Below are 57,671 nucleotides of genomic sequence, written 5' to 3'. Positions count from 1 at the left end.
CCGCGTATTCCAGGCATGGTCAGTTTCGACATGCTCATCGATGATCTGGAACGAGAGAAGCAGGCTCTCGCGTGGGACATGGCGCATCGGGGACCTGCGTCCTATGCCGTCATCGATATGCTGATCGCGCTCGACCAGAAGATTTTCGCCTTGAGAACGCTGAGCGAGGATCGCTGACGTCGGCGGGGGCCGGGTCTCTGGTCTCGATGTGATTGAAACTACCGGTCTCTCAGTACCGCACCAAAAGGGCTAAGCGCCTCGACCGGCACACGGTCGCATGGCCGCCACCGCGAAGAGCCTGTTCTGAGCGGCCATCGATAGTCGGGGTCCCGCATGTCGAGGCCTTCAGGCTGCGGCGAGGTCTTTTTTTGCGAATGCGAACATGGCCGCTGGCCTGTCCCCTGCAAAGTGGTCTTCTCTGAGGTATGGCTCTCAGAGTCTGTCCGGGATCATTTTACGGTCTGGCAGAGCTTTCGGATCCTGAGGCGGACGGAGGCCCAGTGGAAGAAGGCCAGGGCCTTTCGGCTGTTGCATTCCCAGTCTTTGGCGAGGCGGCGGCAGCGGTTCAGCCAAGCGAAGGTTCGCTCGACGATCCAGCGTTTGGGTAGGACGGTGAAGCCCTTCGCCGTGACGGCACTGGCCTGATCAGATCGCTTGACGATCTCGACATCGACCTGCCGGCAAGCGCGGCGGAGGCCGGCCTGGAAGCGGGGGCCCTGATTGCCGCCGTCGGCGTAGAGCTTGAGCGGGAACGGATAGAGCCCGAACAGGGTCGCCATCACCCAAACCCCTCCGTCGCGATCCTGTATGCCGGCCGAATCCACCAGGGCGTGCATCAGCAGGCCTTGGCTCTCCTCTTCCGGACCGGCGACCTTCTGGTCCGGTAACGCGCCCAGCTGATCACGCCCTTAGGGGACATCTCACCGAGTATGGCCGGGTCGCACCGAAAGGCCCACCCCACATGGCGATGCTGGGCGATCCTCTGGAGGATGAGATGGGCTCCTTGCTTCCACCTGCCGCTGTAGCGATGTTCCGGGTGATGCTGGACCTCCTGGCCGACCTGTATGGCCGCATCGCCGAACTCGACCGGGAGATTGCCCGCCGGGCCCGGGAGGATGAGCCGGCTCGTCGGCTGATGACCATCCCCGGCATCGGCCCCATTACCGCAACGGCACTGATTGCCCTGGCTCCCGAGGCCGAGACCTTCGCCAAGGGACGGGACTTCGCCGCGTGGCCCCAGGGGGCGTCCACAGATGGAACACGTCCGCGAATGGGCCTGAGCAAGCCGGAACCATTGTTTTTAGTTCGCCGCTGTCACCGTCGATCGTCTATCATCGGCGTTTCGTGGCGATAGTGCGGAGGCTTCAGAGATGCTGAGCCCGACGGAACACCCCGCTGCTCACGATGACGGCTGCCATCACGGGCGCTCCACCGGCGGCTGCGTCGATTGCAAAGTGCGTCTGATCAGCGTCTGTGCGGCACTGACGATCGACGAACTCGATGGTCTCGAAGCCATCAGCCAGGTGGTCGAGCTGGCGCCGCGGCAGGCCCTGTTTGCCCAGGGCGAGGAGGCGGGAGCCGTCTACAACATTACCGAAGGCACGCTGCGCCTCTTCCGGCTCCTGCCCGACGGGCGTCGCCACGTCATGGGCTTCGCGCTCATCGGCGATTTCCTCGGCCTGGCCCTGGCGGAGCGGTTCACGGTGACGGCCGAAGCGCTTTCGCCGGTCAGGCTCTGCCGATTCGAACGCGGGGCGTTCAAGGCCCTGGTGGCGGAACGGCCCAGTCTCCTCGAGCGCCTGCATGAGCGCGCTGGCTACGAACTCAGACTTGCGCAGGACCAGATGACCCTCCTTAGCCGGCGTACGGCCGAGGAAAAGGTGGCAATCTTTCTCATCGGTCTACGCGAGCGCTATGCCCGGGTCGGACAAGCTTCCGTGACCCTCGAACTTCCGATGGGGCGGCAGGACATCGCCGATCATCTCGGCCTGACGATCGAGACGGTCAGCCGGATCATCACGCGCCTCGACCGCGAGAGGACGATCCTCGTGGTGCCGGGTGGCGTACGCCTCATCGATCCGGCCCGGCTGGATCGCCTCGCCGCCAGCTGACGATCCGTCGGGCGGCCTACCGCTCCAGCGTCTTGAGGTAGGCGATCAGGTTGTCCGCTTCATCGGGATCGAGACGAAACTCCGGCATGGTCGGATGCCCGGTCGTGATGCCTTCGGCCAGCGCCTCCCCGAGATCCTCGACGGGGTAGCGCCGGTGAAGCATGCGAAACGGCGGGGCCTCCGCCAGGGCGCTGGGACCGGCGCGCCCGATCGCGTGGCAACGGACGCAATTGGTCCGCGCGATGACCTCGCCGCGCTTCTCGTGTGCGTCCAGGACGCGCGGCTCCTCCGCATGAGCATCCAGGCCGGTGACCATGAGCGCCAGCGCGAGAGCGGTGAACCGGCGCATCAATGGCTCATCAGGCAGCAGACCGGCGTCGTCCGCAGGATCTCGCGGGTTGCCCCGCCGAACAGCCATTCCCGCAGCCGCGAATGGCCATAGGCACCCATGACGACGAGATCGGCATCGTGTCGTGCGGCGAACCGCAGGATCTCATCGGCGGCAGCCAGATCCGACCTTGCCAGCAAATGGGTCGTGACGTGGGCGCCGTGCCGGGCGAGGTGTGTGGCGACGCCCTCCGCCCCCTCGAAACGGGCATCGGCGCCGACCGTGACCACATACACCTGATCGGCCCGTTTGATGAAGGGAAGCGCTCCCGATATAGCGCGGCGCGCCTCGGGCGTATCCTTCCAGGCGATGACGATACGCGCGGCCTGGATCTGCTCGATCCGGGGCGGGACGACGAGGACGGGGCGCCCAGCCTCCATCAGCACCGGACCGGGCAGGACGCCCATATCTCCCGGATCCCCATCGTCGATACCGCGGCGACCCACGATCACGAGATCCGCGCCACGCGCTTGCTGGACGAGAAACGGGACCGGAGCGACCGCATCCGAGCGCCAGTCGACACGTGCTTCTCCGGCATTCCTGTCGAAGATTGCCCTGACGATCGAGAACTCCTCCTCCAGCTTGGCCTTTTCTTCGACGAAGAGGGCCTCGGCTTCATGGATGTCGTTGACCGCGACCGGCGACGGAATCCTCCGGGCCGCGACTCCGGTCAGCGTGGCCTCGAACCGCAGGGCCACTCCGCCGGCGAGCCGAGCCCTGTCGGGCGTATCGGGACCTGTGTCGAGCGAGACTAGGATACTGGCGTATGACATGTCCGCCTCCGTTGGCCGGTCTGCCGGCTCGATGGAATCGTCGTGATTGCAGAGGGCCGCGGACATGATCCCATTGCCTATCGGATCGGCCGCGGTCGTCAGGCGCAATGCGCCGCGGCTTCAGAGCACCACCCAGAGTAGCCCGGTGAGGAGAATCGAGGCGGCGACGGCAAGGAAGAGGGCCTGGAGGCTGCCGATATCCGCGCCGCGGAAGCCGTCCTCGATCCGTCCGGGGACGCCGCCAGCCAGGGCCGAAGGCACCGGTTGCGGATTTGTCAGATCACCGGGCTTCACGTGGGCAAGCTTTCGCGCCTGAGCCCTCCTGGGCATTCTGCCTCGGCCGGAGGAAGCGAGGCCGGCCGTCTCGATCGCTAAGGTCATGATCGTCTCTCGTTGTCGCGATGAGAGAAGGATGCACCGGTCCTGCGGAGGGCGCTTTGAGATGGATCAAGGCCGAGGAAAGTCAGACGGTCTTGAGAAGCCACCGGAGCGGGAGCGCGATCGCCGTCAGGCCGGCGATGCCGCCGGCCCAAAGGGCCACGAACCAGGCGAGGCGGCGGATGGGAGGGGCGATGGCCATGGTGCCTCTCCTCAATGGTACCCGGGCGCGCCGGCGGTGACCTTACCGCGAAACAGCCAGTAGACGTAGCCGGTATAGGCCAGCACCATCGGCAGCAGCACCACCGTGCCCACGAGCAGGAAGAGCTGGCTGCTCGGATGGGTGGCGGCATCCCAAATCGTCACCGTCGGCGGCACGATCATCGGGAACAGGCTGATGCCGAGCCCGATATAGGACAACAGGAAGAAACCGAGACTGCACAGGAAGGGAGCGACCTCCTCCCTCCGGTCGAGGGCCGCCAGGAAGCGCCACCCCAGGGCCGCGACGAGGAGCGGCACGGGCGCGGCCAGGGCCATGGCCGGCCAAGTCAGCCAGCGGCCGCGGAAGGCCGGGCTGAGGAACGGCATGGCGATCGACACGGCAGCGATGGCGAACAGGGTGGCGAACCCGAGCGCTCGCGCGAGCCGGAAGGCCCGCAGCTGCAGCACCCCTTCCGTCTTCCAAATCAGCCAGCAGGCCCCGAGGAGGGCGTAGCCCGCCACGAGGGCGAGGCCGGTCAGAAGGGAGAACGGCGTCAGCCAGTCCCACCAGCCGCCGGCATAGGCGCGGCCCTCGACACGGATTCCCTGGACGAGGGCCCCGAGGCAGATCCCCTGGCAGAACGCCGCTCCGTAGCTGCCGAGGGCGAAGGCGGCGTCCCATGCCGTCTGAGCTCGAGCGGAGGCCGCCCGGAACCGCATCTCGAAGGCGACACCGCGGAAGACGAGGGCGAGGAGCATCAGGGTGATCGGGATGTAGAGCGCCGGCAGAAGGGTGGCGTAGGCGAGGGGGAACACCGCGAACAGACCGCCGCCGCCCAGGATCAGCCACGTCTCGTTGCCGTCCCAGACCGGCGCCACCGTATTGACCATGACGTCCCGGTCGGCCTTCTCGGGAAAGGTCGGGAACAGGATGCCGATGCCGAGATCGAACCCGTCCATGACCACGTAGAGGAAGACCGCCGTGGCGATGAGGATTGCCCAGATGAGGGTGAGGTCGAGGGACATGGGTACTACTCCGCGGGCTGGATGGCGGGACGGCCGCCGCCGGGACGCGGAGCGTCGAGCGAGGGCGCCGGCGTGATGCCGGCGGTGCGGATCGGCTGGCCGGTGGGTGGCCCCGGCTCGTGGGCGTGGGGTGTCTGGTTGAAGAGGTGCAGGAGATACCAGATGCCCGCCCCGAACACGGCGAGGTAGACCACAGCGAACGCCGCGAGGGAGGCGGCGACGGCGGGGGCGGCGACCGGCGAGACGCTGTCGGCGGTGCGCAGCAGGCCGTAGACGGTGAAGGGCTGGCGGCCGGTCTCGGTCACCGTCCAGCCGGCGGTGACGGCGATGAGCCCGGACGGTCCCATCGCCACGGCGAAGCGGTGGAACAAGGCCGTCTGGTAGAGCCGCCCGCGTTGGCGCAGCCAGAGGGAGCCGAGCCCGAGGGCGATCATCAGGAGACCGAGGCCGACCATGATCCGGAACGACCAGAACACCAGCGGTAGGTTGGTCGGCCACGTCTCGCGCGGCAGACTCTTGAGCCCCCGCACCTCGCCGTCGAGCTCGTGCGTCAGGTAGAGGCTGGCGAGGCCCGGGATGCCGACGGCGCCCCGCGTCTCCCCGGCTGCCGCATCCGGCCAGCCGAACAGGTATGCAGGTGCCCGGCGCTGCGTCTCGAAATGTCCCTCCATGGCGGCGACCTTGGCGGGTTGGTGCTCGTAGCTGTTGGCGCCGTGCATGTCCCCGATGACGAGTTGCGCGGGCGCGACGATGGCGGCCATCCACATGGCCATGGAGAACATCACCCGGGCGCGCGGGTTGGCCCGCTCACGCAGGAGGTGCCACGCCCCCACCGCGCCGACGATCATCGCGGTGGTGAGGTAGGCCCCCGTCACCGTATGGGCGAAGCGGTAGGGAAACGACGGGTTGAAGACGATCGCCCACCAGTCGGCGGGCGCGAAGCGACCGTCCGGCCCCAGCACGTGGCCGGTCGGCGTCTGCATCCAGGAATTGGCGGACAGGATCCAGAAGGCCGAAGTCAGGGTGCCGAAGGCGACGAGGCAGGTCGCCAGGAAGTGGAGGCGCGGACCGACGCGCTCCAGACCGAACAGCATGACGCCGAGGAATCCGGCCTCGAGGAAGAAGGCGGTGAGCACCTCGTAGCCGAGGAGCGGCCCGAGGATCGGCGCCGTCCGGTCGGCAAAGACCGACCAGTTGGTACCGAACTGGTAGCTCATCACCAGACCCGAGACGACGCCCATGGCGAAGGCCACGGCGAAGACCTTGAGCCAGTAGCGGTAGGCGTCGAGATAGACCGCCTTGCCGCTACGGAGCCACAGGCCTTCCAGCACGGCGAGGAAGCTCGCCAAGCCGATTGTGAAGGCGGGGAACAGGAAGTGCCAGACGATCGTCAGGGCGAATTGCGTTCGCGCGAGATCGACCGCGCTCGGCAGGGTGAAGGCTGTCATCGGGGTCTCCGGACGTCCGGGTGAAGTTCTCGGACCGGTTCCCCAAACCTTGATCCAATCGTGAGGCGCCGGCTTTGCGCTGGATCAAGGACGGCCCGTGTCGGCGTCGCCAGATCGATCCGTGAAAAACAATCGAGCGGGATGGAAATGAATCGGCTGTTCAGTGCGCCTGCGTCCACCCGCCGAAGCCATAATCGGATGCCGTCAGCCCGCGAGTTCCGCGAGCGGTCGGAAGGCATGGACAAGGTCCATATCCAACTTGCCGGTCATGCTTTCGAGGATGGCATACGCTTTCACGCCCGGCATTGGTTCCTTGTAGGAGCGGCGCTCGATCAATGCGCCGAAGATATCGCAGATGGTGACGAGACGAACGAGGTCCGGAATATCCGTGCCAGTCAGACCATCCGGGTAGCCGGAGCCATCGAGGTACTCGTGGTGCGAGCGCACGACGGTGAGAATATCCTCGGAGAAGCCCTGGCCCCCGAGCATCGCATGGCCGAGTGCGGGATGCTCATGCATGATGGCGGTTTCTATGGTGTTGAGCCTTCCCGGCTTGTTCAAGATAGCGATCGGGATCCGCGATTTTCCGAGGTCGTGGAGAAGCGCGGCGTGGGTGAGACGCTGACAGTCGGCTCGGCTCATACCGAGTTGCCGTCCGAAGGCAGCCGCCAGACCCGCGACGAGAAGGCAATGCTGGTGAGTGGCGTTGTCGAACTGCCACACGACCTCCAGCCACCCCCGGATGTTGCTGCTGCACAATGCGGTCTCGACGATCGCACCCGCAGCCGTGAGAGCTTGTAGCGTCACGCCCCCGCCGGAACCGGCTACATGAAAAAGCCGGATGAGGGCGGCGTTTGCCAGCGCGACCTTCCTGTCGATTGATAGGCTTTCGGGTGGGTGGGCAATCGCGACACCTACCATCGACAACGCCGCCGGGAGCAGTCGGGCAGCGCGGCTCGCTGGCAGGGTTTGAAATGCACCGAGAGCATGAGCTTGGACCCTGCTCCGAGCCGCGCTTTCATGGAGCAAGCAGAATAGCGGTGGCCGACTCTCTTGAAAACGATCGAGATGCTGACGGAGAGCGCCAATGGTAGAGGAATTTATGAATGAGACATCGCTGACGATCGCCTTAAATGCATGAGATTCACGTCGGCTGCAGATCTGCTCCGGGTCGACGATATCGACGACATTGCAGATATCGAGCGCTGCCATATCTTTGACGATCCTTGACCCTCGCAAGAAATTGTCCGTCAGAAAAAGCGTCGAGCATGACAGAACTAATGCTTGATCCATTGCAAAAACCTGTACGTCATAGCTTTGATGATGCTTCAGGATATCCATATGCCCGGTAAATTGACCGGCGCTGAGAGTAATATACTGCGTCTCCTGCCCGATGGTTAAATTGTCAAAATGAAATCTAGCTCGAAATCTGAAAGTTTGAGTTCTTAAGTGGCATGAAAATGCTTCTTTGCGAAGATCCGTGTATTTCTGATGAGAAACCGCTCACGCGGCGTAGCCCTCTGTGGCGAAGGATTCACGCTATGCCTGCACGGTCCCTCATGCGCCCTTCCTGGGCAGCCACGACAGACAAGGCGAAGGGCGGATTTTCTTCACGACATTTTCTGAGGCTCGTAGAGAGTTCCATCGATATCGGCTTCTGGTCGGGCGATCTGGACGGTGAGTTGATCGAGGGATCGATCGGTCTCTATCGCGTTTTCGGGCTTGATCCGTCCATTGCGCTGACCTTCGGCTTTGCCAAGGAGATGATGCATCCCGAAGACCGGGCCCGGCACGCCGATCTCTTGCCACTGTTGCGTACCGGTCAGCCGATGCAGCGGGAGTTCCGCATCATTCGACCGGATCAGACTCAGCGTTGGGTCTTGCACCGTGTCGAGGTGCTCGTCGGCCCCGACGGCCGCCCAAAGCTTGCCATCGGAATGGTCAAGGACGTCACGCCTCGGTACGAAGTCGAGATGTCGGTCGAACAGGGTCACGACCGTTTCAAGGCCTTGATCGAGGCAACAGCCGCGGTGGTCTGGACCGTCAGCCCCGATGGCCGCGTACAGGACATGCCACAATGGCGGATGTTGACCGGCCAAAGCCAAGCCGAAGTCCAGGGGGACGGCTGGCTCGAAGCCATCCATCCCGATGACCGCGATCTGACCGCTTCGACGTGGCAGTTCGCAGTAAGCCACCGCGAGCCCTACAATACCGATTACCGTCTTCAACTCGCTGATGGCACCTACCGTTGGTACAATGCCCGCGGCATCCCGATCTTGAACCGGGATGGGTCCGTCCGAGAATGGATCGGCATCTGTCTCGACCTCTCTGACCGGCATCGCGTTTCCTCCTCATCGGCCAAAGCTGCCGGCGCAACCGCCGCGCAGGAAATCACCGTCGAGCAGATCCGTGGCGCGCGCGGCATGACGGGCCTGTCTGCGGGGGAGCTTGGCCGCCGGGCCGGTATCTCGGTCTCCACCGTGCGCCGTCTGGAATCGGAGGCCACGACGACGCAGGCCCGGCCCGACACGATCCTGGCCGTTCGACAGGTCTTGGAAGCCGCAGGGATCGAGTTCACCTTCGAGGCCAATGCAAAACCAGGAATTCGGCCCGCCTGACGCCTGGCGATCGGCTGTCCCATCACAGGATGCCCGAACCACCGGGGGGAGCTGAATGCTCTCAAAATCTGCAATGCCGAATGTTTCAGGGAATTTCGGACTTAAGTCCAATTGACTGGCGTGATATTGTTTGATCGCCTCTAGGTTTGATGCAGAACTTTCATTTCTTACTGTAATCAAGAACGACAGCGAAGCCCCAGGAAAGACCGTTCTGCGTTCATTTTTGCAAACGAACGCCATAGGGTCCCCTAAATCATCTTCGCCGTGAGCAAATTCCAATCATTCGAACACTGTCGGCATCGCAGAATCGGTGGTGGCATTTAGCGATCGGAGAGGTCCCCGGCGTCACACTCACGCTCTCTTCTCCAGCGCGAGTGCAGCCGTGACGACGTCCATCGACAGAATTCCACCTTCGTCCACCTCCGCATCCGGGACCCGTTCCACGCTGGGCTCGATCAAGTTCAAGATCATCACGATCTCCGGGGCGTGCGTGGTGCTCGTCTCCGCGGCGATCGTCGGCTACGGTGCGCGCGCCAACATCCACAGTGCTGCGATCGTCAACAGGTCGACGGAAGAGATCCTCGACAAGAGCAGCAGCGAGAACCTGCTTTCGATCGCAACCGCCCAAGCCGCGACCATCCAGGGCAAGATCGACTTTGCCTTCGCGGCAGCCCGCGACATGAGCAGCGCTCTCGGCGTCGTTGCCGGAGGCAAGACCGCGTCCCGCGACACGATCCGCCGGGGACAGCTCAACGATATCCTGCTGAGCGTGCTCAAGCGCAACCCGGACTTCAACGGGACCTACAGCGCCTGGGAGCCGAACGCGATCGACGGCCTTGATGCCGAACACGTGGACCGGCGCGAGGTCGGCTCCGACGGAACGGGCCGGGCCCTGCCCTACTGGACGCGCTCCGCCGACGGGCAGATCGCGGTCCAGCCCCTGGTGGAATACGACAGCCGCGCCCTTCACCCCAACGGCGTCATGCGTGGCGGCTGGTACATCGGACCGAAGGAGAGCGGACGGGAAAGCATGCTAGCGCCGCTGCCTTACATCGTGCAGGGCAAGCCCGTTCAGTTGGCGACGATTTCGGTTCCGATCGTGATCGACGGCAAGTTCCGCGGCGTGGCCGGTGCCGATTTCGACCTTGCATTCGTGCAGAAGGCTACCGAGGCCGTCAACGCCTCGATCTACGCGGGCAAGGGCTCGGTCGCCATCGTCTCGCCGGCCGGCCTCCTCGTGGCGTCGAGCCGCCATCCCCAGGGCATCGGCGGCCCCCTCGCCAGCGTCGATGCGAGCTGGAACGCCTATGCCGAGACCATGCGGTCGGGACGCTCCTTCGTCGGCCGCGACGAGGCCCTCGACGAGATCCGGGTCGTCGCCCCTGTCACCCTCGGGCAAACCGGAAGTAGCTGGTCGGTCCTGATCGCCGTCCCGCGGACCCTCGTCATGGCGGAAGCGGTCAAGCTCAGCGATGGATTGTCGGCCCGCGCGCATACGGACCTGATCTGGCAGCTCGGCGTGTCGGGCGGCATCGCACTTATTGCGCTCGTCCTGATGTATCTCCTCTCGACCAGCATCACGAACCCGATCAACCGACTTACCCGGACCCTGACCATCATGGCCCGCGGCGAAGCGGTGTCCGAGATCGAGGGTGCGAAGCGCGGCGACGAGATCGGTGAGATTGCCCGAGCGGTCGACCGGATCCGGATCGTCACCGAGGAGGAAGCGGAGCGCCGGGGCACGCTGGCCGAGGAAATGCGTCGGACGACCGAGGCCCAGCGGCGGCAGATGCTGCACGAGATGGCGGGGAGCTTCGAGGCCGCTGTCGGTGGCATCGTCGGAGCGGTCTCGTCCTCCGCGACGGAGCTGCAAGCCACGGCCAAGGCCATGGCCGGGAACGCCGCCGACACCGCCCATCAATCGGGCACCGTCGCGGAGGCCGCGCGAGATGCCGCCGCCAACGTCGGTACCGTTGCGGCGGCGGCCGAAGAGCTCGGCTCGTCGGTCCAGGAGATCGGTCGCCAGGTCGACAATTCCGCAACCCTGGCGCGTGACGCGGTCACGGAAGCCACCCGGACGGAAGCCCTCGTGCGCGATCTCAGCGAGGCGGCGACCCGGATCGGGGACGTGGTGGCGATGATCTCGTCCATTGCGGGCCAGACCAACCTGCTGGCGCTGAACGCGACCATCGAGGCAGCCCGCGCGGGCGAGGCAGGCCGAGGCTTTGCGGTGGTGGCCGCCGAGGTCAAGGAGCTCGCCAACCAGACGGCGCGGGCGACAGACGAGATCGGCACCCAGATCGGCCGCATCCAGGGCTCGACAGGCGCGGCAGTTTCGGCGATCGGCAGCATCACGAGCAGAATCCAGGAGATCAGCAGCGTCGCGACGATGATCGCCTCGGCCGTCGAGGAGCAGGGCGCTGCCACGCAGGAGATCGTTCGCAACGTGAGTCGAGCGGCCTCGGGGACGAGCGACGTCACGTCCAATATCTCGGGGGTGGCCCACGCGGCCGAGGAGACCGGAGCCGCGGCAACCCAGGTCCTGGATTCGGCCTCCGAACTATCGCGGCAATCCGAGCATCTGACCGCGGAAGTATCGCGCTTCCTGGCAACGGTCCGGGCCGCCTGAAGTCGAGGACCAGAATTCGGTCGTAAAACATTAAGTTTTGACAGGGCGAATGAATTTTCATCGTCCTGTCAAAAGCTTTCCCATGGTCCGAGTTGGAAGCTCTTCAACCGAAGCGTCCGACGCTTCCGAGGATCCTGTCACCGGGTTTGGTCCAGACGAAGGGCTTCGGGGCAGCGTTGATCTGAGCAATGTTGGCATGGATCGCAGCTTCGAGATCGTCTGTTTGCTCGAGGACACCGCGTCACAGGCGTTGTCGGATCGTCGAGCCATGGCGCGCGTCGACCAATGGGTGACGTTCTTCGGCTGGCTCTCCAAGTGAGGGTGATCATCCCTTCGATCGCTGTGCCCTCAAGGGTGCGCGGCGCACCGGAGCGAGGAAGATCGACGAGGCCGTCGAGGCGATGGGGGAGGAAACGGGCGCGCTATGTCGTGACGCTCATCCGGCTGAGGCCGAGATCACGGACAATGCTGCTGTTGGTTGGTCTTGGCTCGGTGCACGCCAGCACGATGCCGACACGGTGAGCCAGCGCCTGACCGACATTGTGGAACACTATGAATTCAATCATATCGCGCTTGGCCGCATCCTCTTCATCGATCCGGCTTTGGTGACGAGGATCCGGGCCGGGAACACTGATCCATTGAAGGGCTTTAACGTGTCGGCCTTTTTTAACTGGGCTGAGACAGCAACGTGGGGCCGTTCGAAGGACAGAACGCCCGATCTTTACTGCAGTGGCGACCGCACACTCCCTCGATATGTCCGCTTTGGCCAAGTGACTCAAGCGACCTCTGCGACGAATTTGGGTAAAGAAAAGAACGTCCACTTCAAGGCACGTGTCCAACTTTCGCTCTTGGCGCATGTCGTCAGCGATCCCAGCTCCGAATGATCGCATGGCTTCGCCCCAGGTATCCGTTCGGGCCGAAACCGCGCTCAGGCGGGGATCGGCGAGCCATCCCAAGCGAAGACGCCGCCGGTGTCGTCCGCGCCCAGGCCGTTCAGTACGAGCAAGAGATGCGCCGCACTCTCTTCGGGTGAGAAGACGCCGTCGGCAGTCGGGTCCGGTCGGAAGGGCCGCGACAGGCCGGAGGCGACCGTGCCGGGATGCAGGCCCACGACGATCGCTTCCGGTCGGCTGCGGGCGACCTCGATCGCGAGCGTTCGCAGAATCTGGTTCAGCGCCGACTTCGAGGCGCGGTAGGCGTACCACCCGCCGAGTCGGTTGTCGCTGATCGATCCGACCCGCGCCGACAGGGCCGCGAACACGCATCGCCCCCGCGGCGCCAGCAGGGGCACGAAATGCTTGGCGACGAGCGCGGGGCCGATCGTGTTGACCGCGAAAACGGTGGCCATCGTGGCGGGGTCGAGCGCTCTGACCGTCTTCTCGGGCGAAACGCCCGTCTGGTGAAGAAGGCCGGTGGCGACGATGACCAGACCCACCGGTCCGGCTTCGCCGACCCTGGCCGCCGCCGCCGCAATCGTCGCCTCGTCGCTCAGGTCGATCGAAAGGGTTCGGACGCCCTTCGGGACTGACGCCCCCGAGCGTGAGAGCGCAAAGATTGGCACGTGGGCCGCACGCTCGGCGAGCGCGCGGACCAAGGCCCCGCCGATGCCGCCGGACGCACCGACGACAACCGCGCTGGTCGGGCGCGAGGGGGTCAAGGTGCGGCCTCCCTGTCGACGGCGGATCCTCGGCGTCCTCGGTGAAAGATCAGACTGAGGTTGTTGGCCGGCATCGTGATGCGCTCCGCCAGATGCAGATCGTGCGCTTTTGCGGCAGCCACGACCGCCTCGATCTTGCGGACCCCCCAGGAGGCATTCCTCGCGCGCAGGCTGTCGTCGAACGCGGCGTTGCTCGGCGCGGTGTGCGCACCTTTCTCTCGGAAAGGACCGTAAAGGTAGAGCACACCACCCTCAGCGAGGGTCGTTTCCGCGCCAGCCATCAGCCCGATGGTCGCATCCCAGGGTGCGATGTGGATCATGTTGATCGCGACGACTGCGTCCACCCGCGCCACCGGCCACGGCTGATGGGTCGCGTCGATCGCCAACGGCGACCGGATGTTCGCCAGCCCGGCGGCACGGGCATGGGCAACGATGCTGCGACGGGCCGCTTCATCGGGATCGCTTGGCTGCCAGTCGAGCGCGGGCAGCGCACGGGCGAAATGGACGACGTGCTCGCCCGATCCGCTCGCGATCTCGAGCACGAGGCCGCTGGGCGAGAGGACGCGTTCGAGGATTTCGGCGATCGGGGCGGCGTTGCGGGCCGCGGCCGACGAGAACAGGGCATCGGGCATGGGGCAGTTGTAAGGGCGGTCGATGCCGAGTGCATGCCCTTTCGTGGCGGCACGCCTGATCCGAGGCAACGACGCAGTTTTAGTTCATGCGCGGAGCTACGGGGCGGACGGATCGCGGTGAGATGCTGATGGCTCCTCAAACGGAGTTTCATCATGCTCCGACCAGTGACACCACCGGTCGACCGTGGAACCTCGGCCGCCTCGTCGGCCCCAAGCCGCCGTTTAAGCCCAAGCACATCTGGGGTTATCTGGCCCCCTGCCGGTTTCGTGGACACCGAGATTGGGTGTTTCCTGAAGCCGGGGGTGGCGTATGTCCGTGCAAGACCGCGCCGGCGTGGATTGCCGAAGGATGACGGGCAGCGCTCGACCATCGCGCCGAACGCGCTCGACCGAGAGTCCCATGCCGAGCAGCCGAACCAACGCTGGATCGCCGACTTCACTTACGTCTGGACGGAAGAGGGTTGGCTTTACGTCGCTGCCGTCATCGACCTGTTCTCCCGCCGTCTGGTCGGCGGGTCGATGAAGCCCGAGATGACGGCGCAGTTCGTCACCGACGCGCTCATCATGGTGATCTGGCGCAGGGGCAAGCCTGACGCCCGGCTTCACCACTCGGACCAGGGCAGCCAATATACGAGCGAGCAGCTCCAGAAGTTGATGGCCGACAATGGCGTCACCTGTTCGATGAGCCGGTCTGGCAACGTCTGGGACAATGCCGCCATGGAGAGCCTGTTCTCGTCGCTCAAAAATCGAACGGATCAGGGGCAAGGTCTACCGCACGCGTGACGAGGCGCGGGCCGATGTGTTCGACTGCATTGAGAGGTTCTACAATGCCGTCCGCCGACACTCGACCATCGGCGATGTTAGCCCCGTTGAATACGAGCGGAAGGTGAGATTAGCTTAACTGTGCGTCCGCAGAACCGGCAGCAGGCCAGATCGCTCGACGGAGCGCATCAGTCATTGTGGCGCTTCCGTAAAAAAACTTGGCCCATAGCGCGTCCCTCCACTAAAACGTGAAGGGTGGGATACCTTCCGGTGGGTGGTCCTGACTGGGGAACGACGCGCATCCGACACGAGGGCATGAACGATAAGCTTCGGCACCCCGGCGGGCGCCATCCTCCTTTTGACGCGATACAGATCAGGCGCACCGCCTCTCATTCTCGATGAACTTTTCGATACATCCTGCACACGACCCAGCCAGCCGTATTGGAGTAGGGATTCTACGCCGCCACAAGGCAACCTTGAAACTGGCTAAAACGTCAACGATGCCCCCCTTACAGAAACAGCATCGCATAACCCTAGGCAAATCACCCGCTACCTTGGTTTTGGAAGCGGATCATGGCACCCAGGATCATCATTTGCATCGCATTCCAGCTAAATAAATAAATCAATCCGGATAATAATATTAGCCCCAATATTCACTACATCCGCTTAGGAACTTTTCGAACGTAACGTATAACTGAATTATTATGTAGAATATGTTCTTTTCTGCCGGCGCAAGTGACAGACAATTCTGGCATTTTTAATTGCGATCATGGACGACGCCGACGATCTCTCCGGTTCGGGAAACGCTGACAAGAACCTCCTCGTCGTCTCGGGAAGCATTGACCAAGAAGCGAGGACCGACATCTACGACGTTTATTATTTGAAACCCACGCCGTTGGAGAATGCTTATGACATCATTCGGACCCATGTTGCCGCAGCTCTGGCTCCAAGTGTCGTACGACCGGTGGCGCTCGTTCCAGTCTTGAATGAGATCGGCTTCCGGGCCGCCATCGACGAATGATCGTCCAGACGTGCGATCTCTGTCTACGACAATTTGTGAGATGGCAGGGCTGACTACAATGCAAACGATCAGTGCCGCCATGCCCAATCCCATTGCTATCGGTCTCATGGATGCGAGCTCCGTTCCAACTGTCGATCAATGGTGTTGCGTGAGGAGCGACCGGTCGATCTGCGACGAGAGGGGGGCGCTTCCGCGCCGACCGACCGGTGCCAACCGCGAGCCTGATTTCAAGGCTGCGCGGATCTGGAATGCTCTGGTCGAGGCCGTGATGGAGAGAGCTGTCTCAGCGCAGATCAGCGGCTAGGTGCAGACGTCGACACAGACCCGGCGTCCCTTCGGGGGGCAATGCTGGCCGTTGTCGCGGGATGCTTTGGTGCCCATTCTCGATCCGCGCGCGGCCCGTTCACATCGTCCGTGGGCCCCTGTAATTGTCCGGGCAGGACATCCGCCACTCTCTTCCAAGTCTGTTTACCGCACAGGACAGCAAGCATGCAGCCTTCAACCGAGAGCTCGCCTACCTTTTCGCTCCATATGGTGACGTCGTATTGCTTGCCGTTGTCGGCATTGTAGATCTTGCCGGTGTAGCGGTTGTCCTCGCTCGGCGTTAGCCCCATTATCATTTGGTGCCCGAGCACTGGCCGGGCTTGCTTCCTTGGATCAGGATTCTCCGCGTCACTGCGAGGTTTTCCCTTCTCGGAACCCATTTTTGGAACCCAGACGACGTAGCCGCACAAATTCTTTTCCTGGGGTCCGCAACGTTCCGTACGCACTCGCGCGCGCCCATCTTCGGTGAGCCAGGTTCCGATGGGCTCAGCAGCCTCAGCAACGCTTGGCCCGACCACATAGAAGGTAGTCGCAGCGATTAGGACAGTCGTTACGAGACGAGGAGGAATCATGATCATTGCTCGAATTCTCCATTCGATTAGGGTAGCCGTCCGCTAGCCCGCGATCCGCATCGGAACGGGGAGCTTCAAAGCAGGGTGCTCTGGTTTAAAGTCGGCGGCTCCGCGGAATCCGGGCGGGGCGACCTTTTGGTAGAGCCTAACGCCAGGGTTCGATCGGCAGACGTCCGGCGAGCCCCGCGTCGAGAAGGGCGTGGAGTTGGGCGACGGCAGGGGCGGGATCGTAATCGGGCAGAACAGCCCGATTGACGATGATGCCCTTCAGCAACCCAACAATCGCCTCGTAGAGCGCCTCCGGGTCGCAATGCGGGGATGTTGCAAGTGAAGTCAGGGTATCGATGAACCAAGCCGCGTTCTGCGTCTCGCGCTCTTGCATGATGGCGCCGATCTCGGGATTGCGCGTGGCCTCGGACCAGAGCTCGACCCGGAGGATGGTGGCCTCGCGCGGAATCTCGAGATGGTAGTAGGCGATGATGCTCATCAAGGCCGCGCGCTTGTCGCCTGCCGCTTCCAGACCGGCTATGCGATCCGTGGCGCGGCGGCGTTCGCGCTCGGCCATCGATAGTAGCACCGCTTCCTTCGAGACGAAGTAGCGGTAGATATTCGGCGAACTCATCGACGCTTCGCGGGCGAGATCCTGCATGGTCGAGCGATGGTACCCGTTGCGCACGAAGCAGGTCTCCGCCGCATCCAAGATCTGGTCCTGACGCGCTGTGAAGGCAGGAGGCGTCTTGGTCGCGTTACTAGCGAGAGCGCTCATCATCGTTCCATCATCATTGCACGCACAGACCGCCGCGCAGTGGGCATGCCGTATGCGACCTTTTCCCAACCGCAAGACGTACGCCGAGTTTAAGAGAACTGGCACGCCAGAAACACAAGTCGCATCATAGTGATTGGTCATTATCATGTCACGGTGCCTCTTCGACGCGCAGTTCATGTCAGTCGATCGCCTCGACGCTTCATGCGGCCCTTGGTTCGAGGAAAAAGGCCGGAGGAGGTACCCTCAGCGCGGCGCGGCATTCGAGAGCACATTACAGCTTGGTAGTACGGCTAGTTGGACGCTGCGGCCTCTAACGTAGAGCGACAATAGTGAATGATCATTATTATTTCAATTGATGATGGTACTATCCACGATATTACGTCCGATGCTTTCACTTTAGTGACACCCTCAAGATGCGGTGGCGACGCACCTCAATCGCTTCCGCCACGGAGAAAATCACCTTCGGTAAGACCATGCTTGCGCCAGGCGTAATTTAGAGCCGCCGCCACAGATCGATGTAATATATATATAGCGCAAGTGGCGCGATGATAAGCACCCATATAAGCAAAGCCTGCATCAGTGGCATAATATCACTCCATTTGATAGATAACTCTATTATGGTTTTAGCGAGTTTAAACTGTAACACGCAGTCATTTGATGCATCTTATTCGCTGGTTTTTGTTCTGTTATTTTAGGTATAATCTGTACCGTTGCAGTCCTCCAGGAGTCAACCTAAGGAATACTAGGCTGCCGGGGCATGTAAGACCAAAGGCGGATAGTGCGACGACGAGGTTTGAAGTCAGAACTGACATGGAAAACTCCAAGGGAGCGTTGGACGTCGCCAACTGGGATAGCGGCGGCCTCAAACTTTCGAGTCGGGGCCAGACGAGGCCCACCATTCAACTTCATGGGAAGCGGCGGAACGCTCCGCGAGCTTTGTGAGGGTCATCTGCTCGCGGAACCAAGTTCGGATTGGCTTGGCCGGCATCCCGCCCCAACGCTCGCCGGCAGGGACATCCCGCATCAGCTTTGAGGCTGCGGCGAGTTGGGCGCCGCGACCGATAATCAGGTGACCTGCGATAGCGCTTTGGCCGCCGACCACTACGCCGTCCTCAAGAACGGTCGAGCCGGCGATGCCGACTTGAGCGACAATGATGCAGTGGCACCCGATCCGTACGTTGTGGGCTATCTGGACTAGATTATCGATCTTCGTCCCGTTTCCTATCAAGGTATCGCGCCCGCTGCCGCGGTCGACCGTCGTATTCGCGCCGATCTCGACGTCGCTCCCGATGACGACGCGACCGAGTTGGGGAACCTTAAAGTGGCCTTTGGCGCCCATTGCGAAGCCAAAGCCGTCTTGGCCGACGCGGACCCCAGGATGAATGATCGTCCGGCTGCCAATATCGCTTCGCACGATCGTGGTTCCAGCACCGATGGAGCAGTCTTGACCGATACTAACGTCGGGTCCGATCACAGAATGAGCCCCGACCGTGGTCCCGGCCCCTATGGTCACGCGGTCGCCAATGACCACGGTCGGATCGAGGAGGACACCAGGCTCGATACGGGCGCCGGTATGGATGAGCCCGTCCGTCCGATCTCCGGCCCTTGCGAGATGCGGCTTGGGCCGCATAAGGTCCGGATGAAGCCTGGATAGCATTATAGCGTAGGCCATAGGCGGATCCTTCACCACGATGGCCACCGTTTGCGGGGGCACCAAGTCGGCGAAACGATCGGAGACAATGCATGCGCCTGCGCGGGTTCTGCGCAGCGGAGCTGCGTACCGATGGTCGTCCATGTAAGCGAGATTCCAGGGTTCTGCGGTCTCCAGGCTGGCTCCGCCACGTAGCGTCAGGTCCGGATTGGCGCTGGCCGGGAACGGCACGCCTGCCGCCTTAGTCAGGTCTTTCAAGCGTAGGGCGATCGGTTCGTTGAGGGCATTCATGACGCGTACGCCTCGATCTTCTATGGGAATCGTTTCGCGCGCCGACGCTATCGCTCGGACATGCGGCAAGCTTCGAGCACGGCATTTGCAGGTGAATTAGAGATTTAAAAAATTAAATCCCCAATGGGCTGCGCAAAACCGACATTCAACTCGCTGTAGCGAATGAAAATTTGTAAGCTTACAGCGCGTGGATTGGCTCAATCGAACATGTCGTAATTTCAACGACCTGTGAGCGATCTTTACGGTCCGGTTTTCGGCTCTGGAGCGCACTGAAGCGCGTGATGCCCTTAGCGATTCATTATAGCGGCCCCGCCGCATTGGATCGAACACGGGAGGGCACCTGGGCAGTCGCGAACGTAGGTACGAGGCGCTCTGGATCATTCCGCAGAAGCGAGAACACGAACATGTCAGCGATCCGGCTTCCGATGAAGGGCTCGGCCCGCCTGAGCGGCTCAGCTATCGTGAGACTGCAGACGGCTACAGCCACCAATGCAAAAAAGTAGGCGAGCCGCCTAACGTAAGGGGTAGGCATTTGGCGAGCCAAATGTTCTTGCGAAGTGCCTGAAAAAGTCTTCGATGATTTTTCGATCGGAGCCGGATTTACTATGGACATTGCAACGTCCTCCATCACTTACGACGCATCCGGAACTTGCGAATTGCTACAACAGATGCGCCCTGCGGTTAGCTTCGGCGATCAGTCCACCACGGTAAGCGCCCCCCCACGACACCTAACAAAGATAGTGAATGGTCATTATCGTGTCAATGAAACCGCACTGTAAAAATTTCAGATGTAGAAGTGCCACGCATGGGATGTGTTTTAGAACACAAGAGTGCGAATGATCCCGGGAGCCCATTTATGGCCGACCCGTCCGTTCATGTCGCACCAAATCCCTAAAGCAGCACCATGCCACTTTAGAGCGGGTACAGTTCTAGAACTTTGTTCTAACGCAATCTATTCCACTGAACCGGCATCCACTTTGGCGGAAAGCGCTCTTATTTATGGTATTCTAGATTTGAGTTGCCATTTTGTCTTGCTCGACCGTTAGACTGCATCTGAGCCCGTCATTAGGTGTGGCGAGCCCACGTCAGCGCTCTTCTATCAAGTCGCGAATGTTTTGATCAAAGCTCTTTGTCGCCCGCATGACATCAATAGCGACAATTCACGGCGTAATAAATTGAAATAATACGGGATGAAGCTCAAATAAGTTTATTCCAGGGCCGGCCCTGGTAAAGTCCATACCTGCTGAGTACACTCCAATCCTCGCAGGGAGAAACGTCCGACGGAGAGAAAGTCTCGGCCGCATCTTCCAACAAAGCTGTCGGACAGAAGCAGGCTATGCCCAGTGTCCTCGCAAAGTCTTTCAATACGGCTTGCTTCATTTACCGCCGGGCCGATGACCGTAAAATCCAGCCGCCGGCTTGTCCCAACATTTCCGTAGACCACGCGTCCAAAGTGAAGAACCAAATCGGCGTGTAGCGCAGGCTGGTCGAATAGCAGTCGACGTTGGTTTAAGGCGCGATTGCGCTGCATAGCTGATGTGGCAGCAGTAAGGGCCTTCTCGCAGACCCCGCAGGGAATTTCGGTCGTTTCATGGGCCGGAAAAATAGCCAGGAATCCATCACCGAGGAATTTCAGGATCTCTCCGCCATACTCCGCGACCGGTTCGCCCAAAGCCTCAAAATGCTCGTCGAGCCACTCCACGACCCGTTGCGGATCCTCCCGCTCAGACAATGCGGTGAACGCCCTCAGATCAACGAGGAGTAGCGCAGCCGAGATGGTTTTGCCCTCACCACGCCGGCTTTGACCATTCAAAACCCGCATGGCCGTTTGTGGCCCAAGATAGGATGTTAAGGTTTGCCGCAGCGTCCTCGATAAACTGAGCTTGCTAATCACCAATGCGAGGGCTGGCAGTACCTCGTCGAAGGCGGCCAATCCAGCATCCGAGAATCCGGTTGGGCAGTCACTTGCAAGGGCGATACCGACGCCGATCAGAGCAGTGCCCGGCGCAAAATCAACGACATGCAGAACGTAATCTGTAATTCCTTCCGACCGTAGCTTTTGCAAGAGAGGGAAGGCTTGCAAGCTTTCCGCTCCGTTGAGACGCCAGCGGCGGAAGCGCCGCCCATCCGCGAGCAGGGAATGTATGGGACCGAGCTTGAAGACAGACTCCCGGTCTTGACCGCTCCCATCCTGTTCCAAGACCATCTTCTCGCCGCGGCGCCACGTGGCGTTAATGCCGCGCGTTCCCGGCTCAATTGTCCGAATAGCCATGCTCAACCACGCTAGGGACAATCCAGCCGCGGTAAGCGCTGTGCAACATTCATCGATCAGGCGTGCGCCGTCATCCGTAGCCGTGGCTTGCTCGATGAGTCGCTTGCTTATGTCGCGCACTGGGTCGATAGGACAATACATGTGAGGCCGATTTTTCCAAGCAGGCAAATGACAGTGGGCAACTATCGTCGTCAGCCGTCCATCCCGATTATTTAGGGAATCTAGATGTCGGTCCCAAGCCAAACTCAGACGAAATGAGCGAGATCGCCGGTCGTCACGGAGTCTCAACCTGACACGCTAAGATCTAAGGTTCGCGGCGAACTCTTCGGCGCCCTTTTCGATCCCATTCTTCGAAGCATCGAGCGGCCTGACGCTAGCAGCGATGTTCATCGGGCTGGGGTACTGCTTAGAGACGTAGGCCTTTAGTAGTTTGTTGGTTGCAGCGTCGAAGATCTCAACGGCGTAAATAATTGACCCTGTCATGCTACCCTCTTTTCCTCGAACCGTCTGCACGCCGTTGTATATACCGCCTGCGATGTCGACTCGGGATAAGGTGCCGAGAACCGGCGTGTTGGCCTTGGCTCCTGTCAAGGTCAGGCGCACCCTAAGGGTGCCTGGTGCGCGCTTGCTGGCAATTTGGAAGCTTGCGCGAGCCTTCTCTTCGAATTGTTCCTGCATATACGCAGCGAGCTCCGCCTTGTCAGCGTCGCTGAGATCACCGAACTGCTGGTCCGCCCCCCTATAGATCGACACGCGGTCAAATAAGATACTATTGTATCTCTGCCAATTTACATGAGAGTTATAGCTATAAGGCACTCGGCCCGATACGTTTTCTGAGTCAGCACGCATAACGCCGCTAGATTCCAGGCCCGTATACTTTACCGGCTCGTAGGTGTTGCATCCTGTAACAGCGCCGACCAGAGCCAGTATGGTGAGTGACTTTAACGGTCGCATCCAGTACATCGTCGTTCCAATTCTATCTAAGGAGACTTGGCGACTCTCATAAGACTTTCCGGTCAGCGGTCGCACGAGCAGGCTTGCTGCGGTCACGTCACGGCCGTTGGCAGTTAGCCCCTCTCCGATTGTGCCAAACAGGAGTCGCCAAGCCCTGATAATGATCATTCACTATCGGGTCAAGGATGCGACTATGCTGCGAGCCAGCTGGATTGAATGGCTTGGGCATTTCGTGCGGCAGGAGGATGGATCGAGACGCGGCTTGTGGATCGGTGTCGAAGCATGGTTCATCCGCGCATTGATAAATTACGCGGCCAGATTAAGTTGGAAGCAGAGAGTATAATTTTGGTTTTCGTTCTTCCGAAATGACGTGGCCGGCTGCATGCGCGACGCCTTTTGAGAAGGACTGTCGAGAAGGGTGTCGGGGTATCCGACGCAAATCCCAGGAAGAACACACCAGGACGAAAGCTCCAGCGCCGTCGCGCTCGAGCCGGAGTTCGGGTCCCTTCCGCTCCCTTCGAACTCAGGAAAACATCATGACCATCACCGTGCCCACCGGCGCGCAGGCCTCCGCATGCCCACCAGCCTCGCAAGAAGGACTGGGGGCCTTGCTGAAGTTTCCGCCCCGCAGGGTCAAACCGGGCATACGCGGCCTCCTGTCGGGGCTCGATCCTCTCCAGTCGAGTTGGGCCATGTCTTCCTGCGCGAGGAATGACTCACCTCCCTGTCCGAGGAATGGGAAGTAGAGCCGGGCTTGATCCGACCGGGGGAACAAGTCCCCATCCGCATTGCTGTCGAGCATGACGTGAAACTCGGATTCCGTCTCGTTATCTCCATCTGCGATAATCCCAGCCCTGCTCAGGCTTCCGCAGACGCGGATCTGCGCAGGCGTTTGCAGGAAGGGGGGCTGTGGCGACCGGCCCAGGCGCCTGGAAAAGCTGCGCCAACTCTACGCCCTCACCCCCAGGGCCGGGACGGGCCATTGGGCGTCACTCGCGCCACGGCTCAGAGAGTTGGACGTGAACCGCATCGTCTTTCTGTCCGAGCGACCGGTCGACTTCGGCGATGTCGCGGATGTCCTCCTCGCACTGCAGGATGCCAAGGAGTTCGTGCACTGGACCGGTGCGGACGCCGTCCTCGTCGCCACGGGCGACCGCGACGTCGGCTCCCGGATCTTCAGCGACCCGGACGTGGTGGAGGCTGCTTGCGGTCTAGGTGTTTGATCCCGCGGTGTGGTGGTACCGTTGAGCACCATTCTGCGAGGGATGCGCTATGGGCTAGGTTCTCCATGGAAGCGCCACTACGACGGAGGCAATCCGTCGCGCGATCCAGTTACGTGAAGAGAGCGTAAGGGCGCTGGCCCGGCGTTACGGCGTCAGTCCGACGATGGTGCAGAAGTGGCGTAAGCGGGTAACGACGGCAGACGCCCGGATGGGCCCCAAGGAGCCGCGCTCCACCGTCCTCACGGTCGAGGAGGAGGCGATCATTGTCGCGTTCCGCCGGCACGCACTGCTCCCGCTCGACGATTGCCTCCAAGGTCTACAGCCAACGATCCCGCACCTGATTCGGTCCTCGCCGCATCCATACTGTCCTGACAGACAATGGCATTCAGTTCACGTCACGCCAGCGGGGTATCTACGATAGCCAGCATATCTTTGATCGTGTCTGCGACGAACATGGCATCGACCACCGCCTAACCAAGGTGAGCCATCCTTTGACCAATGGGCAAGTCGAGCGAATGAACCGCACGGTCAAGGACGCAACGGTAAAACGCTACCCTTACGACAGCCATGACCAACTCCGAGCGCACCTGCATCTGTTCGTCGATGCCTACAACCATGCCCGCAGGCTCAAGACTCTGCGCGGCCTGACACCCACCGAGTTCATCCTCAACGCCTGGACGAAAGAGCCCGATCGCTTCGGGATCGACCCGTCACAGCTCAGCCTGGGACCATACACCTAGTGTGACGCGAGACGGCATCTCGACCCGCATCGTCCACCGTTGGTAAGAGCCGATCGTGGGAGTGCACGCCGATGCAGCTTGAGAGCGCGCCAAACACCATCCAGGTTCTCGCGATCCCGCACATGTTCGATCCCACACGGGATCGCGTGAAGCTCACTGTTCTACCGGGCCAGTCGATCGCCGAGATGGTGGACGAGACGCTACCAGCCGCGCGCTCGCTCGGATCTGGCTACGTCCGGGTGACGATCGACGGTCATGTTGTTGAAGCCCAGAACTGGCACCGCGTCCGCGCCAAGGCCGGGATGCATGTCCTTATTCGAATCGTCCCCCAAGGCGACGCTTTAAAGAGCGTGCTCACCATCGCCCTGACGGTGGCGGCTGTCGCCGCAGGGCAATACTACGCCCTCGGCCTGTTGGAAGCGCTGAGCATCGGAGCCGGCGTGGCGACGGAGGCGGCAGCGGCGGCAGCGATCACTAGTCCGATCCTGCCGGACGGGCGGCTGCTATCGGGTGCCAAACTTTAATCACATGTCTTTTGATCACCATCGAAATACATCGATGATTCAGTTGCCCCCAAAAACAGATCTGTTGCGAATTTATCTCTAACGAGTTTTACCAGGCGAAATTTGTGACGGCGCACTAAGTGTCGGCTGCCGGCTAAAATCCGACAGTCTCGACAGCGAATATGACACCCCCCAACCCCAACCACCAATGCGCCAATAATCGCAATCGTTTGCCAAGTTGTTGAAATATTCGATATTTTGCCTGATATTTTTATAAATTCTGTCTGAGATGCCTTTTTGTCTGTCAAAACGTCCATATTATCATATCGAGCGTCAATTTTATCTAACAGCCTCTGATGATTGTTGTCAATTTAATGTAATACAAAATCAAAATCGACCTTCAACACGCGCATGCTTAATTTCCGAATACGATTTTATATTACTAATTAACTTAGATAAATATTTCAACTCAAGACCAACACTTCTTTGACCCGCCCCAAGGATGTTGATTCGCTGTCTCAGCTCGTCAATTGTACCAGAGCCGCCAGAGCCCCCCCCCCCGGCAGCAGGAGCGGGAGCAGGAGGTTCGGCATTGTTTGCAATTTGCGAGAGGCGAGCCTCCCCATCGACATCGCGTCTTACCGACGGGGACGTCATTATTCGAATCTCGAGAGTACGATCCTCGGTGACACTTAGGTGACACCGAACAATCTAGACTAAAAAAAACACGCTAAGTCATTGAATTTGTTGGCGCGCCAGACAGAGTGAAAATGCGAACGTATATGTCATTGTCCTACAACGATAAAACTCTGGCATCGCACACCCAGTCCCTTCATATACGGGTTATTTCTCGGTTGTCGTGGACGACCGTGCGATAGCCTGTCTGCTAAGTGAACGTTTCTAAGCACAAGACATTGACGGGATTCGAAAGCGTAGCCAGTTGCGATTGCTGCCCGAGCGGACCGCAACTCGAGCTCGCGCGGACGGGGAATACTGACGCCCTTCGGAAGATAGGAAAGACTGCTTTCAGACTGGCTGCCGAAATCGGGATGACCGGCTTGGGTGGAATGTAGAACGGCAGTTTCGGAGGTTCGGCAGGCCTAAGCAGTCATTGCTACGCCATAATCGATAGCGCTCGGGTAGGCGCGCGAAGGCACCTGCTAAGGACAATAAAGCTTACGTTTGATCAGAGCCGGTCCACATCGAGGATGGCATTCACGAAGGCATCCGGCGCTTCTTGCGGTAGATTGTGACCGATCCCACCCGTCACGAGACGATGAGCGTACGGGCCCGTGAACTTGCTCGCATATGATACAGGATCCGGATGGGGAGCACCATTCGCATCGCCTTCCAGCGTGATCGTCGGCACACCGATGGTCGGGGTGGCAGCGAGCCGCTGCTCATCAGCATCGAAGCGCGCCTCTCCCTCGGCAAGCCCGAGACGCCAACGGTAGTTATGGATCACAACCGCGACGTGGTCGGGATTATCAAAGGCCCGGACGCTTTGATCGAACGTCGCATCATCGAAGGTCCATTTTGGGGAGGCAAGCCGCCAGATGAGCTTGGCGAAGCCGTTCCTGTTCTTATCGTAACCACGGCGGCCGCGCTCGGTTGCGAAATAGAACTGGTACCACCAGGCCAGCTCGGCCTCGGGCGGCAACGGCATTCGTCCGGCCTCCTGGCTGCCGATCAGGTAGCCGCTGACAGACACCATCGCTTTGCATCGCTCAGGGTGGAGTGCGGCGATGATGTTTGCCGTCCGCGCTCCCCAGTCGAACCCGCCGAGAAGCGCTTTCTGGATGCCAAGGGCGTCCATCAGGTCCACGATATCGGCCGCGAGGGCTGCGGGCTGGCCATTGCGCAGCGTGCCGGTCGCGAGGAAGCGCGTTGCCCCAAAGCCTCGCAGGTGGGGAACGACGACTCTGTAGCCCGCCGTGGCAAGCTGCGGCGCCACTTCAGCGAAAGCGTGAATGTCGTACGGCCATCCGTGTAGGAGGAGCACCGGCTTTCCGTCGGCTGGCCCCATCTCGACGTAGGCGACGGACAGCGGGCCGGCCTCGATCCGGCTTTCGGGACCGAAGGCACCCCCTCGCGCCACGAACGAAGCCTGAGCACAGGCCGGTTGTGTGCCTCCAAGCTGGGACGCGGCGAGGGTCGTGGCCGCCAAGCCCAGGAGCAGACGGCGGTGTTCGTTAGGAAGGGCAGTCATGATGGCTCCTGAGTTTGTGTCGAGGTAGGGGCGTCGTGACAGAGTGGGCCCGCACTCGAAGGTGACAGACACCGCTATGTCCCCGCGGGCGGCCTGGAATAGGAATAAGTGAGATGCGCCTCCTCGGTGAAGCTTCATGCGAGCTCTGAAACGAGCTCCAGGAAGCTAACGAGAAGCAGGGAGACGAAAAAGCAGGCTCTCTCCGCTAAAGTTAACGATATCTGTCATTTTGGTTTCAGATAAAATCAGACAGACAGGCAGAAAAGCCCAAGCAACTGATGTATATCTACGGCAGGCTGGCGTTGGGTGGTTCACCGCGTTTCCGCTTTAATGATAGCAATTCCTGAACTCGAACATCAATGTGGTCGAGTCTGGCCGTTCTGAAAAGGCACCAGTCTCTGCGCGATATGGCGGAGCTTGTCGGGGTTACGGGTGATGTAGATGCTCGTGATCTGTCCATTCTCGATGGCAAGCGCCGTGGTTTGGAGGATCTCACCCCGCTCACGGCTGATGTATCCCGGCAGGCCATCGATCCATGCCGGCTCAATCATGGTCGCCCATTCCGAGCCGAGCTTGCGGCGAAGACCCTTGAACAGCCGTAGGATACGCGCCGGCCCGACGATCGGCTTCAGGAAGGCTGACACCTTGCCACCGCCATCGGCCCTGAGCACGACCGTCTCCGACAGCATGGCCTGAAGAGCGGCAACATCGCCGCTAGTAGATGCGGCGAAGAAGGCGCGAGCGATCCTGTCACCCTCCTCCCGTTCCACCGGATAGCGGGGGCGGGCTGATTGGACGTGACGACGGGCTCGGACAGCAAGTTGCCGGGCGGAAGCCGGCTCGCGGTCCAGCGTTGCCGCCACCTCGTCGAGTGGTAAGCCGAAGACGTCGTGCAGGAGGAACGCGGCGCGTTCCAGGGGCGACAGCCGTTCGAGGGCCATCATAAGCGTCAGCGTTAGATCATCTTCATCCACTCCGTTCTGCGCGATGTCGATGATCGGCTCGGGAAGCCAGGAGCCAACATAAGTCTCGCGACGAGCGCGAGCCGACTTCATCTCGTCGAGGCAAAGCCGCGTAACGATGCGAGACAGGAACGCTTCCGGATTGTTTACCCGGCTCCTGTCACTGCCATGCCAGCGCAGCCAGGCATTCTGAACGATGTCTTCGGCTTCGGCTTTCGAGCTAAGCATCCGGTAGGCGAGACGCACCAGCCGCGGCCGGAGCGCCTCGAAAAGCTCGATCCCATCGTCAGGCTGCGGCACGGGGTGCTTCCACGGGGTGAGATGCACGAAAGCCGACCTGCAGGCGGTTCCAGACGTTGATCGTGCCGATGGCAAACGTCAGGTTGACCTGCTCGACCTCTGTGAACTGGGACTTGAATAACTCGTAGTCCGCGTCCGGTGCTCCCGTCTCAGAGATCCGGGTCAACGCTTCCGTCCATGCCAAAGCCGCCCGCTCCCGGTCTGTGTAGAGCGACGACTCCCGCCAAGCACTCAGCATGTACAGGCGCATCTCGGTTTCGCCATGGGAGCGAAGGTCGGTCACATGCATGTGGATGCAGAACGCGCATCCGTTGATCTGCGAGGCCCGGAGCTTCACCAGTTCAAGTAGGCTATGCTCCAAGCCACTTGCATTGAGGGTGGTTTCCAGCGTCATGATGGCCTTGACTGCTTCGGGCGCAAGCTTGAAGGGGTTCTTTACGCGAGGTGTCATTGTCTGTGTCCTTGTTGAAGGTGCAGGCTCCATCACAAGACGAGACCGCATCGTCGATTGTGACATCGTGCGAAAAAAGTTTGGGAGGTCGGCTGGCGTACCGCGATGAGGTCACGCTCGTTGGATCAGCGGGCGGTGACCGTCGTCAGTTCGGTTTCGTTGGAGTCGACCACGAACACGGCCAGGAGCTTCATTGGCTGGGTGTCGCTGGCATTAGCGCTGATGCCATGGCGGTCGCCGGGCATTTCGGAGAAGTTCTCGCCCGCCTTGTAGATCTTGATCGGACCGTCGTTCACTTGGCTGCGCAGAGCGCCTTCGAGCACGGTCGCGTAAATGAAGGCCGACTTTGGATGGGTGTGGGCCGGCGACGACTGTCCAGTCGCATATTCAACGAGAACGCCCTTCATGCTCTTGCCGGGCACGTTCGGCAGCGGCTGATCGAAGACAATGGAAACCTTGGATCCGCCTCTAGTTAAATCGTGCGCTGAGGCGCTTGCGACGCATGCTGCAACGATGGCCGCAGATATGATACGGTGCGTCAATACTGTAGTCACGGCTCATTCTCCTCTTCATAGGAGCAGGCACGGCGGCTAACGCTACATCGTCGTGCATGCTTGAATACAAGACGAGAAGACACCGCGTAGAAGTGACATCTGCGGGGAGAATTTTTCGTCCCTCAAAGGCTCAGCGGGGGATGGAGTGAAACACACCAGCTTGGTTTCGCAGTCGCAACCCCAGAGCCTTCTCCGCGCAGGCATCCGCAATGCAGTGCTCGGGAGCCTGCGCAGGCCGCAAAAGGCTGCTTCCGGATCGCTTAAGGCGTGCTCCTTACGGCCGACTCGGGTCGGGACCCGCCCGTCCGCTCTACGACCGGGATGGGTGCAGGCTGTGTAAAAACGTCGGTTTTTCGCTACGCCGGAGTGCAATCCCCCATGACGGACTGAGAAACATAGCCCGGATGGCCACGACAGCGACTTTTGAGGGCTTTCTAAGGAAATTCTTTTACTTGCATCGACACGAGACGCGTTTTCACACAGCCTCGGTGGCTAGCGGACCCAGCCATGGGGACTCTCCGTCTGACTTCATCCACTAAAACCTCCAGCCTCCTCGCGGCGGCCTTGCTTTGGGCCAAACCGGCTGAGGGGAATACCGGCCCGACGCTATCGGAGGACAGCCGCCCGACGCGGTCGTAAGGAGGTTAGAAGACTGGAACTCGTCTCTGCTGCGGACATGCCAGTGGAAGAGCGTCGGCGAGCAGATCAGGGGACGCTGGTCGGCCGCGAGGTCTCGTCCTTGACGAAATTCACGAAGGCCCGCAGCGGCGCGGGCATGAACCTGTTCGAGAAATAAAGCTGCGGTCCCTCGAACCGAGTCCACCAGTCAGGAAGGACCGGCCGGAGCGCGCCCGTGCCCAGCAACGGTTGCAGCCAGTTCTCGAACGTCACGATGATGCCGTGACCCCGACAGGCCATCTCGACTCCCGCAGCGGCGGCATCGACGCCGATAATGAGACGACCGGGCGGATCGACGGAAACCACGACGCCGTTCTTCTCGAAGCTCCAAGCCACGAGCATCCCGCTGGAGAAGCGCAACCTTATGCAGTCGTGTCGGAGCAGGTCGTTCGGATTGAGTGGCGTGTCGCGGGCGTCGAGATAGGAAGGGGCGGCGGCGGCCGCGATCCTCTGGAACCGTGGTCCAATCGGCACCGCGATCATGTCCTGCGCCAAGTGCTCGCCATAGCGGATCCCAGCATCGCAACCCACGGCCGCGATATCGACGAGCCGGTCCTCTACGACGAGTTCGACCCTGACCTCGGGGTTGGCGAGGAGGAATCGGTCAAGCAGCGGCGGCAGGATATCGACCATCACCGCGCCGGTCACGTTGAGGCGTAGGAGACCCCGCACCCTGCTTTGGGAACTCGCCGCATCCTGAAGAGCGGCCCGCGCCTCGCCCAGGACCGGCAGGAGGCGATCCGCCAGCACACGTCCGACCTCGGTCGGCACCACGCTGCGCGTAGTCCGGATCAGGAGGGGGGCCCCAAGGCGGGTCTCCAGCGAGACGATCCTCTCGCTCACCGTCGAGGGCGACAGACCCAGCCTCTTGGCCGCAGCACGGAACCCTCCCGTCTCGCAAACCGCAAGGAAGACGGAGAGACCGTCGAGGTTCACGCCCTCGTCATTGTTCGCCATTCCGATCAGTCCGTCCGGTTCCGGTTGGATTATCAGGCATGACAGGACGGCGCTACGAGGAATGCCGCGGCGCGCATGTGCCCGTTCCACCGGAGTAGACCCCATGACCGGAAAGACCGTCCTTATCACCGGCGCCAACAGGAGCATCGGCTTCGAGACCGCTCGCCAACTCGGGCGGTTGGGATACCGCGTCTGGCTCGGAAGCCGCGACGATGCCCGCGGCAGGCAAGCCGCTGAGCGGTTGCGGGAGGAAGGGCATGACGTGCGGAGCCTGCCGATCGACGTCATCAGCGACGTCAGCGTGAGGGAGGCGGTTCTCTCGATCGGGAAGGAACACGGCGGCCTCGACGTGCTGATCAACAACGCCGGCGTTCTCGGGGCCCCACCGGTGAAGCCGAGCGAGCAACGGATCGACGACATCCGTGCCGTCTACGAGACGAACGTGTTCGGCTCGATCCGGGTGACCCAGGCCTTCCTGCCGTTGTTGAAGGCCTCGGAGGACGCCAGCGTCATCATGGTCAGCAGCGGCCTGGGCTCGTTAGGCTGGCTGTCCGATCCGGCGAACCCGTTCCACGGGGTCAACGTGCTCGGCTACAACAGCTCGAAGACTGCCCTCAACGCCGTGACCTTGTCGTTCGCCAAGGAGTTCGCCCCGCTGGGCATCCGGGTCAACGCGGCCGATCCGGGATACACTGCGACCGACTTCAACGGTCATACCGGCTACCGGACGGTCGAGCAGGCTGCGGCCGGGATCGTCTGGCTCGCCGAGACCGACAAGGCCGGTCCGACAGGCTCCTTCTTCTTCGAACAGGAGGTCGTGCCCTGGTAGCGGTCACGATGCACCCGCTCGACGCTTTAGGTACTGTATCGACGGACCGGATTTCGACGCGCGGGGCTCGAGCTGACGCATCCCTCCGTCGACGCAGCGTTCGGCGACCGTGATGAAGCTGGCCTCGTCGCTCAGGCGGCCAGGGAACGCTACTTTTCTATGGCGTTGCGGCGGGTGGCGATCGATATCGCCACCCGCTTAGAGATCGCCGACAGTTTTCCGGTCAGAGGCTCGGGTGAAGTCCGCGTACCGGGCTCACGCTCTCCAGCACCGAGGCGGCATGCAGGATCGTGGTCTCCGCCTGCCAGCTGCCCACCAACTGCACGTTGATGGGCAAGCCCTCGCGGCTCGTCCCAAAGCGCATCGACAGGCCCGGCAGGCCGGTCACGTTCAGCGGAACGGTCGCGCCCTGAAGGTAGGTCAGGTCGACGGTCTCACCGTTGACGACGAGTTCGCTGATGCCGTGCTTGTGCGCCGGGACGGGCAGCACCGGGGTCAGGAGGACGTCGTGGTCCCGGAAGTAGGCGGCATAGCCATCCCGGAGCCGCTCCGCCGCCTGCTCCGCCGCGATGTAATCCTCCACCGACGTGTCGGGTAGCGACAGCATGGTCTTGGCCATCTTGTACATCTGGTCCTCATGCCCGGCGGTGGCCTCGCGGAAGGCCAGCTTCATCTCCATGACGTGAAGCTTGTTGAACACCTCTAGGGCGAAGTCGCGCTCCAGGGCCGGGATGCGGACCTCCTCTACCTGGTGACCCTCGCCCTTGAGAGCCTCGGCCGCTGCCTTGACGGTCGCCACGACCTCCGTGTCGATGGGGCCGAAGCCCGGCCCGACCATCCAGCCGACGCGGAGCTTGCGGCCCGACGCGGCGCCCACGCCCGCGTCGAACTGGACAGTGCTCGTCGAGAAGGCGTCCAGGCCGTCGGGTCCGGAAAGCTGCGAGAAGACCAACGCGAGGTCGCGGATCGAGCGTGCCATCGGGCCGACGTGCCAGAAGCGGCGCGGTGCGCGCGGCCAGATGCCGGTCATCGGCACTCGCCCGTGGGTGGCTTTCAGCGAAACGATGCCAGTCTGGGCGGCCGGGCCGCGCACCGAGATGGCGAGGTCGGTGCCGAGGCCCAGGGGCGACATGCCCGCCGCGATGGCTGCCGACTCGCCGCCGCTCGACCCACCCGGAGTGCGCTCAAGGTTCCATGGGTTGTTCGAGCGGCCGGAGAGCAGGTTGTCGCTCTCGATCCAATAGGAGAACTCGGGAAGGTTGGTCTTGGCGAGCAGGATGCCGCCGGCCTTCTTCATGCGAGCAACGCTGGTCGCGTCGGCGTCGGGTGTGCGGCCCTTGAAGATGGGCGAGCCGCGCTGGGTCATCACGCCAGCGGTGTCGATGGAGTCCTTCACCGTGAAGGGTACGCCGTGCAGGGGCCCGAGCTCCTCGCCGGCCATGATCGCGGCTTCGGCTTCCTTCGCGGCCTTGAGCGCACCTTCGTTGACGGTGACGATGGCGTTGACCTTGGGGTCGACCGCCGCGATGCGGTCGAGATGCGCCTTAACGACCTCGACCGGCGAAACTTGCCGGGTGCGGATCAACTCGGCCAGTCCGGTGGCGTCCGAGAAAATGATATCGGTGGTCATGGGTTGGAATCCTTCGAGGTCGCCGATGCGGGCGGATCGCCCTGGCTTGGCCGGGCGACGAACATGGGCTGAGCGGGCGGTCGGGTGCGGGCGCCGTAAGGGGCACCCGCGTCCTCAGCGGTTCGCGAGGCGTGCGACGAGATGCTCGGCGGCAGGGCTGGACGAGGCCGGATTCTGGCCGGTGATGAGCAGGCCATCAGTCACGACGAAGGGTCCCCAGTCGACACCCTTGGTGTAGAGGCCGCCGTTCCGCTTGAGCTCGTCCTCGACCAGGAACGGAACCACCTGGGTGAGGCCGACGGCCTCCTCCTCGGTGTTCGTGAAGCCGGTGACGTTCCGGCCTTCGACGAGGGACTTCCCGCCGGCCGCCTTGGCATGGCGCAGGACGCCGGGGGCGTGACAGACCAGGGCGAGGGGCTTGCCGGCGCCGAGCGTCGTCTCGATCAGCCTGATCGAGGCGGGGTCCTCGGCGAGGTCCCAGAGAGGCCCGTGACCGCCGGGGTAGAAGACGGCGTCGAAGTCCTCATGGCCGACGGCGTCGAGCCGGCCCGTCTCGGCCAGCACCGTCATGGCCGCCGCGTCGGCTTCGAAGCGGCGCGTCGTGTCGGTCTGGAAGCTCGGCTCGGCGCTCTTCGGATCGAGGGGCGGACGGCCGCCCTTGGGCGACACCAGGACCACCTCCGCATCCGCATCCTTGAACACGTAGTAGGGGGCCGCGAGCTCCTCCAGCCAGAAGCCGGTCTTCCGGCCGGTGTCGCCGAGGCGGTCGTGCGAGGTCAGAACCATCAGGATCTTCATCGTCGTTCTCCGGGTCTTTCGCTTGGGTGAGGGGGACGTCTTGGGTGTCGGGCAGTTCGCCGGGGTCGTGCTCGTCGCCGGCTTGGGGAAGGCGGGCCGGCGCTATTGCGCCTTCGCCTTGCGTCCCGCGGCCGGGTCGCGCGTCGGCGCCGCTTGCGGGGGGCGGAACTGCGGGTTCGCGCCGCGGACCTCCTCGAACCGGGCCATGCGGACTGCGCCGATGGTCTCCAGGGTGATCCGCTCCTGCGCCGTCGCTTCCGGCATGGTCAGGAGCGCCATCAGCCCGGCAGCGGGAAGTGTCGCGGCTACAGACGTCTTCGTGTGGTGGGGCATGGATTTTCTCCGTCTGGGTTCTGTTCGCCGCCCTGCCCGAGAAGACTGTTGGCTTCTAATTTGAGTAGACCGGTCGTCTCGATCTTGGGCGTGATAGAAGGTTAGTCTCGGCAACGTTGGAACGCGGTGGGTTAGTGCGACGCGAGGCCGAGGATGCGCCGGGTCGTCCCCATCGCGGCCTCGAACGGTGCGTCGGTCCGGACGATCTTGGCCATCAGGCTCGCACCGAGCCAGACATGGTACAGGTCCTCGGCGGTCGTATGCGACTCGCTCTCGATCTTGAGCGAGCCCTCCGCCACGCCCGCCGCGATGGATCGCGACAGCCGTTCGATGATCGCGGCCGTGCCGCCCTTGAGGGCGCGGCGCATCGGTTCGGACAGGTCCGAGACCTCCGCCGCAAGCTTCACCGCGAGGCACTTGCGCTGGTAGTCAATACTGCCCTGCGTGGCCTGCCATTTGCGCCAGTAGTTCATTAAGCGCTCGGCATGCCTCAGTCCCGGCTCCGCAAGCGTCGTGTCGAGGTCGGCGAGATAGGTTTCGAAGTAGTCCGCCAGGAGGGCCTCGCCGAAAGCCTCCTTGGAGCCGAAGTAGTGGTAGAACGACCCCTTGGGCACGCCGGCCGACGTCAGGATCTCGTTGAGCCCAACCCCGGAGAACCCCTTCGCGCCGACGAGGCCGTAGGCGGTGTCGAGGATCCCCTGGCGGGTGTCGGTATGTGCGGTGACGCGTGCCATGACGATGAGATAGGTCTAATTAGACCGGTCGTCTAGGGGGCGGGTTGCGTTTATTTCGTCGGAGGGATCACGGGGATACGCCAGGCATTTTCGCGGCCTGCAGACGTCACCGTGGCACGTGTCATCGCTGGTGTCCGTTTTAAAGATGCGTGCGCATCGCCGGCTTCGACCAAATCGGGTCGGACGCAGCAGGGCTGTATTTTAAGCTTGGCAGCTGCGTGGCACACATCCCGAACGTCTAATTGGTGATGCGCAGGCTACGTTCGCAGCACCCCTTCTCTCGGCCGGCAGCGGCCGGTTGGGAGATGAGAAATGGGACATTCAGAGCACGACCCAGCCTTCAAGAACCGCCGACCATGGAACGCAGGACGGAAGCTCGGCGCCAAACGCGCGCTCAAACCACAACAGGTTTGGGCCATCCGTTTCTGGCTCGACGGAGAGCGGCGTGTACGCGACCGGGCCATGTTCGACCTCGCTATCGACAGCAAGTTGCGCCGTTGTGACATCGTCAAATTGAAGATCGGCGAGCTCGTCAGCGGCGGGCACGTACGAGCGCGCGTCATTGTCGTTCAGCGAAAGACTGGGTCGCCCGTGCAATTCGAACTGCTCGAACCAGCACGTACCAGCATTCTGACTTGGCTGAAGTGCCGAGGGGGCGGGCTTGACGATTACGCCTTTCCCAGCCGGATCGACCACGAGGCGCACATAAGCACCCGGCAGTACGCCCGCCTGGTAGATGAATGGGTGACGGGCATAGGACTACGGCGCGAGGACTACGGTACCCATTCTCTACGCCGAACAAAGGCGGCATTGATCTACAAGCGAACCGGCAACTTACGCGCAGTGCAGATTCTGCTCGGGCATACGAAGATCGAAAGCACGGTACGCTACCTCGGCGTGGACGTTGAAGACGCGCTCGCTCTGGCAGAAGCGACCGAAATCTGAAAGCCGGCCTCCTCGGCGGCAACGTTGAGGGGGCCATTCAGACTTTACAACCGCAGCGCGTCCAATGTCGTCGTCAAACTGCCATTTGACTGTCTCGAATATAGACTTTCATGGACTGACCCAGCCTTTCTGCACCGGGTGGTTATGCGACGGTCTGCTTTCAGGCTGAGTGTTTAAAAAGCGGACGCTGAATAGCGCCGAGGCAAACATCCGTAAGTGCCGACATGCAACCTTGTAGGCACACATCGTCGGAAACCTTGAAAGTCTTATCGACGCCCTATGGTCAGGTCGGGCTCCTTGGCACCCGATGGTTTCTCCCTAGAAGATCGAAAGGGAACGCGGTGAGGACTCTGGCCTGAAGCCGCGGCTGCCCCGCCGTCGTCCACAACAGGGTCCTCGATGCCGGCACGCATCTCCTCGTAAAGCCGTTCGGGATCGCCCAACTCGCCGCCAAGACGCGATGCGTCCTCGATGGCTGAGGCGCGTCAGCGGCGGATGCCGCGTGCCGTCACGGTCCGGCGTTCCACGGCCAGCCGCAGGATGCGGGACAGGTCGGCCACAGAGTACGGCTTGCGGAGGAGCTCGAACCCGTGCGTGCCGTGCTCGGCGAGGACGTGGCTGTAGCCCGATGCCAGCACCACCGGCATGTCGGGCATCCGACGTCGGATCTCCTCGGCGAGCTCGATGCCGTTCATGCCGGGCATCACCACGTCCGAGAACACGATCTCAAACCGGTTCGGGGCTTTCCCGAGCTCGACCAAAGCCTTCTCGGCGTCGGTCGCCCAGACGGTCCTGTACCCGAGCTCGGTCAACGCCTGGGACGCGAAGGCCCCGACCTCGTGGTTGTCCTCGACCAGGAGCACGCCGGTGCCGTGACCGTCCGCCAGCGTCTCGGGCTCGATCTCCTCGCCGGCGACGACGGCCTTTCCGGCGGCCCGCGGCAGGTACAGGGTGAAGGTGGTGCCGTGGCCCAACCGACTCTCCGCGACGATCTCGCCGCCCGATTGCTTGGCGAAGCCGAACACCTGGGACAGCCCGAGGCCGGTCCCCTGCCCGACGACCTTGGTGGTGAAGAACGGCTCGAAGATCCGCTCCAGGTCGTGATCGGCGATGCCTGCGCCAGTGTCGGTGATAGACACGGCCACGAAGTCGCCGTGCCGGGCCGGATGCGCCCTCACGGATGGCACCTTCTCCGCCGGCCGGACCCGGATCGTCAGCCGGCCCTCGCCGTCCATCGCGTCGCGGGCGTTGACGACCATGTTCACCAGCGCGGTGTCGAACTGGCTCGGGTCGGCGTCGATCAGGCAGGGGTGCTCCCGCCCCTGCGCATCGCGGAACAGCTCAATGACGGTCTCGACCTGGATGCGGGCGCCGGTCAGCGTGCGCACCATATCGGCGACCGAGCCGACGCCGCGCCCGACGTCGAACACCTCGGGCTGCAGGGCTTGGCGCCGGGCGAAAGCCAGCAACTGCCCGGTCAGCTTGGCGGCGCGGGCCACCGTGTCGGAGATGGCGTCGACGTAGCGGGTACGGCGCTCTTCAGGCAGGTTCGGACGCTTGAGCAGGTCGGTGGACGACTTGATGACGGTCAGCAGGTTGTTGAAGTCATGCGCCACGCCCCCGGTGAGCTGCCCCACCGCCTCCAGCTTCTGCGACTGGCGAAGCTGCTCCTCCAGCGCCTTGCGCTCTGTGACGTCACGCCCGACCGCGTAGAAGTGGTCGCCCCGGGGGTAGGCGTGCCACGAGATCCAACGCACCCCGCCGTCCTTCGTGACGAGGCGCACGTCGAGGGCGTGGAGATCGAGGCCATTGACGAGGTCGTCGAAAACGCCGTCGACCGTAGCGCGGTCCTCGGGCGCGATGAAGCGGCCGAACTCGGCGCCGACGAGCTCCTCGGCCGACCAGCCGAGCGTCTCCGTCCAGGCTGGGTTCACGGCCCGATAGCGACCGTCGAAGCCGCAGACGAGGAACAGGTCGCGGCTGGTGCGCCAGACCATGTCGCGCTCGTCGGTGCGTTCGCGGGCGGTCGTCTCCAGCCGGCTCTCGATCTCCCGGCGGTGGGTGATGTCGTTGAACAGGACCGCCACGCGTCGACGGGCGGGGTCGCCGATCCGGAGGGCATGGACGTCGAACCAGCGGCCCATGGCGACGGCGCCGCTCTCGAATCGTATCGGATCGCCGGTGGTCGCCACCCGCCCGTACGCGTCGTGCCACGACTGTTCCAGGCCGGGGACGGCCTCGCTCACCCAGCGTCCGGTGATGTCCTTGAGCCCGGTCTGCGCCTCGAAGGCGGGGTTCACCTCGACGAAGCGGTAATCGACCGCCTTGCCCGAGGCGTCGAAGCGCATCTCGACGATGCAGAATCCGGCGTCGATGGCCTCGAACAGCGTCCGGTAGCGCGTCTCGCTCTCGGCGAGGAGGCTTTCCTCCGTGCGGAAGCGGGTCACGTCGAGTTGGCTGGCGAAGAAGTATTGGAGGTTGCCCTCCGCGTCGTAGACCGGGCTGACGTAGAGCTCGTTGCGGAACGGCGTGCCGTCCCGGTGGTAGTTCAGGATCTCGACGACCACGTCCCGGCGCGCCGCGATGGCGTCGCGCACCTTGGCGACGTCGGCCGGGTCGGTGTCGAGACCCTGCAGGAAGCGGCAGTTCTTCCCGATCAGGTCCTCGGCTCCGTAGCCGCAAAGCTCCTGGAATGCCCGGTTGGCGAAGACGATGGGGTTGTCGGGCAGGTTCGGGTCGGTGACGATCTGCGGCATGCGGGTTTTCTCCGCAGCCGTGAACAGCAGGTCGGTCCCGGCCGCAGAGGTGCGCTCGCTCCCGGTCGGAACGTGCATGTGGCTCTCGTTCCGCTGCCGTAGCCGGGCGTTCTCCGCTTCCGACTCAGCGAGACGCCGACGGAGTTCCGCGATCTCAGCTTCCATGCCCACCTGTCCCGACCTTGCGCCGCCCTACGCCTGGCCGCCCCCCGCTCCGGAACCGCCACCGAACCACTTCGCTCGCTCCCGACCGGGGAGACCTGGAGGTTCCGTACCGGGGACATCTCTGGCTGCGCCCGACCATGGAAGCGTTGCGACGCCGACGTAGCGTGCGCACGGAACCAGTCTAGCCACGGAATGCCACATGCGGCATGGGCCGTCCCCCATCATCGGCGGCGCTAACCCGCGGACGGTGCGGATGCGACGATGAGCCGACGCAAGGCCCGGCCGATCTGCGCGGCGGAGTACGGCTTGTGCAACAATTCGAATCCGTGGCTCTCCCCGTGCGTCAGGACGTGGCTGTAGCCGGATGCCAGCAGGATCGGCAGGCCCGGAATGCGGGTCCTCAGGATCTTGGCAAGAGCGATGCCGCCCATCCCGGGCATGACCACGTCCGAGAACACCGCCCGGAAGCCGGCGCCGTCGTCGCCCAGTCGTTCGAGCGCCTCCTCGGCGTTGACGACCCACTCGGGCGCGTAGCCGAGGTCCTCCAGGATCTGGGCGCAGAACCGCCCGACCTCCAGGTTGTCCTCCACCAGGAGGATGGGTTGGCCCAGCCCCGCGGGCGACAGGTCGGCGTCCGGATCGACGACGGGTGCCTCGGCCGGCTCCGAGGTGACTTCGGGCAGGTAGAGGGTGAAGGTGGAGCCGATGCCCGTCTCGCTGGAGACGTCGACGTCGCCGCCCGACTGCTTAGCGAACCCGAACACCTGGCTCAGCCCGAGCCCGGTGCCCCGGCCGACCTCCTTGGTCGTGAAGAACGGCTCGAAGATGCGATGGAGGACATCGGGTGGGATGCCCGTGCCGGTATCCGTCAGCGAGACGGCCACGAACGGTCCCCGCGATCCGGCATGCCCCCGGATGGACGGCATGGCCTGTCCCGCGAGCACCCGCATCATCAGCGTCCCGTTGCCGTCCATGGCGTCGCGTGCGTTGACCGCGACGTTCACCAGGGCGGTCTCGAACTGGTTGACGTCGGCACGGACCAGGGCCGGCGCGTCCGACGCCTCGACCACCACGCGGATGCGCGCGCCGGTGACGGTGTCGACCATCCCGGCGACGTCCCGCAGGCGTTCCGAGAGGTCGAACACCTCCGGCTTCAACGATTGCCGGCGCGCGAAGGCGAGGAGTTGCCCGGTGAGCTTGGCGGCCCGGTCGACCGTGTCTGAGACCGCATCCATGTACCGCTTACGCCGGTCGTCGGGCAGGTCCGGGCGCCGCAGGAAGTCGACCGACGAGCGGATGATGGTCAGCAGGTTGTTAAAGTCATGCGCAACGCCGCCGGTGAGTTGCCCGACCGCCTCCAACTTCTGCGATTGACGCAGGTCCTGCTCCATCCGCTCGCGCTCGGCCGCCTCCGCAAGCAGGCTGGCGTTGGCCTGCGCGAGCTCCGCCGTCCTGGCCGCGACCTGCGTCTCAAGCGAGGCGCCGGACTTGCGCAGGAGCGTAGCCTGCGCCTCAAGCTCGGCGTGCAAGGCGACGACGCCCCGGTTGGTCTCGGCCAGCTCACGGTTCAGCCGCTGGGCCTCGTCCTGGCGCTCCGCGAGCTCAGCGAGACTGCGCAGGAGTTCTCGGTTTTGTTCGCGCAACGCCGAGGCCGGCTCGTCGGTCCGTGCGCGGCCGACCTCCTCGGCGATGGTGGACAGGGCGGGACCTGAGAAGGGCTTCTCGCCGAACGGCAGCCGCATCCCGAAGGTCACAACGGTACCCCGCCCAACGACGGATTCGATCTCGAACCGCTCCATCAGGCGGCGGGAGCCGGTGATGCCGATGCCGAGCCCGGTCGTTGATCGGTACCGTCCCTCCAGGATCTCGTCGAGGTGGGGGATGCCCGGTCCCCGGTCGACGATGCGGATCACGAGGGACTGGCGACCGTCCGCCAGGTCGAGACCATACTCGACCCGACCGCCGCCGGCGTAGCCATGGGCGTTGCGGGCGATCTCGGACACGGCGGTGGCGATCCGGGTCTGGTCCTGCACGCCGAAGCCGAGGTGCTCGGCGAGCCGGCGCACGCGCTGACGGACCGTGACGATGTCGTCCTCATGCTCGACCTGGCTGGCCAGAAGCGGCCATCTCATGCCGCTTCCCCCCGCACGACGAGCACGGTGGCATCGTCTCGGGCGCGGGCGAAGTCGCGATAGATCAGCCCGGCCACGAGCGACGGGTGTGCCGCCGCGATGCCGGGATAGGCGTCGAGGGTCCATCCGGTCGCGATCCCGTCCGAGCACAGGACGAAAAGATCATCGGGCCGCATCGGATAGACGAACTCCTGGATGCGCCGGGCCGCATGCCCTGCCGTTCCAGCGAGGCTGACGGTGCGTTTGGTCACCGTCGCGGCGACCACGGCGCCCCCGACGTTACCGACGCCCGCGAAGGTCAGGATGCCGACGTCGCGGTCGTAGCGCGCCACGGACACTGCCCCGCCCCGGGTGTGCCTGAGGCCCGCATGCACCGCGGTCAGGATGGCGCCGGGAGCGGCGTCCCAGTGGCGCACGAACACACGCATGGCTTCCTCGGATGCCTTCGCAGCCTCCGGTCCATGGCCGAGGCCGTCCGCGACGATGGCGGTCCAGCCGTCGGCGCGCTTGCGGATGCCGCAGGCGTCGCCGTTCGCGATCTCGCCCCTCAAGGGCACCGTCACGGCCCCGTAGGCCGGCAAGTCCGTCAGGGCGGTCGCGGCTGCCCGATGGGACCCGGAAAGGCGTGCGATCACGGCGGTGCCCGATCCCGGCCGCGTCGCGATGTCGAAGGCGTCCGAGAGGCGGCGCACCGCACCGAGGCCTTCGCCGGCGCTGCCGCCGGTGGAGTGGCCGTCGCGCATCGCGGAACCGAGGTCCGTGAAGCCGGGGCCCTTGTCGAGGGCGAGGATCTCCAGCCCCGCCCCGGTACTATCGTCGTAGGTGCCGACAAGGATCTCCCCCGGCACGCCGTACTTGACGATGTTGGTGGCGAGCTCGGTGACGACGATGGCGACCCGCCCGGCGGCGGTCTCGTCGAAGCCGTTGGTCTGGGCCACCGCCACCGCCCGCCGACGCGCCTCGGCGACTTGGCTCGTTTCCGTAACGGTAACCCGCTCCATGTTCACTTCCAGCGCACGACGGTCACGCGCGTGCCGACCCCGGGCGTTGACTCGATATGAAACTCGTTGGAGAGGCGCTTTGCTCCGCCCAGGCCGAGCCCGAGGCCGCCGCCAGAGGTGAAGTGGTCCGTCAGCGCCTGCTCGATGTCGGCGATGCCGGGTCCCTCGTCCTCGAACGTGAGGCGAAGCCCCTTGCGCGTCCCGGTCTGCACGACCTCCGCGCGGACATCCCCGCCGCCGCCGTAATCCAGGGTGTTGCGGGCGAGTTCGCTCGCCGCGGTCACGAACTTGGTCTGATCGACGAGGCCGAGACCGATCTCGATGCAGAGCGTGCGGACCCGCTGGCGCACGCGCACCACGTCGTCGCCCGAGCGTATTGGAAGGGTCTCAGCTTTCGTCACGGTCCCAGTCGCCCCCGTGACCCTCGCCCTCCTCGGCGATCCGCGACTGGATGATCGCCATGCCACGCTCGACGTTGAGCGCAGTCCGGATGCCGGTGAGTTCCAGCCCGAGTTCGACCAGCGTGATCGCGACCGCCGGGCGCATCCCGGCCACGACCGTTTCGGCGTCGAGGACGCGCGAGACCGCGGCGATGCTCACCAGCATGCGACCGATGAAGGAATCGACGATCTCCAGCGCCGAGATCTCGATGAGCACGCCGCGGGCGCCGGTGCGTGCGATCATCGCCGACAGGTCCTCCTCCAGGGCGATGGCGAGGCGGTCTTGCATGTCGACTTGGATGGTGACGATCAGGGCGCCACCCAGCTTAAGGATCGGGATGCGGTCCATAGGCTCAGCGGCGCTCTTCCGTCGACGCCGTCTGCTGGCGGACGATCTTGCGGCCGGTTCGCCTCAGGGCGACGGCGAACGCGTCCGCCAGGGTCGCCTTGGAGACGACGTTGAGCTCGACGCCCAAGTGCACCATCGTCTGGGCGATCTGCGGCCTGATGCCGGATACGATGCAGTCCGCGCCCATCAGCCGGGCGGCGGCCACGGTCTTAAGCAGGTGCTGCGCCACCAGCGTGTCGACGGTCGGTACCCCGGTGATGTCGATGATTGCGATCTCGGCCTCCTCATCGACGATGGCTTGGAGAAGGTTCTCCATCACGACGCCGGTGCGGGCACTGTCGAGGGTGCCGATTAAGGGTAGCGCTAGGATACCGTCCCACAGGCGTACCACCGGCGTAGAAAGCTCGGCGATCTCCTGCCCCTGTCGCCCGATCACCTCCTCGCGGCTCGCCAGGAACACCTCCATGGTCTGCAGCCCCAGCCGGTCGAGTATTTTTCCGGCCGCCAAGACGCTTGCCGCAAAGCCTGAATCGTCCGCGGCGGACATGCGCCGCAGTGCCTCAAAGATCGGCTCCTTGAGAGAGAAAACGAAATTGGCAGTGTCAGTAGGGGTGAACCCCTGGATCGCTCGCGAGCGCGAGATGTCGGCGAGGCTTTCGCGCAATGGAACGAAGTGTTCTCCGTCTGCGTCTAGCCCGCCCGAGACGATCGCGTTCCTGAGCTGACTGAAGACCGCCTTGGCCTGGGTCTGGAGCTCCGCCATGCGGATGCGGCCACTCTGCAAGGAAGTCCCCCCCTGGAGGGATGCGTTCCAGGCGTCGAGGATGGCGGCCTCGTCCTCCGTCAGCGTCCTTTTCAGGACCCCAGCCCCGTCCATGCTCATCAATTCTTCCTCGCGGTCATATTCGAGCTTCTACCCGGGTCCTCGGCATATCGAAAGCCGAAGGATAATCCGGAAAAGCGGACGCTCATCCCAGGGACGAGAGCGGTGGCTTTGCGTCAAAGGCGCTCGGCCAGCTCGGCCGAGAATGATCTCCGCAGCGGACTGCTTGCGCCCTTATTCGTTCCACTCCAGGGCAGGCAGTGGCGACGCCCGTTCGCTTTCCAAAGCACCTGGGTCGTGACACTCACTACCCATGAGCAGCTTGCACAAACTGATCGGGACGGTCGCCCTTCGACGTCCTTCACCGATCGTCGACTACGGCATCACGCTACTGTTCGTCGGTGCCATGACCTTCGTTCGGTTTCTTGCTCCGGCCTATGTCGCACCATTCCTGTTGTACATTCCGGTCCTCCTGGTCGTGAGCCTGGCTTTCGGCTGGCATGCAGGGACGCTGGCGCTGTCGTTGTCCACTCTGATCGCCGCGTGGTTCTACACGCGCGACAGGTTACTCGGTGGCGTCGACGTCGCCCTGCTGTGTCAGTACGTAGCGGTCGGCGCGACCATGGTGTGGGTCTGCCACGCCCTGCGCCGGTCCGTCGTGCAGAACGAAGCCACGCTGGAGCGGCTCAACGCAGCAAATCATATTCTCGTGGACAGAGAGGCGGCGTTGACCAGCGCCAATGCCGCGGCGGAGGCCGCCAAGGAAGCCGCCGAGCAGGCGAACACAGCGAAGAGCGATTTTCTGGCGAATATGAGCCATGAACTCCGCACCCCGCTTTCGGCAATCATCGGCTACAGCGAGATGATGGGGGAGGAGATCGCAGATGGCTGCGAGGCGTCGGACCTCGTGGCCGATATTGGAAAGGTCGAGCGCAACGCCCGTCATCTGCTCGGACTCATCAACGACGTGCTGGACCTCTCTAAGGTCGAGAGCGGCAAGATGGAGGTCTACGTCGAGGATTTCGCGGTGGAGGACATGCTGCGCGACGTTGCGGGTTCGGTGGCGACGCTGGTTGGCAAGAAGGGTAACACCCTGGAGATGCGGCTCGCGCCCGGGCTGGGCCGGATGCATTCCGACCTGACCAAGACGCGGCAGGTGCTCTTCAATTTCCTGAGCAACGCAGCCAAGTTCACAGAGAGCGGGACGATCACCCTCGCCGCCTCGCGCATGACGGATGTCTCGGGCGTCGACCGGCTTTCGTTCTCCGTCGCGGATTCAGGAATTGGTATGACAGCTGAGCAGGTGTCGCGCCTGTTCCGGCGTTTCGAGCAGGCCGATGCCTCTACGACGCGCAACTTCGGCGGTACGGGGCTTGGCCTTTCGCTCACGCGTGCCTTCGCCGACATGCTCGTGGGGACCGTCACGGTGTCCAGCGTGCCTGGTCAGGGAAGTACCTTCACGTTCACCGTGCCGGCGACCTTCGTTCCACCCGTCGACGATCAAGCCTCGCCCGATCCAGACGTCGTCGCCGACGACGGCGTGGGAGACGATGTCATCCTGGTCATCGACGACGATACGGACCAGCTCGCGCTCACCACGCGCTTCCTGCATCGCGAAGGCTTCCGAGTTCAGACAGCCACGAACGGCAGGGCCGGGCTCGATCTCGCTCGAAGGCTACGGCCGCGGGCGATCCTGTTGGACGTGATGATGCCGGGTGTGGACGGTTGGTCAGTGCTGAGCCAGATCAAGTCGGACGAAATGCTGGCGCCGATCCCGGTCGTGATGGTCACGTCCGTCGATCAGCGCAATCTCGCAGCGTCGCTCGGCGCCGCAGACTACATGCTGAAACCGGTCAACTGGGCGCGGTTTGGCAAGATCGTCAACCAGTTCAGGTTGGCTGAGACGGACCGGCGCGGCACCGTGCTGCTAGTCGAGGACGAGGCCGTAACCCGCATGGCGATGCGCTCCACCCTGGAGGAGGACGGCTGGTCGGTCGTGGAAGCCGCGAACGGCGAGGAAGGCCTGCAGCACGCAGGGAATACCAGGCCGGACGTCGTGATCGTGGACCTGAACATGCCCATCCTAGACGGCTTCGGCTTTCTAGAGGGCGTTCGAGCCCTGCCCGGCTGCTCGGACATCCCAGTGATCGTGCTGACGGGGCGAGAATTCTCGTCGGAGGACCGGAGCAAGCTTCGCGGCGCGAGCCAGATCCTCAATCGCGGCGATTTCGCATCGGCGAGTTTGGCTGAAAGGCTGAAGGGTCTCTCAGCATGAGAAAGGCGAACCCGGCTAGCAGCGTCAGTATCGTGCCCTCTCTAATGTCCGATTTGAAGAATAAAAGTCGGAGGCCTGAACGACCGCGTCGGGTCGGCACCCGTCTGTCCGTTCTACGACCGGGTCGGGTGGGTTTCCGTCAGTCTGCTTCTGGGCAGCACCGGATGGAAGCTGACGTTGTAATTGTACCTGCTCCCAACTCTCAACAGACCATCCGAAATTCGTCACTTAGGGAAGCGAGACGACACCCAATTTCGTTCGGATTGGACGGTACTCTCCGCGGGTCGATGTCTATCATACATACGCCCCCTGCCTACCGGATGTGTGCTAAGGCTGATCGCAGCTTCGTCGGCCATGCTTCGGGACCAGCCATCGAACACGCGCGGGGCATCCCGGAGAGAGGAAATTGAACCGCCGGTGATGACCACCGATCCGCTTATTGCGCCCGACGTTCAAGACCCCGGTCGCCTCGCAGCTCTCGACGCCTACGACATCCTCGACACCGCGCCCGAGAAGGGGTTCGACGACGTCGTCCTGCTCGCACGCAACATCTGCGGCACACCCGTCGCCCTTGTGAGCCTCGTCGCCGGCAATCGCCAATGGTTCAAGGCCCGCATCGGCTTCCCCGATTGTGAGACCGACCTGAACGCCTCAGTCTGCGCGCACGTCCTCGCCGAACTCGACCTCCTCGTGATCCCGGACCTGACAAAGGACACACGCACCCGGGGGAACCCCCTCGTGACCGGTGGTCCCCGCATCCGCTTCTACGCCGGGGCGCCCTTGCGTACCCCGGAAGGCAAGGTTCTAGGCAGCCTTTGCGTCATAGACAGGAAGCCAAGGCCCGGCGGGCTGACTCATGTCCAAGTCGAATCCCTGCGCGCTCTCGCTGGACAGGTCATGGCGCAGATGGAACTGCGACGGGCCTTAGCCAGCCAGCGTCGGGTCGTCGAGCAGCGCGACGGTCTGATCCGCACGCAGGCCGAGGTGACTGCTGCTCGCGGCGACATAACAGCCATCCTCGACGCCCTCGCGAACGGCGCTCTGGACGCGGTCCGGCATGCCGAAGGGGCCGTTATCGAGATGCTCGAGGGCGACGAACTCGTCTATCGCGCCTCAAAGGGCACTCTTCTCCGACATGCCGGGTTGCGAGTTCCCCTCAAGGGTAGCCTCGCTGGAGCCTGCCTCCTGGGGAACGAGCCGAGCCTGGTACCCGACGTACTGGTCGATGCCAGGGTGAAGCGCGACCTGATCGAGGTTTTACACCTACGCTCCTGCGTGCTGATCCCGGTGCGACGCGCCGGCCAGCCCGTCGGTGTCCTCAAGCTGCAGTCGAGCCGCCCCGATGCGTTCACCGAGGCCGACCTACGGCTGGCGCAACTCTTCGCTGCCACCGTTTCGGCGGGGCTGTCGGAGGCCGGGGAGGCCGCAGCCAACCTGGAGGCCGCCCGGAGCGAGCGCCGTCGCAAGGCGGTGTTCGATAGCGCCGTCGATTACGCCATCATCCTGCGTGACCTCGACGCCAACGTGACCGACTGGAACGAGGGCGCCACCGCCATTCTTGGTTGGCGTCCCGAGGAGATGATCGGAAAGCCCACCCACGCCTTCTACACCCCGGAGGACCGCAGGGCGGGCGTCCCGGAACAAGAGATGCGCGACGCCCTCGCCGAGGGACGTGCCAGCGACGAGCGATGGCATCTGAAGCGGGACGGCACCCGCTTCTGGGCAAACGGCGAGCTGATGGTCTTGCGTGACGAGGACGGCGCCGCCATCGGCTTCATGAAGATCCTGCGGGATCGCACCGAACAACGGCTCGGCTTCGAGCGGCTGCGCGAGACCGAGGATCGCCTTCGGCGCGCCCAAGAAGCCGGGGGCGTGGGCATGTTCCACGTCGATGCCGAAGGCATGCTGTACCCGACACCGGAGTTCTGCCGTCTCTACGGCCTGCCCGAGCGCGAGGCGTATCCGTCCACCGCCTTCGAGCGATTGGTCATCCCCGAGGATGCACAGTTCGTCTCGACCGCCGACTCCCGCGCCAGCGGCGAGGCCCCGCGCGATGTCGAGTATCGCATCCGAAGGCCTGACACCGGCGAGATCCGCTGGATCGCCCGTCGTGGCGAGTTGGAGCATGACGGGGCGGGGCGCCTTGTCCGGTTCGCCGGGGTGTCACGCGACATCACCGAGCAGCGCATGGCCCGGGAGGCGTTGGCCGAGAGCGAGCGTCATTGGCGCGGTCTTTTCGAGCGTCTTCGCGAGGGCTTCATCCTCGGCCGCGTGATCCGCGACGCCCGCGGACAGGTGACCGACTGGCGCTACGAGGAGGTCAACCGGGCCTGGGGCGAACTCGTCGGTGTGGCGAGCGACAGCGTGGTGGGCCGCACGATCCGCGAGGTTTTCCCGGGGATCGAGGACGAGTGGGTCCGGGAATTCGCCGACGTGGTCGGGACGGGCCGCTCCGCCACCTTCACCCGCCAGGTTGGGACCCTGGATCGTTGGTACGAAGGCCGAGTGCACAAGCTCACTGACGACACCTTCGCCGTGCTTTTCCTGGAGGTGACCGAGCGGTTCCTTGCCGAACGTGCCCGCGAGGCGGAGGAGCGGCGCAAGTCCGCACTGTTGGAGCTCGGCGACCGCCTGCGCGACCTCATGCGCATCCCCGAAATGACCCTGATGGCGGCCGGCGTGGTTGGTCGGACGCTGAAGGCTGGGCGGGTCGGGTTCGGACGCCTCGACGTCGCCGCGGACGATGTCGTCGTGGAACCGGACTGGACCGCCCCGGGACTGAGCAGCATCGCCGGCAGGCACCGCTTCGAGGATTACGGCGACCTGCGTTCCGACCTGATGGAGGGCGAGGCGGTCGTCGTGTCGAACGTGGCCACGGACCCACGCACCGCCGCGAACCTAAAAGCCCTGCAGGCCATCGACATTGCCAGCTTGATCAACATGCCGGTGCTTGAACGTGGGCGTACCGTGGCCCTGCTCTTCGTCCATGACTGCTTCCCGCGGCACTGGACCCCGGAGGAGCTCGCCTTCCTGCGCGCTGTGGCCGACCGGGTCGAGGCGGCGGTGGCGCGCGTCCGTGCCGAGGAGCAGCAACAACTCCTGAACCACGAGCTTTCTCACCGAATGAAGAACACGCTGGCCATGGTGCAGGCCATCGCGACCCAGACACTTCGCGGCGCAAGCGACATCGAGTCAGCCAAGGAGGTCCTGGTCGCCCGCCTCCTCGCCCTCGGCAAGGCGCACGACATCCTGATGAACGGCGAGGGCGAGAGTCAGACCACCGACATCCGCACCGTGGTTCAGAATGCCCTCACCTTGCACGACGACCCCGAGCGACGTCGCTTCGATCTAGAGGGGCCGGTCGTACCATGTGGTTCGCACGCTGCCCTCTCCCTGGCGCTGATGGTGCATGAGCTTGCCACCAACGCCGCCAAGTACGGTGCCCTCAGCGTACCGGAAGGCCGCATTGCGCTGACCTGGAGCATCGATGCCGAGGCTGGCACGGTCCATTTAGACTGGCAGGAGAACGGTGGGCCGACGGTCGTCGCCCCGACACGCATCGGCTTCGGCTCGCGGCTCATCGAGCGTGGGCTGGCTGGAGCGGTCGGTGGGCAGGTCGAACTCCGGTACCCACCGGAAGGGGTGTGCTGCACCCTGGTCGCGCCGCTCTCGGGCTTCGTGTCAGGGAACTGAACGGTCCTCTCTGTCCCGCTCGCCCAATCCTGAGGGGCCGGGACAGAGGTCCGGCACACACGGCAAGGCGACCACCTACCGTAGCCGACTGGCTTTCTACGACTTTGCGAGCGGGACACGGACTTCGATACGAAGGCCATCGGCCTGGAAGGCGACATCGACCTTGGCCGCCGCCTGGGCCGTCAGGATCCTTTTGAGGACCCGCGTGCCGAACCCCTCGTGGGTCGGAAGGCTCGGCGGTGGTCCATCGTGCTCGTTCCAGAGCCAGATCAGGCACGGCCCGTCCGTTTCATCCTCGACGGTCCAATTCACCACGACCCGTCCCCCCGGGTGGGCCAGCGCACCGTGCCGAAGAGCGTTGGTGGTCAACTCATGCAAGGCCATACCGACCGGAACCGCAAGCTGGGAGAACAGCATCAGGGCTGGCCCCCGAAGCGTGATCCGGCCATTTTCGTTGTAGGGGTCGAGCTCGGCCTTCAGCAATCCCTCGAAGGAAGCGACCTGCGCCTCGTCCTCCGTGATCAGGGCGTGGGTTCGCGCGAGCGAGATGATCCGGCCGCTAAAGGCCCGACCGAACTCTGCCATCGAGAGGGATGAGCGTAGGGTCGCGTTGAGGACGGCCTGCACCGTCGCCAGGGTGTTTTTCACACGGTGGTGGAGCTCCCGCACCATCATCGCCTGTCGGTCCTCGAAGGCCCGACGTTCGGTCACGTCACGCTGTACCGAGACCCAGTGCGTGATGACCTCGTCCACATCGTGGACCGGGGTGATCAGCCACTCGACCACGTAGGTCGACCCGTCCTTGCGATAGTTAAGCGCCTCGCCCTGGAAGGACTTCCCGACCGTCAACGCATCGTGCATCCGTTCGATCATGGCGCGGTCGGTTCCCGAGCCTTGCAGCAAGCGCGGGCTGCGCCCGATGACCTCGTACGTCTCGTAACCCGAGAGTCGGGTGAAGGCGGGGTTCGCGTAGACGATCCTCGGTCCGTCCTCCTGAACGTCGGCGTCGGTGATGAGAATGGCCTCGCCGGTCGCCTCGACCGCTGCCTTCAGCAGACGCAAATCGACCCCACCAAGCCGTTCGGCATCCTGCCTCGCCGCGCACGTTGTCTCCATTATGGTCACGTGGGCGCGACTTTCCGTTGGGACTGGAACTGGGTCGGGATGTAGGCCGACACCGTGGGTCAACAGTGAATAAGTTCCTCGGTTGCAATCAGGATGTTGGCGGCGTTCAGCATGCCAGCCGGCCCTCATAAATGGGACACGACATGCTGATCGTAGGGCCGCCCGTGAAGCGACTGCTTCAGGCTGCAGATGGAGCCTCTCAATGATGTGACACGCTACATCAGAAAGATTTCATTGCTTCGCTATTAAGTAGAACCCAAGCCTACGTCCGCTTTTGGGATGCGCCCGCAGCCACTCGTACGACTAGGTTGGGTCGGCACCCGACGGTCGGCTCTACGGCTGGGTGGGGGTTTTGGGCCCTCCCGCTTACGCACCAGCCACAAGGAAAGCTGCCGCTTGCTTATGCGGCTTGAGCGCTAACAGATGGCGGCCTCGTTACACTCCTTTTGGAAGACGGGGCGCGCAACTTTAAGAGCTATGCCCAGCCAAGCTCCCTTACGGCCTGAGCGTCGTTCCAGATTTTCGTCATCCCAACGATCCTGTCGCCATCGAACTGCATGACGTAGACGTAGTCGGTCGATGTGCTTTTGCCCGTCGGTGGGCAGGGACCGCCTTCCCCGGTATGGGTTCCGTGGAAGATACCGTATGCCGCTACGTTCCGGCACTCCTCGTCCGTGGCGAAGGATTTCACCTCGTACCGACCGTCGGGGATGAAGGTCAGAAGCTCCTTCATCCACTCCGTATAGTCCCGTAGCGAGGTGATGCCGGCCAAGGCGTCGGCCTGGGCCGAAAAGGTCGCGTCAGTGGTGCAATAGCGCTCGCAAGCCTCCCAGCCACCACCCGTCTCGCATGCGTCGAAGAAGGCCTTCGCAATTGTCGTGATGTCGCTCATGTCGGGGTCATTCCTTTACCGTCGCTTTGGACGCCGCCAGTCGCGGATGCCCGTCCGGGGACATCCCGCATAAAGGCTCGCGTCGTAAGCCTTCATCAAACGGAGCAAATTCGCAGACGCAGGCACCCTCGGACGGATGCCTGCGTGGAACATCGTTCTGCTAGTTCGCCCGGGCGACCTCGACGAGGTTGTCCGAGAACGACGGAGCGTGGCCCATGTCGGTGAAGGCCCCCGACGAGATGCTGTTGACCGTGCCCTCGTTGAGCTGACGCCAGTAGCCGAGCGTCGCGACCACGATGCCCGCCTTCACGTCCTCGGTGATGCGCGCCACGCCCTTGAAGGCGCCGCGGTCATTGGCAACCTGAACCTTGTCGCCGTCCCTGATACCGCGGGTGTCGGCGTCGGCTTGGTTGATCATCACGAACTGCTCTCCCTGGCCCTTCTGCTTGTCTTCCATGTTCGCGTAGCAGGAGTTCAGGAAGTAGTGGCTCTTGGGCGAGACGATGTTGAGCGGGAAGCGCTTGGCCAGTTCAGGGTCGTTGGTGTGGGACTCGCGCGGGCCGAGATAGTCGGGTAGCGGATCGAGCGCTTCGCCGGGCTGGAAGCCCTCGTACATCTGCCGGAACGGTGGCGCGACGAAGTTCGTGGCGCCCTCGACCATGAACATGCACTTCCCAGTGGGCGTCGGGAAGTTGCCTTCCTTGTGAGGGGCACGGTCGTCCGGCGTGCCGACTTTGAGGCGTGCGAAGCCGTGCTCGCGCATGTACTGGAGGTCGATGCCTTCGCAGGCCGGCGCGTTCCAGTCGACATAGTGCTCCAGGCACTCCGTGTCGGTCCACTTGAAGTTCTCTTCCTCAAAACCGAGCCGGGCGGCGAGCTGGCGGAATATCTCGTTGTTCGGGATCGCCTCGCCGGGTGCGTCCGCGCATTTGGTGTTGTACGTCAGGTAGAGGTGACCCCAGGAGAGGATCATATCCTCCATCTCCGCCCCCATCGTCGCCGGGAGCAGGATGTCGGCGTAGGACGCGGTGTCCGAGATGAAGTGCTCGGCCGAGACCATGAACAGGTCCTCGCGCATCAGCCCCTCGACGATCTTGTCGGTCTCGGGCGCCTGTGTGACCGGGTTCGAGTTCCAGCACATCATCGACATGATGGGCGGGTCGAGCTTCATCTCCCCGGTCAGCGCGCGTCCGATCTGCAGGTTCGAGACGACGCGTGTGCCCTCTGGGATCAGGTCGGGCCGGCACATCACGTCGAACTTGTAGGGATGCTCCCACACGCCGAATTGCGTGACGCCGCCGCCGACATGGCGCCACGCTCCCGTCAGGGCCGGGATGGATGATACCGCCCGGATGGTCTGGCCGCCGCCGTAATGCCGCTCCAGCGCCACGCCCATGCGGATACCCACCGGCTGCTCGGTCGCCATCTCGCGGGCAAGCTTGCGGATGTCCTCGGCTGGGACGCCGGTGATTTCGGCAGCCCATTCGGGCGTGCGGGTGCTGGCCCGCTCCTTCAGCTCTTCGAAGCCAACCGTGTAATTGTCGACGTAGTCCTGGTCGACGAGGCCCTGTTCGATGATTGAGTTGATCAGCGCCATGGCCAGCGCGCCGTCCGTGCCGGGCTTCGGGGCGATGTGCCAGTCGGCCGCCTTGGCCGTGCGCGAGGCGTAGGTGTCGATGACTACGACCTTTGCACCCTTCTTCTGGGCGTCCTTGACTATGGCCCAGTGGTGCAAGTTCGTGCTGACGCTGTTGCAGGCCCAGATGACGATGTATTTCGAGTGGATATAGCTGTCCGGGTCGAGCCCCGCCGTTGGGCCGACGGTGAGGAGCCAAGCCGTGCATGAGCCCTCGCCGCAAAAGGTGCGCTCCGTCACCGTGGCGCCCATGCGGTTGAAGAAGGCGTCGCCGCCGTTCAGCCCGTGCACGAGGCCCTGGTTGCCGAGGTAGCTATAGGGCGCGATGGCTTCGGGGCCGTACTGGTCGATGATCGCCTTCCAGCGCGTGACGATGGTGTCGAGCGCCTCGTCCCAGGTGATGCGCTCGAACTGCTTCGATCCCTTCGGCCCGACCCGCTTCATTGGATAGAGCAGCCGGTCCGGATGGTAGTGGCGCTTCTCGTAGTCCTTCAGCTTCACGCACAGACCGCCCCGGGTCATTGGGTGGTCCGGGTTGCCGCGTACGCCGAGCAGCTCCCCGTCCTTGACCTCGAACAGCATCGAGCACGTGTCCGGGCAATCGTGCGGGCATCCGCCGAAGAAGGTCTCGGTTAGGCTCTCGGCCTGGGCCACGAGCAGGGAGTCGGGCTTGACGATCTCGTTCATGTTTCCTCCACGACCGAGCGTCCTGCCTTATTTTTCTGGCAGGCCGGCCCGGTGAGTCAGCAGAATGCACTTAAGTGCAAACAATTCCAAGTTTTGGTCCGGCGGAAGGGCCAAAAGAGTGCGGCGCCATGGTACCAACCGTTTTGTCGCGGATGAACGATGTGCCTCCTGACCTGGATCGTGGTGGCCTGGGCGGGGTACGCCCGGGGAAGGGTCGATCTCGTGCAGGATGCAACGTTTGGAACTGACGCTCACTCTGGACGCCAAATCCGAGAAACCGCTCCAGGCGCAGGTGTTCGACCAGGTTCGGGAGATCATCCTGGACGGTCAGATCAAGGCCGGCATGGCACTGCCTCCGAGCCGCCTGCTGGCGGAGCGACTTCGGGTGTCCCGCAACACGGTGATGCTAGCCTATGAACGCCTTGCGGCGGAGGGCTACGTCAGGGCTCGCGGCACGGCGGGCCTGTTCGTGGAGCCGATCCCACCGGATAGTCTCCTCCTGATCCAACAGGGCAGTCGTTCCCTCACGAACGGCCCGGTGCCGGACGCGTCGAGCGAGCCCCTGCTCTGCTTCGCCGGCTCGCCCGGCGGCGGTGGTGACCGGTCCGAACTCGATTTCTGGGTCGGGCGGTCCGATCCGGCCGGGTTTCCGCTGGCCATCTGGCGCCGGATCGTGACGCGGCTCCTGGCGCGGGAAACGGCCTACCTCACCGATTACTGCGATCCGGCCGGCCCCCCGGATTTGCGCATGGCCATCAGCACGCACCTACGCCGCGCCAGAGCGGTGGCTGTGACCAAGGATCAGGTCATCGTGACCACGGGTGGGCAGGACGCCCTCAACCTCGTGTTCAACCTGCTGAAGGGACACACGCGGCAACTCTGCATCGAGAACCCCTGCTACCTCGGAGCCTCGCTGATCTTCAGGAACGCCGGCCTGGAGATCCATCCGGTTCCGTTCGACGGCGAGGGGCTGCGAACGGACCTCCTGCTGACCGCCAAAGGCAGCCTGCTCTACGTTACGCCGTCGCACCAGTTCCCCACCGGAGCCACCATGCCTCTGACGCGGCGCCTGGCCCTGCTGCGATGGGCGGAGGAAACCAACAGCTACATCGTCGAGGACGATTACGACAGCGACTTCCGGTACGACGGGCCGCCGCTGACGGCCCTGGCCGGTCTCGACGGAGGCCGACGCGTCTTCTACGCCGGAACGTTCTCGAAGTCCGTGGGCGCCGGCCTGCGCATCGGCTTCGCCACGGTCCCGCGCATGTTCTGGGACGAGGCGCGGATGCTGAAAGCACGGATGAGCAACGGCCAGGCCTGGCTTGAGCAGGCCGCGCTCGCCGCCTTCATCGACGAGGGGCACTTCGACCGGCACCTGCGCCGCCTGAGGCAGGTCTACAAGGCGCGGCGGGACTGCCTCGTCGGGGCGCTGCGCAAGACGTTCGACGGGGCCGTCGTCCTCGGCGGCGAGAGCGGCCTCCACCTGGTCTGGCGCCTTCCGTCCGGCTTTCCGCCCGCCCGGCAGATCCAGCTTCTCGCACGCGAGCAGGGCATCGGGGTCTACGCCCTTTCGAGCGGGGCCGCCTACGATTTCGACCCCGGGGCACGGGACGACATGTTGGTCTTCGGATACTCTTCGCTCAACGAAACGCAGATCGAGGCAGCAGTCGGCGCGTTGCAGCGGATATTGCTTGGGCAAGCAGACCGCGGCGAAAGCACGGTTTGAGTCTGCTTTAGAGCACCCAACGAGATCGCTTCTTCGCCGTAGTTGGATCGAGTCCGGCTGGTCTGCTCTACGACTGGGTCGGGTGGATTTTTGTCGTTCCGCTTTCGGGCGGCAATGCATGGAAGCAGACGTCGTCTCCGCTGCCGCTGGCGACCCCTAGCCGACTCTCGGAACGTCCGCTCCGTGGCTGGTGAGGTGAAGACCGACGATCAGGTTGGGTAGATTTTTGCCAGTCTGTTCTTGGGCAAGGAACGCCTTTGGCGGGCATCGTCCAAGGCTTCGTCGGACTCCCACTCGAAAGCTTAGATCAATGTGCGGAAGAAGCAGCCACCGCCGAACGGCGCCGATCTAATGGGCAAACCTGATGAGGTCTTCAGGTTTTGCGTAGCCACTTCCAAACATGTTGCTCTGTCCCCTGAGGGCCGATCCGCTAGTGCTGCGCCCGACCACGTTGGGTCGGGACACATCTCTATGCCATTGTCTTGCCACGCTCTTTTTTGCCGAACCGGCATCCACTCCGGCGGAGAGCGCTCTAGGGCTCCCGAAGCTTAGTGCGCCACGCCTGAGGGGAGATGCCGTAGAGGTTGCGGAAGCTGCGACTGAGCACGGAGATGCTGCTGAAGGCAAAAACTTCGGCCAACGCGCCGATGGTACGCATCTCTAGGGGATCGGCAAGCGCGTCGCGTACCGCCCTCAGGCGCTCATGCCGCACGAATTGCATCACGCCCCCCTCCGGTTCGAATAGCCGATAGAGCGTGGCCCGCGAGACCTGCATCTGTCCAGCGATGAACCCAGGCGACAGATCAGGCCGCGATAGGTTCGCCAGCACGATCCTCTTGGCCAGCGTCATCGGCCCACCGTCGAGTTTGCAAGTATGCAGCGTGTCCGTGGCCTGCGAAGCATCAGGCGGACAGCGCTGGAGGGCGATGAACGAATCGGTGACAAATGGAGCCTCGGCACCGTGTACCGTCGGCAACTGGGGATGGATGCCCAAAGAGGGGGCGGCGAGCGTGGCGACTGAACTCAACGGGCGAGATCCTTTTGCAACCCGCCCGTTTGGCGGAGGCCAGTTCCCAGTAGGCGTCTGCGAAGCGCTAGAAGACCACCGGAGGGATACGTTGCCGGCGTGGTCCACAGCTCTGAGTGTCGAAAGCGCCCTGGCCGAACCCGGATGGTCCGGCCAGGGCCTGTTGAGGGTTCAAGCAATGAGGAAGTCGAGGCGCGTCAGCGTCGTTTGGTCGTGGTTGTCGATGACGGCGAACTGGATCGCCTTGGCGGCGGTACCGCTGCCATCGGCATCGTAGGACACGGCACCGGTTTCGTGATCGTAGATGATGCGGTCGGTGGAATCGACTTTGGCACCGGCCACACCCAGATCCTTGAACGCCGAGGCCAGGAGATCGCCGCCCGAGAGCGCTGCGAAGACGCTCTTCGAGAGCTGGATCGTGTCGTCCACGACCGAGAAATCGGTGATGTGGTCGACGTTGGTGGTGCCGAGCTTCGTGTTGAAGACGAAGGTGTCCTTGCCCGCCAGACCCGTCAGCGTATCCGCCCCGAGGCCGCCATCGAGATGGTTGGCGCCGGCATTGCCTTTGAGGACGTTGGCGAGCGTGTTGCCGGTGGCGTTGAGGTTGCCGGTGCCGGTCAGCGT

At 63.3% G+C, this 57,671-nt stretch carries 47 protein-coding genes and 5 pseudogenes; 16 read left to right on the top strand and 36 right to left on the bottom strand.

What is annotated here, in order from left to right; genetic code table 11:
• Window positions 1–15: 15 nt before the first annotated feature.
• A complete protein-coding gene (locus tag K368_RS26545) occupies window positions 16–177 on the top strand; it encodes a hypothetical protein (protein WP_155935047.1) in 162 nt (53 codons plus the stop codon).
• A gap of 272 nt (window positions 178–449) precedes the next feature.
• Here the strand turns inward: K368_RS26545 and K368_RS24155 are convergent.
• Window positions 450–854 (bottom strand): annotated as a pseudogene (locus K368_RS24155) (transposase); the annotation flags it as partial.
• Window positions 855–961: 107 nt separating this feature from the next.
• Here K368_RS24155 and K368_RS24150 point away from each other — a divergent pair.
• The gene (locus tag K368_RS24150; protein ID WP_245259527.1) at window positions 962–1,354 is read left to right on the top strand and encodes a transposase; all 393 of its coding nucleotides are present in this window, start codon (window positions 962–964) and stop codon (window positions 1,352–1,354) included.
• 16 nt (window positions 1,355–1,370) lie between these two features.
• Window positions 1,371–2,111, top strand: a complete 741-nt coding sequence (locus tag K368_RS0107075; RefSeq protein ID WP_027171776.1) for a cyclic nucleotide-binding domain-containing protein — start codon at window positions 1,371–1,373, stop codon at window positions 2,109–2,111.
• 16 nt (window positions 2,112–2,127) lie between these two features.
• On the opposite strand, the gene K368_RS0107070 is transcribed toward K368_RS0107075, so the two are convergent.
• The 7 genes from K368_RS0107070 to K368_RS25905 form a co-directional block, all read right to left on the bottom strand.
• Window positions 2,128–2,427 carry a cytochrome c gene (locus K368_RS0107070; RefSeq protein WP_155935332.1) on the bottom strand — a complete coding sequence of 100 codons (300 nt, stop codon included), beginning with the start codon at window positions 2,425–2,427 and terminating at the stop codon, window positions 2,128–2,130.
• Window positions 2,428–2,459: 32 nt separating this feature from the next.
• Complete coding sequence (locus K368_RS0107065; RefSeq protein ID WP_027171774.1) at window positions 2,460–3,272, bottom strand: universal stress protein; 813 nt, start codon at window positions 3,270–3,272, stop codon at window positions 2,460–2,462.
• A gap of 120 nt (window positions 3,273–3,392) precedes the next feature.
• Window positions 3,393–3,566 carry a hypothetical protein gene (locus K368_RS26540; protein ID WP_155935045.1) on the bottom strand — a complete coding sequence of 58 codons (174 nt, stop codon included), beginning with the start codon at window positions 3,564–3,566 and terminating at the stop codon, window positions 3,393–3,395.
• Window positions 3,567–3,735: 169 nt separating this feature from the next.
• On the bottom strand, window positions 3,736–3,852 hold the full coding sequence (locus tag K368_RS26535) for a DUF2474 family protein (protein ID WP_155935044.1): 117 nt from the start codon (window positions 3,850–3,852) through the stop codon (window positions 3,736–3,738).
• 11 nt (window positions 3,853–3,863) lie between these two features.
• On the bottom strand, window positions 3,864–4,877 hold the full coding sequence (gene cydB, locus K368_RS0107050; RefSeq protein WP_027171773.1) for a cytochrome d ubiquinol oxidase subunit II: 1,014 nt from the start codon (window positions 4,875–4,877) through the stop codon (window positions 3,864–3,866).
• Between the two features lie 5 nt (window positions 4,878–4,882).
• Window positions 4,883–6,325: a cytochrome ubiquinol oxidase subunit I gene (locus K368_RS0107045; RefSeq protein WP_027171772.1), complete on the bottom strand. Its 1,443-nt coding sequence runs from the start codon at window positions 6,323–6,325 to the stop codon at window positions 4,883–4,885.
• 204 nt (window positions 6,326–6,529) lie between these two features.
• On the bottom strand, window positions 6,530–7,666 hold the full coding sequence (locus K368_RS25905) for an HD domain-containing phosphohydrolase (RefSeq protein ID WP_081739526.1): 1,137 nt from the start codon (window positions 7,664–7,666) through the stop codon (window positions 6,530–6,532).
• 200 nt (window positions 7,667–7,866) lie between these two features.
• Here K368_RS25905 and K368_RS0107035 point away from each other — a divergent pair, with 200 nt between their 5' ends.
• Both K368_RS0107035 and K368_RS0107030 read left to right on the top strand, forming a co-directional pair.
• Complete coding sequence (locus K368_RS0107035) at window positions 7,867–8,943, top strand: PAS domain-containing protein (RefSeq protein WP_027171770.1); 1,077 nt, start codon at window positions 7,867–7,869, stop codon at window positions 8,941–8,943.
• A 382-nt stretch (window positions 8,944–9,325) separates the two neighbouring features.
• A complete protein-coding gene (locus K368_RS0107030; RefSeq protein WP_245259526.1) occupies window positions 9,326–11,572 on the top strand; it encodes a methyl-accepting chemotaxis protein in 2,247 nt (748 codons plus the stop codon).
• Between the two features lie 103 nt (window positions 11,573–11,675).
• On the opposite strand, the pseudogene K368_RS25900 reads toward K368_RS0107030, so the two are convergent.
• Window positions 11,676–12,114: pseudogene (locus K368_RS25900) on the bottom strand (helix-turn-helix domain-containing protein); the annotation flags it as partial.
• Here K368_RS25900 and K368_RS26530 point away from each other — a divergent pair.
• A complete protein-coding gene (locus tag K368_RS26530) occupies window positions 12,091–12,456 on the top strand; it encodes a hypothetical protein (protein WP_155935043.1) in 366 nt (121 codons plus the stop codon). The pseudogene K368_RS25900 and the gene K368_RS26530 overlap by 24 nt on opposite strands.
• 44 nt (window positions 12,457–12,500) lie before the next feature.
• Here K368_RS26530 and K368_RS24145 read toward each other — a convergent pair whose 3' ends face one another.
• Together K368_RS24145 and K368_RS0107000 are read right to left on the bottom strand one after the other, a co-directional pair.
• The gene (locus K368_RS24145; RefSeq protein WP_036266044.1) at window positions 12,501–13,229 is read right to left on the bottom strand and encodes an SDR family NAD(P)-dependent oxidoreductase; all 729 of its coding nucleotides are present in this window, start codon (window positions 13,227–13,229) and stop codon (window positions 12,501–12,503) included.
• Window positions 13,226–13,861 (bottom strand): DUF938 domain-containing protein, encoded by a 636-nt coding sequence (locus K368_RS0107000; RefSeq protein WP_027171766.1) that lies wholly within the window; start codon window positions 13,859–13,861, stop codon window positions 13,226–13,228. The genes K368_RS24145 and K368_RS0107000 overlap by 4 nt, the downstream gene beginning before the upstream one ends.
• Before the next feature lie 312 nt (window positions 13,862–14,173).
• Here K368_RS0107000 and K368_RS24140 point away from each other — a divergent pair.
• Window positions 14,174–14,762 (top strand): annotated as a pseudogene (locus tag K368_RS24140) (IS3 family transposase); the annotation flags it as partial.
• A 630-nt stretch (window positions 14,763–15,392) separates the two neighbouring features.
• Window positions 15,393–15,644: a hypothetical protein gene (locus K368_RS0106990; RefSeq protein WP_027171765.1), complete on the top strand. Its 252-nt coding sequence runs from the start codon at window positions 15,393–15,395 to the stop codon at window positions 15,642–15,644.
• 293 nt (window positions 15,645–15,937) lie between these two features.
• Here the strand turns inward: K368_RS0106990 and K368_RS25890 are convergent, their stop codons facing one another.
• From K368_RS25890 to K368_RS0106965, 5 genes are all read right to left on the bottom strand, one after another.
• On the bottom strand, window positions 15,938–16,540 hold the full coding sequence (locus K368_RS25890) for a DUF2147 domain-containing protein (RefSeq protein WP_348625544.1): 603 nt from the start codon (window positions 16,538–16,540) through the stop codon (window positions 15,938–15,940).
• Between the two features lie 145 nt (window positions 16,541–16,685).
• Entirely contained in the window at window positions 16,686–17,306 is a 621-nt protein-coding gene (locus tag K368_RS0106980) for a TetR/AcrR family transcriptional regulator (protein WP_027171763.1), read from the bottom strand.
• A gap of 862 nt (window positions 17,307–18,168) precedes the next feature.
• Window positions 18,169–19,248 carry a UDP-3-O-(3-hydroxymyristoyl)glucosamine N-acyltransferase gene (lpxD, locus tag K368_RS24135; protein ID WP_051439793.1) on the bottom strand — a complete coding sequence of 360 codons (1,080 nt, stop codon included), beginning with the start codon at window positions 19,246–19,248 and terminating at the stop codon, window positions 18,169–18,171.
• Window positions 19,249–20,455: 1,207 nt separating this feature from the next.
• Window positions 20,456–21,661 carry an adenylate/guanylate cyclase domain-containing protein gene (locus K368_RS25885; protein ID WP_081739523.1) on the bottom strand — a complete coding sequence of 402 codons (1,206 nt, stop codon included), beginning with the start codon at window positions 21,659–21,661 and terminating at the stop codon, window positions 20,456–20,458.
• 156 nt (window positions 21,662–21,817) lie between these two features.
• A complete protein-coding gene (locus K368_RS0106965; protein ID WP_348625528.1) occupies window positions 21,818–22,642 on the bottom strand; it encodes a DUF3313 domain-containing protein in 825 nt (274 codons plus the stop codon).
• An 851-nt stretch (window positions 22,643–23,493) separates the two neighbouring features.
• On the opposite strand from K368_RS0106965, the gene K368_RS0106955 reads away from it, so the two are divergent.
• From K368_RS0106955 to K368_RS0106940, 3 genes and pseudogenes are all read left to right on the top strand, one after another.
• Window positions 23,494–23,697 (top strand): hypothetical protein, encoded by a 204-nt coding sequence (locus K368_RS0106955; RefSeq protein WP_155935042.1) that lies wholly within the window; start codon window positions 23,494–23,496, stop codon window positions 23,695–23,697.
• A 91-nt stretch (window positions 23,698–23,788) separates the two neighbouring features.
• A pseudogene (locus K368_RS24130) lies at window positions 23,789–24,437 on the top strand (integrase core domain-containing protein).
• 71 nt (window positions 24,438–24,508) lie between these two features.
• Window positions 24,509–24,961 carry a hypothetical protein gene (locus tag K368_RS0106940; RefSeq protein ID WP_027171758.1) on the top strand — a complete coding sequence of 151 codons (453 nt, stop codon included), beginning with the start codon at window positions 24,509–24,511 and terminating at the stop codon, window positions 24,959–24,961.
• A 1,165-nt stretch (window positions 24,962–26,126) separates the two neighbouring features.
• Here the strand turns inward: K368_RS0106940 and K368_RS0106930 are convergent.
• From K368_RS0106930 to K368_RS24120, 5 genes are all read right to left on the bottom strand, one after another.
• Window positions 26,127–27,149 (bottom strand): alpha/beta hydrolase, encoded by a 1,023-nt coding sequence (locus K368_RS0106930; RefSeq protein WP_027171757.1) that lies wholly within the window; start codon window positions 27,147–27,149, stop codon window positions 26,127–26,129.
• Window positions 27,150–27,505: 356 nt separating this feature from the next.
• Window positions 27,506–28,411 (bottom strand): sigma-70 family RNA polymerase sigma factor, encoded by a 906-nt coding sequence (locus K368_RS24125; protein ID WP_036266043.1) that lies wholly within the window; start codon window positions 28,409–28,411, stop codon window positions 27,506–27,508.
• Complete coding sequence (locus K368_RS0106920) at window positions 28,398–28,862, bottom strand: carboxymuconolactone decarboxylase family protein (RefSeq protein ID WP_027171756.1); 465 nt, start codon at window positions 28,860–28,862, stop codon at window positions 28,398–28,400. The genes K368_RS24125 and K368_RS0106920 overlap by 14 nt, the downstream gene beginning before the upstream one ends.
• A 125-nt stretch (window positions 28,863–28,987) precedes the next feature.
• A complete protein-coding gene (locus tag K368_RS0106915) occupies window positions 28,988–29,404 on the bottom strand; it encodes a cupin domain-containing protein (protein WP_036266042.1) in 417 nt (138 codons plus the stop codon).
• Window positions 29,405–30,121: 717 nt separating this feature from the next.
• Window positions 30,122–31,051 (bottom strand): LysR family transcriptional regulator, encoded by a 930-nt coding sequence (locus K368_RS24120; protein ID WP_036266041.1) that lies wholly within the window; start codon window positions 31,049–31,051, stop codon window positions 30,122–30,124.
• A gap of 103 nt (window positions 31,052–31,154) precedes the next feature.
• On the opposite strand from K368_RS24120, the gene K368_RS0106905 reads away from it, so the two are divergent.
• Window positions 31,155–31,880 (top strand): SDR family oxidoreductase, encoded by a 726-nt coding sequence (locus tag K368_RS0106905; RefSeq protein WP_027171754.1) that lies wholly within the window; start codon window positions 31,155–31,157, stop codon window positions 31,878–31,880.
• A 223-nt stretch (window positions 31,881–32,103) separates the two neighbouring features.
• Here K368_RS0106905 and K368_RS0106900 read toward each other — a convergent pair whose 3' ends face one another.
• The 4 genes from K368_RS0106900 to K368_RS0106885 form a co-directional block, all read right to left on the bottom strand.
• Window positions 32,104–33,510: an amidase gene (locus K368_RS0106900; protein ID WP_027171753.1), complete on the bottom strand. Its 1,407-nt coding sequence runs from the start codon at window positions 33,508–33,510 to the stop codon at window positions 32,104–32,106.
• A 114-nt stretch (window positions 33,511–33,624) separates the two neighbouring features.
• On the bottom strand, window positions 33,625–34,308 hold the full coding sequence (locus K368_RS0106895; RefSeq protein ID WP_027171752.1) for a type 1 glutamine amidotransferase domain-containing protein: 684 nt from the start codon (window positions 34,306–34,308) through the stop codon (window positions 33,625–33,627).
• A 102-nt stretch (window positions 34,309–34,410) separates the two neighbouring features.
• Window positions 34,411–34,641 carry a hypothetical protein gene (locus K368_RS26525; protein ID WP_155935041.1) on the bottom strand — a complete coding sequence of 77 codons (231 nt, stop codon included), beginning with the start codon at window positions 34,639–34,641 and terminating at the stop codon, window positions 34,411–34,413.
• Window positions 34,642–34,772: 131 nt separating this feature from the next.
• Window positions 34,773–35,375 (bottom strand): TetR/AcrR family transcriptional regulator, encoded by a 603-nt coding sequence (locus K368_RS0106885; RefSeq protein WP_027171751.1) that lies wholly within the window; start codon window positions 35,373–35,375, stop codon window positions 34,773–34,775.
• A gap of 312 nt (window positions 35,376–35,687) precedes the next feature.
• Between K368_RS0106885 and K368_RS0106880 the strand changes: the two genes are divergently transcribed.
• Window positions 35,688–36,320 carry a tyrosine-type recombinase/integrase gene (locus tag K368_RS0106880; protein WP_027171750.1) on the top strand — a complete coding sequence of 211 codons (633 nt, stop codon included), beginning with the start codon at window positions 35,688–35,690 and terminating at the stop codon, window positions 36,318–36,320.
• Between the two features lie 485 nt (window positions 36,321–36,805).
• Here the strand turns inward: K368_RS0106880 and K368_RS0106875 are convergent, their stop codons facing one another.
• The 6 genes from K368_RS0106875 to K368_RS0106850 form a co-directional block, all read right to left on the bottom strand.
• Complete coding sequence (locus K368_RS0106875; protein ID WP_027171749.1) at window positions 36,806–39,241, bottom strand: PAS domain S-box protein; 2,436 nt, start codon at window positions 39,239–39,241, stop codon at window positions 36,806–36,808.
• A gap of 233 nt (window positions 39,242–39,474) precedes the next feature.
• The gene (locus K368_RS0106870; protein ID WP_027171748.1) at window positions 39,475–41,373 is read right to left on the bottom strand and encodes an ATP-binding protein; all 1,899 of its coding nucleotides are present in this window, start codon (window positions 41,371–41,373) and stop codon (window positions 39,475–39,477) included.
• Window positions 41,370–42,374 carry an ATP-binding SpoIIE family protein phosphatase gene (locus K368_RS0106865; protein ID WP_027171747.1) on the bottom strand — a complete coding sequence of 335 codons (1,005 nt, stop codon included), beginning with the start codon at window positions 42,372–42,374 and terminating at the stop codon, window positions 41,370–41,372. The genes K368_RS0106870 and K368_RS0106865 overlap by 4 nt, the downstream gene beginning before the upstream one ends.
• A 2-nt stretch (window positions 42,375–42,376) precedes the next feature.
• The gene (locus tag K368_RS0106860) at window positions 42,377–42,775 is read right to left on the bottom strand and encodes an anti-sigma regulatory factor (protein WP_027171746.1); all 399 of its coding nucleotides are present in this window, start codon (window positions 42,773–42,775) and stop codon (window positions 42,377–42,379) included.
• Window positions 42,762–43,163 carry an STAS domain-containing protein gene (locus tag K368_RS0106855; protein ID WP_027171745.1) on the bottom strand — a complete coding sequence of 134 codons (402 nt, stop codon included), beginning with the start codon at window positions 43,161–43,163 and terminating at the stop codon, window positions 42,762–42,764. Before K368_RS0106855 ends, K368_RS0106860 begins: the two co-directional genes overlap by 14 nt.
• Window positions 43,164–43,167: 4 nt before the next feature.
• Window positions 43,168–44,040 carry an STAS domain-containing protein gene (locus tag K368_RS0106850; protein ID WP_245259669.1) on the bottom strand — a complete coding sequence of 291 codons (873 nt, stop codon included), beginning with the start codon at window positions 44,038–44,040 and terminating at the stop codon, window positions 43,168–43,170.
• 259 nt (window positions 44,041–44,299) lie between these two features.
• On the opposite strand from K368_RS0106850, the gene K368_RS24115 reads away from it, so the two are divergent.
• Window positions 44,300–46,261, top strand: a complete 1,962-nt coding sequence (locus tag K368_RS24115; RefSeq protein ID WP_051439792.1) for a response regulator — start codon at window positions 44,300–44,302, stop codon at window positions 46,259–46,261.
• 420 nt (window positions 46,262–46,681) lie between these two features.
• The gene (locus K368_RS25525; RefSeq protein WP_051439791.1) at window positions 46,682–49,954 is read left to right on the top strand and encodes a GAF domain-containing protein; all 3,273 of its coding nucleotides are present in this window, start codon (window positions 46,682–46,684) and stop codon (window positions 49,952–49,954) included.
• 96 nt (window positions 49,955–50,050) lie between these two features.
• Here the strand turns inward: K368_RS25525 and K368_RS0106835 are convergent, their stop codons facing one another.
• From K368_RS0106835 to K368_RS0106825, 3 genes are all read right to left on the bottom strand, one after another.
• Window positions 50,051–51,070, bottom strand: coding sequence for an HWE histidine kinase domain-containing protein (locus K368_RS0106835; protein ID WP_036266038.1), 1,020 nt, complete (start codon window positions 51,068–51,070; stop codon window positions 50,051–50,053).
• Window positions 51,071–51,554: 484 nt separating this feature from the next.
• The gene (locus tag K368_RS0106830; protein ID WP_027171742.1) at window positions 51,555–51,971 is read right to left on the bottom strand and encodes an ester cyclase; all 417 of its coding nucleotides are present in this window, start codon (window positions 51,969–51,971) and stop codon (window positions 51,555–51,557) included.
• 160 nt (window positions 51,972–52,131) lie between these two features.
• Window positions 52,132–54,294: a molybdopterin oxidoreductase family protein gene (locus K368_RS0106825; protein WP_027171741.1), complete on the bottom strand. Its 2,163-nt coding sequence runs from the start codon at window positions 54,292–54,294 to the stop codon at window positions 52,132–52,134.
• Window positions 54,295–54,532: 238 nt separating this feature from the next.
• On the opposite strand from K368_RS0106825, the gene K368_RS24105 reads away from it, so the two are divergent.
• Window positions 54,533–56,020, top strand: a complete 1,488-nt coding sequence (locus tag K368_RS24105; protein WP_051439790.1) for a PLP-dependent aminotransferase family protein — start codon at window positions 54,533–54,535, stop codon at window positions 56,018–56,020.
• A gap of 532 nt (window positions 56,021–56,552) precedes the next feature.
• Here the strand turns inward: K368_RS24105 and K368_RS25520 are convergent.
• A complete protein-coding gene (locus tag K368_RS25520) occupies window positions 56,553–57,047 on the bottom strand; it encodes a helix-turn-helix domain-containing protein (protein ID WP_051439789.1) in 495 nt (164 codons plus the stop codon).
• 171 nt (window positions 57,048–57,218) lie between these two features.
• Window positions 57,219–57,671: pseudogene (locus K368_RS27010) on the bottom strand (hypothetical protein); the annotation flags it as partial.

The sequence above is a fragment of the Methylobacterium sp. 10 genome, from assembly GCF_000519085.1.
Taxonomy (GTDB): Bacteria; Pseudomonadota; Alphaproteobacteria; order Rhizobiales; family Beijerinckiaceae; genus Methylobacterium.
The sequence above is the reverse complement of the archived record's forward strand: the minus strand, read 5'-3'. Positions and strand labels throughout refer to the sequence as shown.

Bases quoted from the DNA above. Each gene is read 5' to 3' on its own strand.
- K368_RS26545 (WP_155935047.1), top strand. From the start codon at position 16: ATGGTCAGTTTCGACATGCTCATCGATGATCTGGAACGAGAGAAGCAG.
- K368_RS24150 (WP_245259527.1), top strand. From the start codon at position 962: ATGGCGATGCTGGGCGATCCTCTGGAGGATGAGATGGGCTCCTTGCTT.
- K368_RS0107075 (WP_027171776.1), top strand. From the start codon at position 1,371: ATGCTGAGCCCGACGGAACACCCCGCTGCTCACGATGACGGCTGCCAT.
- K368_RS0107070 (WP_155935332.1), bottom strand. From the start codon at position 2,427: ATGGTCACCGGCCTGGATGCTCATGCGGAGGAGCCGCGCGTCCTGGAC.
- K368_RS0107065 (WP_027171774.1), bottom strand. From the start codon at position 3,272: ATGTCATACGCCAGTATCCTAGTCTCGCTCGACACAGGTCCCGATACG.
- K368_RS26535 (WP_155935044.1), bottom strand. From the start codon at position 3,852: ATGGCCATCGCCCCTCCCATCCGCCGCCTCGCCTGGTTCGTGGCCCTT.
- cydB (WP_027171773.1), bottom strand. From the start codon at position 4,877: ATGTCCCTCGACCTCACCCTCATCTGGGCAATCCTCATCGCCACGGCG.
- K368_RS0107045 (WP_027171772.1), bottom strand. From the start codon at position 6,325: ATGACAGCCTTCACCCTGCCGAGCGCGGTCGATCTCGCGCGAACGCAA.
- K368_RS25905 (WP_081739526.1), bottom strand. From the start codon at position 7,666: ATGGATATCCTGAAGCATCATCAAAGCTATGACGTACAGGTTTTTGCA.
- K368_RS0107035 (WP_027171770.1), top strand. From the start codon at position 7,867: ATGCCTGCACGGTCCCTCATGCGCCCTTCCTGGGCAGCCACGACAGAC.
- K368_RS0107000 (WP_027171766.1), bottom strand. From the start codon at position 13,861: ATGCCCGATGCCCTGTTCTCGTCGGCCGCGGCCCGCAACGCCGCCCCG.
- K368_RS0106990 (WP_027171765.1), top strand. From the start codon at position 15,393: ATGGACGACGCCGACGATCTCTCCGGTTCGGGAAACGCTGACAAGAAC.
- K368_RS25890 (WP_348625544.1), bottom strand. From the start codon at position 16,540: ATGATTCCTCCTCGTCTCGTAACGACTGTCCTAATCGCTGCGACTACC.
- K368_RS0106980 (WP_027171763.1), bottom strand. From the start codon at position 17,306: ATGAGCGCTCTCGCTAGTAACGCGACCAAGACGCCTCCTGCCTTCACA.
- lpxD (WP_051439793.1), bottom strand. From the start codon at position 19,248: ATGAATGCCCTCAACGAACCGATCGCCCTACGCTTGAAAGACCTGACT.
- K368_RS25885 (WP_081739523.1), bottom strand. From the start codon at position 21,661: ATGTATTGTCCTATCGACCCAGTGCGCGACATAAGCAAGCGACTCATC.
- K368_RS0106965 (WP_348625528.1), bottom strand. From the start codon at position 22,642: ATGATCATTATCAGGGCTTGGCGACTCCTGTTTGGCACAATCGGAGAG.
- K368_RS0106940 (WP_027171758.1), top strand. From the start codon at position 24,509: ATGCAGCTTGAGAGCGCGCCAAACACCATCCAGGTTCTCGCGATCCCG.
- K368_RS0106930 (WP_027171757.1), bottom strand. From the start codon at position 27,149: ATGACTGCCCTTCCTAACGAACACCGCCGTCTGCTCCTGGGCTTGGCG.
- K368_RS0106920 (WP_027171756.1), bottom strand. From the start codon at position 28,862: ATGACACCTCGCGTAAAGAACCCCTTCAAGCTTGCGCCCGAAGCAGTC.
- K368_RS24120 (WP_036266041.1), bottom strand. From the start codon at position 31,051: ATGGCGAACAATGACGAGGGCGTGAACCTCGACGGTCTCTCCGTCTTC.
- K368_RS0106905 (WP_027171754.1), top strand. From the start codon at position 31,155: ATGACCGGAAAGACCGTCCTTATCACCGGCGCCAACAGGAGCATCGGC.
- K368_RS0106900 (WP_027171753.1), bottom strand. From the start codon at position 33,510: ATGACCACCGATATCATTTTCTCGGACGCCACCGGACTGGCCGAGTTG.
- K368_RS0106895 (WP_027171752.1), bottom strand. From the start codon at position 34,308: ATGAAGATCCTGATGGTTCTGACCTCGCACGACCGCCTCGGCGACACC.
- K368_RS26525 (WP_155935041.1), bottom strand. From the start codon at position 34,641: ATGCCCCACCACACGAAGACGTCTGTAGCCGCGACACTTCCCGCTGCC.
- K368_RS0106885 (WP_027171751.1), bottom strand. From the start codon at position 35,375: ATGGCACGCGTCACCGCACATACCGACACCCGCCAGGGGATCCTCGAC.
- K368_RS0106880 (WP_027171750.1), top strand. From the start codon at position 35,688: ATGGGACATTCAGAGCACGACCCAGCCTTCAAGAACCGCCGACCATGG.
- K368_RS0106875 (WP_027171749.1), bottom strand. From the start codon at position 39,241: ATGGAAGCTGAGATCGCGGAACTCCGTCGGCGTCTCGCTGAGTCGGAA.
- K368_RS0106870 (WP_027171748.1), bottom strand. From the start codon at position 41,373: ATGAGATGGCCGCTTCTGGCCAGCCAGGTCGAGCATGAGGACGACATC.
- K368_RS0106865 (WP_027171747.1), bottom strand. From the start codon at position 42,374: ATGGAGCGGGTTACCGTTACGGAAACGAGCCAAGTCGCCGAGGCGCGT.
- K368_RS0106855 (WP_027171745.1), bottom strand. From the start codon at position 43,163: ATGGACCGCATCCCGATCCTTAAGCTGGGTGGCGCCCTGATCGTCACC.
- K368_RS0106850 (WP_245259669.1), bottom strand. From the start codon at position 44,040: ATGGACGGGGCTGGGGTCCTGAAAAGGACGCTGACGGAGGACGAGGCC.
- K368_RS24115 (WP_051439792.1), top strand. From the start codon at position 44,300: ATGAGCAGCTTGCACAAACTGATCGGGACGGTCGCCCTTCGACGTCCT.
- K368_RS25525 (WP_051439791.1), top strand. From the start codon at position 46,682: ATGACCACCGATCCGCTTATTGCGCCCGACGTTCAAGACCCCGGTCGC.
- K368_RS0106835 (WP_036266038.1), bottom strand. From the start codon at position 51,070: ATGGAGACAACGTGCGCGGCGAGGCAGGATGCCGAACGGCTTGGTGGG.
- K368_RS0106830 (WP_027171742.1), bottom strand. From the start codon at position 51,971: ATGAGCGACATCACGACAATTGCGAAGGCCTTCTTCGACGCATGCGAG.
- K368_RS0106825 (WP_027171741.1), bottom strand. From the start codon at position 54,294: ATGAACGAGATCGTCAAGCCCGACTCCCTGCTCGTGGCCCAGGCCGAG.